This is a genomic window from Haloleucobacter ellipsoideus (assembly GCF_052491725.1).
The window spans coordinates 113,540-168,602 of the sequence record NZ_JBQWAR010000018.1 but is presented as its reverse complement, the minus strand read 5'-3'; the positions used below and the strand labels follow the sequence as shown (position 1 = coordinate 168,602).

Below are 55,063 nucleotides of genomic sequence, written 5' to 3'. Positions count from 1 at the left end.
CTGGAAAGGGTGCTGGCGCTTGTATCCACAGCCCGCGTCCGCATCGTCCTGATGCCAGGCCGCGCGCATGGCGCCGGAAGGGTTTTACAGCAGTCGCTGACAGGGCGAACCCTCAGGCGCTCTTTCGCCCGCGCAGGGGCGGCTTGTCTGCCCGGCCATGGGCCAGCACCTTTCGCATGAGGGAGGGCAGCGCCTCGGCATCGAAATCGCGGGGCAGCACGAAGCGCATCCCCTCGGGTGGCGGGACGTCCATGGGAAGATCGGCCCGCCACACGGTGAATTCCAGCGCGAAATGGGTGAAGACATGGCGCACCACGCCCGGCAATTGCCGCCATGTCGCGGCAAGCGGGGCAAAGGCCAGGGGATCTGCCGGCATGTCCCCCTCCGATGCGGACCATGGGCTGGAAGGCACCTCGGTCATATGCGCCAGCAGGCCCTTTTGCGGGCGGGTGCGCAGCAGCACCGCCCCATCGGCGCGCACCACCAGATAGGCCAGAGCGCGGCGCTCGGGCTTCGGCGCCTTCTTCATTTTCAGCGGATAGCGCAGCATCGTGCCCTCCGCCCGCGCCCGGCACGGGGTGGAGAGCGGGCACAGGGCGCAGGCGGGGGATTTGGGCGTGCAGATGGTCGCCCCCAGATCCATCATGGCCTGCACATGGTCCCCGGGCCGGGCATGATCGGTCAGTTCGGCGGCAATGCCGCGAATGGCCGGCTTGGCCTTCGGCAGGGCTTCCTCCACCGCAAACAGGCGCGTCACTACCCGTTCCACATTGCCATCCACCGGACTGGCGGGCAGGTCAAAGGCGATGGCGGCGATGGCGGCAGCGGTATAGGGGCCAATGCCGGGCAATTCCAGCAGCGCGGCCTCATCGGCCGGGAATGCGCCACCATGGCGCTCCACCACCGCCTGCGCGCATTTGTGCAGGTTGCGGGCGCGGGCATAATAGCCAAGACCGGCCCATGCCGAGAGCACCTCTTCCAGCGGGGCCGCGGCCAGATGCGACACGGTGGGCCAGCGCATGAGAAAGGCGCCGAAATAGGGAATGACCGCCTTCACCGTGGTCTGCTGGAGCATGATCTCGGACAGGAACACATGGTAGGGCTCCGCCCTCTGCCCGGCCGGCGCGCGCCAGGGCAGTGTGCGGCGGTGCACATCATACCAGGCCAGAAGCGCGGTGCTGTAGGGATGCGGGCTGGACGCGGAGGCTGAAGATGTCACGTGCATTCCGGGCAGGAGCGGTGCGGGCGGCAGAAGCGGGCGGATCTGAAGCCCCCTCGAAACTGGAGCCATTCCATACCACACTCGCGGCCTTCTTCCATGGCCGCGCCCCTCCCGCATTGACAGACAAGCCCCATGGGCGGAGGACTGCCCCTTTCAAGCGCTTCTCTCCCCCAGGTGATTCCATGTCCGACCCGACCCGCCATCTTCTGTCCATCGGCGGTGTGCGCGTGCTGTTCGTCATGGCCGCGCCCGAGGAATACGGGCCACATCTGCAAAAGCGCATCAACCCGCTCATCACCGGCATCGGCCCGGTGGAGGCGGCGGTCGAGACGACCCGGGCGCTGACCCTTCTGGAACGGGCCGGCCAGTTGCCGCATCTGGTCTTCTCCCTCGGTTCCGCCGGCTCACGCGTGCTGGAGCATGCGCATATCTATCAGGTGACCCATGTGGCCTATCGCGACATGGATGCCTCGGCGATCGGCTTTGAGAAGGGCTGCACACCGAATGTGGAGGAGCCGGCGCAGATTGCCCTGCCCTGTCACATTGCCGGCCTGCCCGGCGCCACTCTGGCCACGGGCGGTTCAATCGTTTCCGGCGCGGCCTATGATGCCATCGAACAGGACATGGTGGACATGGAGACATTCGCCATTCTGCGCGCGGCACGGCGCTTTTCCCTCCCCCTCATGGGCCTGCGCGGCATCAGCGACGGGCATAGCGAGCTTGAACGCTACGAGGACTGGACCGATTATCTCCACATCATCGATGAAAGGCTGGGGTCGGCTCTCGATCTCTTCTTCGGCCAGACACAGGCGCACGGCCTGATACCCGCCAGCTGATCACAACACGACACGAGTTCGGAGCTTCACGCGCATGACCCCAGCCGCCCGCCTTTCTGCCGCTATCGAAATTCTGGCCGGCATGGTCGAGCGCCGCCGACCCGTGGCAGAAGCGATCCGCGAATGGGGGCAGACCCATCGTTTCGCCGGTTCCGGTGATCGCGCCGCCATTGCCGGGGTGGTGTATGACACATTGCGCCGCCGGGCCTCCGCCGCCGCGCTGATGGGCTCGGAAGAGCCGCGCGCGCTGGTGCTGGGCATGCTGAAGGTGGTGCGGGGCCTCGATCTGGCGCAGATCGGCGCCTTGGCCGATGGCTCACGCTTTGCGCCCGCCCCCCTTTCGGCGGATGAACGGGCATGCATCGAGAATGGCAGCCTTGAGGATGCCCCGCCTTTCGTGCGGGGGGACTATCCGCAATGGCTTCATGCCTCGCTGCGCCATGTGTTCGGGGATGATGTGGTGGCGGAAGGAGAGGCGCTGGCCACCCGTGCGCCGCTGGATCTGCGGGTCAACAGCCTGAAGGCCACGCTGGAGGATGCGCGCGCCGCCCTCTCCCATCTGGATCCCGGGCCGGGCCGCTTCTCTCCCCTCACATTGCGTATCCATCTGGATTCGGAAGGCAAGGCTCCGCCGGTTTCATCCGAGCCGGCCTTTCTGAAGGGCGAGGTGGAAGTGCAGGATGAAGGCTCCCAGCTCGCCGCCTTCATCGCCCGCCCACTGCCGGGCACGCAGGTGCTGGACCTGTGCGCGGGTGCTGGCGGCAAGACGCTGGAACTGGCGGCGCTGATGGACAATAGCGGCCAGATCTATGCCTATGATTCCGACATCCGCCGCCTGAAGCCGCTGCATGAGCGCATCAGCCGGGCCGGTGTGCGCAATGTGCAGGTGCGCAGCCCGCGCGGGGCAGAGCCGGTTCTTGAGGACCTGAAGGGCAAGATGGATCTGGTGCTGGTGGATGCCCCCTGCACCGGCACCGGCACATGGCGTCGCAACCCGGATGCCAAATGGCGCATGCGCCCCGGCGCACTGGCCCAGCGCACCAGCGAGCAGACAAAAATCCTTGCCGATGCCGTGCGTTATGTGCGCCCCGGCGGTCGCCTCGTCTATGTCACCTGCTCCCTGCTGGATGAGGAGAATGGGGCGCAGATCCGTGCCCTTCTCTCCAACCATGCCGCCTTTTCCCCTCTCGCCCCGGCAGAGGCCGCACTGGCGCTGGGCGAACGGGGGGTGGACCTGGCGCAGGCCGCCCTCATCACCCGCGAGGGCCTGCTGATGACCCCGCGCCGCACCGGCACGGACGGCTTCTTCGTGAGCGTGCTGCAACGCGCGGCCTGAATGTGTCCGGGCGGGCCCCCGGCCCCGCCCGGGGGCCCGCAAGCGCCAGTCAGGCAGGCGGATGCGCCGCCAGCCTGTCCTTCAGCACCTTCATCTCGTTGAACTTCTTCGTCACATCCCGCAGCACGGCGATCAGCGCGCGCACCTTCCCGTCTGTGCCCTTCAGCATGGTGATGGTGAATTCCAGCGAAATGCGGTGCCCATCCTTGTGCAGCCCGGGCACGGCCAGCAGGTCACCCGCGCCATAATGGCTGTGACCGGAGGCAAGGGCGGCATCATAGCCGGCCCAGTGCCGCGCACGCAGATTCTCGGGCACGATGATGTCCAGGGACTGGCCCAGCGCCTCCGCGCCGGAAAAGCCGAAAATGCGCTCCGCACCGGCATTCCAGAGAACGATCCGCCCCTGCGCATCACTCGCCACCACCGCATCGGCAATGCTGTTGACCAGAGCATCACCAAAATCGGCGCGGGAAAACTCCGGGGCAATCGCCGCCGGAAGGTGACCGGCGTCTGCTCTCGTCTCGTTTTCTGCACTGTTTCCCATGATTTCCTCCCCCGAAACCGGCGCATGGCTGCCCGCACATGCGTAGAACCAGCATAAGGCCGGGAGAGGTATTTTCATAACAATTCCAGACTGGGCCGGCACGCTCCCCCTGCACCGCCTGCGCGGGCGGGAAATCCGGGCGGAATGCAGAAGGTCCCCCAAACCATCTCTTGTCAGGAAAACGGCGTTCGATTAAATGCGAATGAACATTCGCTCTCATTTCGGAAAGGTGGCCGGTGCCCCCTCACTCCAAGGCCTCTCCCCCCGGGGAGCATCCGCCGGCTGACGCCCCGCCTGCCCCCTCGCGCGCGGAGCTGAAGCGCGCCGAACGGCGGAAAGCGATTCTCGAAGCGGCAGGCGCGTGTTTTGCGCGTGACGGCTTCCATGGCACCTCCATGCAGAAGATCTGCGCCGAGGCACGCATGAGCCCGGGCGCGCTCTACCGCTATTTTCCCTCCAAGGAAGCCATCATCGCCGCCATCGTGCAGGACCAGCGGACGGAATGGCTGAAGCTGTTTCACGATATTCACGAGCAGCCCAACATCATCTCGGCCCTCACGGACACGCTCACCCTGATGCTGTCCGATCCGGATGTGAACACCGCCTGCCTTGGCCCGGAGATCATGGCCGAGGCCATTCGCAACACCGCCCTGCGCCAGACCCTGGCCGATGAGGAGGAGCTCACCCGCGGCCTGTTGAGCGATGCCCTCGCAACGGCTGTGACGCGCGGCGAGATCGACCCCGCCATCCCGCTGGAAGATATCGTCATCCTTCTTCAGATCATGGCGGATGGCGCGGTGCTGCATCACCTTCTGCACCCGGAATGGAAATTGCCGGAACGCCTGCCGGGCTATGCCCGCCTCACCAGCCGCATGCTGGCCCCGCCTGGAACACCAGACCCCGGGGAAAAGGCATGACGGCAGCAACTGGCCCCGCTCTTTCCCCTGCATCCATGGGGACCACCGCACGCTCCCCGGCCCGTGGCCCGCACCCGTCCGTCTCCCGCCCCGATTTCCGCTCCTCTCAGGAACACAGCCCTCTCATGCCCCATTCCACTTCTGGCCAGAACCGGGCACATCCCCTCCACGGCCTCCTGCCTGCCTTGCGGCCATTCTCCCCCGCGCCCCGCACGGCGCTGGCGCTGGGCCTTGCGGCCCTGCTGCTGCCAGCCCTGCCACAGGCCCTGAAAGCGCAGGAGAGCGCATCTGCCCCCGCGCCTTCCGCCTTGACGGTTTCCGTGGTGTCACCACAGGCCGCGCGCCTGCCGGAGACACTGCTCATCACCGGCTCGCTGCGTCCCCGGGAAGAGATCGAGGTGGGGCCTGAGATTGAGGGGCACCGGCTGGAAAGCGTGCTGGTGGAAGCCGGAGACCATGTAGAAAAGGGGCAGGTTCTGGCCCGCCTCTCCCGCGATGTTCTGGAAACGCAGCTGGCGCAGAACACCGCCCATGCCGCCAAGGCCCGCGCCGCCATCGCCCAGCAGCGCGCGGCGCTGGATCAGGCTCTGGCGCAGGAAACGGAAGCCACGTCCGCCGTCGACCGCGCCCGCCGGTTGCGCGCCTCCGGCACCGCATCACAGGAAACGCTGGATGAGCGCGAGCGGGCGGTGAAGGTTGCCAGCGCTCAGGTGGCCGCCGCCCGCGAGGCGCTGTCCGCCGCCGAGGCCGAAGAGGTCTTCGTGAAGGCCCAGCGCGATGAGATCGAGGTGCGGCTGAACCGGACCGAGGTTCGCGCCCCCGCCTCCGGCATCATTCTTTCGCGTGATGCCCGGGTGGGTGCCATCGCCCTTTCCGCCCGCACCACGCCGCTGTTCCGCATTGCCGAGGACGGCCATATCGATCTTGATGCGGAAGTGCCGGAAGTGGCCATGCCCCGCATGGCGACGCGGCTTGAGGCAGAGGTTCTCCCCGCCGGGTTCGACAAGCCCCTCACCGGCCATGTGCGTCTTGTTTCCGCCGAGGTGGATCAGGCATCGCGCCTCGGGCGCGTGCGCATTGCGCTGCCGGAAGATGCGCGCCTGAAGCCGGGTGTGTATGCCCGCGCGCAGGTCATTCTGGGCGAGAAGAGCGGTCTGGTGGTGCCCCAATCGGCCGTGATGTTCGATGCGACGGGGGCCTATGTCCTTGTTGTGGAGGATGATCTGGTCGCAGAGCGACGCATTGTGCCCGGCCTGAAAAGCGGCGGGAAGGTACTGGTGACACAGGGCCTCTCCCCCACTGACCGGGTGGTGGCCCGCGCCGGCGGCTTCCTGCGCGCCGGAGACCGGGTCCGTCCCGTGGTCGAGCAGGTCCCGGTCCTTGGCATTCCCGCAGGGGGGCCGCGCTGATGGCCTTCAACATCTCCGCATGGTCGATCCGCAATCCGGTTCCCCCGCTGGTCCTGTTCGTCATCCTCACTTTGCTCGGCATCGTGTTCTTCCGCACCCTGCCGGTGACGCAGATGCCGAATATCGACCTGCCCATTGTCACTGTCGCCATCACCCAGAGCGGAGCCGCGCCCAGCGAGCTGGAAACGCAGGTGACCAAGAAGGTCGAGAACTCCATTGCCGGCGTGGCGGGTGTGAAGCACATCACATCCTCCATCACGGAAGGCGCCAGTGTCACCACCATCGAGTTCCATCTGGAAACCGATGTGGACCGGGCGGTGAACGACACCCGTGACGCGGTGACCAAGATCCGCACCGACCTGCCCCGCAATATTGATGAACCGCTGATCCAGCGTGTCGATATCGAGGGGCTGCCCATCGTCACCTATGCGGTCTCCACCTCCTCCATGAATGCGCCGGAACTGTCATGGTTCGTGGATGACACCCTCTCGCGCGCGCTTCAGGGCATTCGCGGTGTGGGCGGCGTCACCCGGCAGGGCGGCATGGACCGGGAAATCCGCATCGCGCTGGACCCGGACCGGCTGATGTCCCTGGGCATCACGGCGGCGGAGGTCAGCCGCCAGTTGCGCGCCACCAATCTCGACATTGCCGGCGGGCGCGGCGAGGTGGGCCTGCAGGAGCAGTCCATCCGCACGCTCGCGGGCGCGCATGACATGGACGAGCTGGGCGATACCCGCATCGTGCTCTCCAATGGCCGCCATGTGCGGCTGAAGGATCTGGGCACCGTGAGCGATGCGGCGGCAGAGCAGCGCGTGTTCGCCCGGCTGGACGGCAAGGATGTGGTGACCTTCGCCATCTCCCGCGCCAAGGGCTTCTCCGATGTGGCCGTCTATGATCTGGTCGCCCAGGAGGTGGAGCGCCTGCGCAAGGCCTATCCCGATGTCACCTTCACCGAGATCGACACCACCGTGCGCTATACCAAGGCGGATTATGCCTCGGCCATGAGCACCCTCATCGAGGGCGCCATTCTGGCCGTGGTGGTGGTGTTCCTCTTCCTGCGCGACTGGCGTGCCACCATCATCACCGCCCTGACCATCCCGCTCTCCATCCTGCCCACCTTCTGGGTGATGGACATGATGGGCTTCTCGCTCAATGCGGTGAGCCTGCTCGCCATCACTCTGGTGACAGGCATTCTGGTGGATGACGCCATTGTCGAGATCGAGAATATCGTGCGCCACATGCGCGAGGGCAAATCGCCCTATCGCGCAGCCATGGAGGCAGCGGACGAGATCGGCCTTGCGGTGGTGGCCACAACGCTCACCATTGTGGCGGTGTTTGCCCCGGTTTCCTTCATGGGCGGCATTGCCGGGCAGTATTTCAAGCAGTTCGGCCTGACGGTTGCGATTGCGGTGCTGTTCTCGCTGGCCGTGGCGCGGCTCATCACGCCGCTTCTGGCGGCCTATTTCATGAAGGCGAACCACAAGCCCCACGGGCGCGAGGGGCGGGTGATGCGCACCTATCTGCGCCTGCTCGGCTGGTCCCTGCGCAACCGCCTTGCCACCATTGCCATGGGGCTGGGCATCTTCATCGGCACCATCTTCCTCTCCACCCTGCTGCCGTCGGACTTCCTGCCCAATAACGACATCTCCCGCTCCCTGCTCACGGTGGAACTGCCGCCGGGCACGACGCTGGCCGAAACCCAGCGCGTGTCCGACCAGATCACCGACATGCTGAAGGAGCGCCCCGAGGTCTCCAGCATCTATGCCACCGCAGGCGGCAGCACCCAGTCCATTCTTGCCGCAGCGGCGGGCGAGGTGCGCAAGGCGCAGATCATCATCAATCTGAAACCGCGCGCCGAACGGGAGCTGGACCAGAAGAGCTTCGAGAAGGAGATCAATACCCGCCTGCTCACCATTCCCGACATGCGCTTCACCTGGAGCTCGGACGGGCAGAACACCCAGCGCGGGTTCCAGCTCGTGGTCTCGGGCGATGATGGTGAAGCGGTGGAAAAGGCGGCGCTGGCGCTGGAGAAGGATATTCGCGACCATCTGCCCATTCTGGCCAATGTGGTCTCCTCCGCCGCTCTCGACCGGCCGGAAATCCGCATCGTTCCCAAGCTGGACGAGGCGGCGGAACTGGGTGTTTCGGTGGATGCCATCGCCGAGACGGTGCGGATCGCCACCATTGGCGACATCTCCGCCAATCTCGCCAAATTCTCGGCGGGGGACCGGCAGATCGACATTCGCGTGCAGCTGGATGAGGAGGCGCGCCGCCGCCTCTCCACCTTCGATGCGCTGAAGGTGCCCACCGCCAAGGGCGGCGCTGTGCCGCTCTCCTCCGTTGCCCATATCCAGTTCGGCAAGGGGCCGACGGCGCTGGACCGCTATGACCGCGCCAGGCGCATTGCGGTGGAGGCGGACCTTGTGGGCGCAACCCCGCTCGGCCTCGCGCTGGAGCAGGTGAAGGCCCTGCCTTCAGCCCGCAACCTGCCCCCCGGCGTAACGCTGAAGGAAGCCGGCGACGCGGAAATCATGGGTGAGGTCTTTTCCGGCTTCGCCATGGCGATGGGCGCGGGGCTGATGCTGATGCTGGCGGTGCTGGTGCTGCTGTTCCATGATGTGTTGCAGCCCATCACCATCCTCATCTCGCTGCCGCTCTCGGTGGGCGGGGCCTTCATCGCCTTGCTGCTGACAGGCCATGCCCTCTCCCTGCCGGTGGTGATCGGCTTCCTGATGCTGATGGGCATCGTCACCAAGAACGCGATCTTGCTGGTGGACTTCACCATAGAGGCCATCCATGCCGGGGTGGACCGCACCACCGCCCTGCTGGAAGCCGGCCGCAAGCGCGCACAGCCCATCATCATGACCACCATCGCCATGGCCGCCGGCATGCTGCCCTCGGCGCTGGCGCTGGGAGAAGGCGGGGCGTTTCGCGCGCCCATGGCCATTGCGGTGATTGGCGGGCTCATTGCCTCCACCGTGCTCTCGCTGGTGTTCGTGCCGGCCATGTTCACGGTGATGGATGACCTGAGCCGGTTCCTCGGGCGCATCTTCGGCCGGTTCATCGGCGGGCGCGACGAGGAGGACAGTCTCCCGCCCGCAGGAAAGAGGGAGCACGGCCCGGCCTGATTCCGCCCCTCCCACATGTTCCCGGATTGCCGGAGGCCCTGTCGCCCCCGACAATCCGGCCAGATGAAGCCCCCGGATGCAAAAAGCCCCTCTTGCGAGGGGCTTTTCATGTTCAGCAGGAATGGATCATTCCGCCGGCTTCTGCGCCGGAGCGCCATAGACATTCTCCGGCCCCGGGAAAGTGCGCTGGCGCACCTCATCGGCATAGGCAACCACGGCTTCCTCGATCTGCTCACCCAGATCCGCGAACTTGCGGACGAATTTGGGCACGCGCTCGCTCAGCCCCAGCATGTCTTCCAGAACCAGAATCTGGCCATCGCACCGGACAGAACCGCCGATGCCGATGGTGGGGATCGCCACTTCCTGGGTGATGCGATCAGCCAGGGATTCGGCCACCGCCTCCACCACCAGGGCGAAGGCCCCCGCTTCTGCAATGGCGCAGGCATCCTCCAGAATGAGATCGGCCTCGCCCTCGTCACGTCCGCGCGCCTTGAAGGAGCCCAGCGTGTTGATGGCCTGCGGGGTCATGCCCACATGGCCCATGACCGGCACGCCGCGATCCACCAGAAAGCGCACGGTCTCGGCCATGTGCTTGCCGCCTTCCAGCTTCACCGCCCCGGCTCCGGTTTCCTTCAGGATCCGGCTGGCGGTGTGGAAAGCCTCCAGCGGGCTGCCCTCATAGGAGCCGAATGGCAGATCCACCACCACCAGAGCCCGGCGCGTGCCGCGCATCACCGCGCGGCCATGCATGACCATCATGTCGACCGTGACCGGCACGGTGCTCTCCATGCCGTGCATCACCATGCCCAGGCTGTCACCCACAAGGATGAAATCGACATGGTCATCCATCAGCCGGGCGGTATGCGCGTGATAGGAGGTTAGCGATACAATCGGATCACCGCCCTTGCGGGCCCGGATCTGCGGCGCCGTAATACGGCGGACAGGTGCCTGAATGGACATGACGCTCCTCTGCTTCCCTATTTCTATCCGGGGATGCGGCCTGCTTGCGGCAAAGCGGCACCCTCCGGCCCCCGCCTTGATTGGTAGGCCAGACATGCCCGGGGCACCAGCCCCGCAATGGGGCTGTGCATCGTAAATGTTTCATGAATTGCGGCTTGTCCCCCCCGGCCGCCATGGCATAGTGCCCTCAGGGCAGGCGGAACGGGGAGGCATGGGCCATGCATGCGGACACCATGGGCGGCGCACATTTCTTCAAGCCGGGGCATGGCCTTGCCTGCAGGCTGGCGCTTCTGGCAGCCGTCATGGCGGCCCTTTTCCTGCCGGTCCTCATGCCCGCGGGGGCGCAGGCGGCCGCTGTGGTGGCGCAGGTGGATCTCACCCGCCAGCGCATGATCGTGAAGGTGAACGGCGTGCAGCGCTACAGCTGGCCTGTCTCCACAGGCCGCAAGGGTTTCGTCACCCCCACCGGCACCTACCGCCCCCAGCGCATGCACCGCACCTATTTTTCCCGCAAATACTATAATTCCCCCATGCCCTACTCCATCTTCTTCCGGGGCGGATATGCCATTCATGGCAGCAATGCCATCGGCCAGCTCGGGCGCACCGCCTCGCATGGCTGTGTGCGTCTGAGCCCCTCCAATGCCGAGAAGCTCTTCGCGCTGGTGCAGAATCACGGGGCGGGCAACACGCTCATCCGCATCAGCCGGTAAGGTTTTGCCACACACCACCGGCCTTGCCCCGCCACCGGCGGGCACATGTGCCCCGCGCATGGCCGATGCGCGTGAAAAGAGCGTGGAAGAGGTCTTCTTTTCGTCGCTTAGACATGGTAACTGCCACTGCCAACTCGAAGCGGGGTGTGAGATGCCACGGCCCGTTCCGTCTTCAGTTCCGCGCCCCTTTCCGGGGCTATCAGGAGTTGGCAATGACTGCCCCGAATTCCTCGTCCTCCACCTCGGCGCGCACCCCTTTCCGTGAAGGCCTGACCTTCGACGATGTCCTGCTTCAGCCCGGCCCCTCCGATGTGATGCCCGGCCAGGTGGAGCTGGGAACCCGCCTCACCCGCACCATCACTCTTAACCTGCCCATCATCTCCGCCGCCATGGATACGGTGACCGAGGCGCGCCTTGCCATTGCCATGGCGCAGGCCGGCGGCATCGGCGTCATCCATCGCAATCTCTCGCTGGAAGAGCAGGCCGAGCATGTGCGCCAGGTGAAGAAGTATGAATCCGGCATGGTGGTGAACCCGGTCACCATCTTCCCGGACAATACCCTCTCCGAAGCGCTGGCCGTGATGAAGGAACATGGCATCTCCGGCATTCCGGTGGTGGAACGTGGCGCGGGCGGTGTGGCCGGCAAGCTGGTGGGCATTCTCACCAACCGCGATGTGCGCTTTGCCCATAACCCCGCCCAGCGCGTGTCCGAGCTGATGACCCGCGACAAGCTCATCACCGTGCGCAAGGGGCAGGTCAGCCAGGAAGATGCCCAGCGCCTGCTGCACCAGTATCGCATCGAAAAGCTGCTGGTGGTGGATGAGGCGGAGCGCTGTGTCGGCCTCATCACCGTGAAGGACATGGAAAAGGCCGTGGCCTACCCCAATGCCGCCAAGGATGAGCATGGCCGCCTGCGTGTCGCCGCGGCCACCACGGTGGGCGAGGATGGCTTCACCCGCGCCGAGAAGCTGATCGAGGCCGGGGTGGACCTGCTGGTGGTGGATACCGCCCACGGCCACTCCTCCAAGGTTCTCGAACAGGTGCGGCGCATCAAGGCGCTCTCTCCCGCCACGCAGATTCTGGCCGGCAATGTCGCCACCTATGATGGCACCCGCGCGCTGATCGATGCCGGCGCCGATGCCGTGAAGGTCGGCATTGGCCCGGGCTCCATCTGCACCACCCGCATCGTGGCCGGCGTGGGCGTGCCCCAGCTCACCGCCGTGATGGACGCTGTGGAGGCTGCGGCTGATACCGGCACGCCGATCATCGCCGATGGCGGCATCAAATATTCCGGTGATGTGGCCAAGGCGCTGGCCGCCGGCGCTTCCGCCGTCATGGTCGGCTCGCTGCTGGCCGGCACCGAGGAAAGCCCCGGCGAGGTGTTCCTCTATCAGGGCCGTTCCTACAAGGCCTATCGCGGCATGGGCTCGGTGGGCGCCATGGCCCGTGGCTCGGCAGACCGCTACTTCCAGGCGGAAGTGCGTGACACGCTGAAGCTGGTGCCGGAAGGCGTGGAGGGCCAGGTGGCCTATAAGGGGCCGGTTGGCGCTGTTCTCCACCAGCTGGCCGGTGGCCTGCGCGCCGCCATGGGCTATGTGGGCGGGGCGAATCTTGAGGAGTTCCGCAACAAGGCCCAGTTCGTGCGCATCTCCGCCGCCGGCCTGCGCGAGAGCCATGTGCATGATGTGATCATCACGCGCGAGAGCCCGAACTATCCCTCCAGCATCTGATGCGGAGCGGGATCTGAAGCAAAAAGCCGGCGATCATCTCGCCGGCTTTTTCATGTCTGGCGGGATACGGGCGCACCGCCCTCATGGAAGCAGGCATGCGCCAGCCTGCCGGAATTTCTCCCGGCATGACGGCGCTTTCAGGCGCGGAAAACTGTTGTGAAATTCCGGGGCGCGATCAGACCTGATCCGGTCCAGTCCTCTTCGGGGATTTGGGAGGCGTGATATCGATCATCTCGCTCTCCGCCGGCCCATCATCGAAGGGCCGCCCGGTGCGCAGGTCGAACACGGTGACACCGCCCCGGCGCCCCCACTGCATGCTGGATGGCCCACGGCCCGTGACCAGCGCATAAATGCCTCCACCCACCAGCAGAGCCATGATCACCACACCGCCCACGATCAGGAGACCGCCAACGATGGTGAAAAGCGCCAGCCCCACAAGACCCGCAACAGCAAGTCCTGCAATGCCACCGAACATGTTGAGAAGCTGTTTCATGCAGCTTCTCTATACCATCATTCTGGCAGACTTGCGACACGCACCCTGCGTCCAACCGCTTTTCGTGCGCCCGGAAGCGCCCGGCGCGGCCTAGAGCGCGGCGCGGAGGGCATTGACGAACTGCGCCAGCCCCGTCACCCGCTCCCGCTTCTGCCGCTCCGCAGCCAGAATGGCCTGAAGGCGGGCGAGGCTATCCTCCACCTCATGGTTCACGATGATATAGTCATACTCAAAATAGTGGCTGATCTCGTCCGAGGCCTCGGCCATGCGCTGGCGCACCACCTCATCCGTGTCCTGCGCGCGGGTGCGCAGGCGCTTTTCAAGATCCTCGGCGCTGGGCGGCAGAATGAACACCTTCACCAGATCCTGCGCCGCATTCTCGCTGAGCTGCTGGGTGCCCTGCCAGTCAATGTCGAACAGCACATCCTTGCCCTGCGAGAGCGCCTTCTCCACCGCGCCGCGCGGGGTTCCATACATGTTGCTGAATACGGTGGCATGCTCCAGCAGCTCACCCGCATCCCGCATGCGCGTGAAGGTCGGCACATCCGTGAAGAAATAGTCCTGCCCATGCACCTCACCCGGGCGGGGCGGGCGCGTCGTCACGGAGACGGACATGGTGATATCGCCATCATGCGCCAGCAGGCGGCGCGACAATGTGGTCTTGCCCGCACCAGAGGGCGAGGACAGGACCAGCATCAGGCCACGGCGCGTGAGCTGGCCGGGCACGGATGAGGCGGCAGGGGAGGTGCTGGAGGCGGACGAGGAAGAGGTCATGGGATCAGTACTTCACTCAATATTTTGAACCTGCTCGCGAAACTGGTCCACCAGCACTTTCAGGTTGAGCCCCAGCTTGGTCAGAGACACGGCATTGGACTTGGAGCACAGCGTATTCGCCTCGCGGTGAAACTCCTGCGCCAGAAAATCAAGCTTGCGGCCAACGGGCCCGCCCGTGGTCAGCAGCTCCTGCGCTGCGGAAACATGCGCATCCAGACGGTCCAGCTCCTCGCGTACATCGGCGCGGGTGGCGGCCAGAACGGCTTCCTGGTGCAGGCGGATCGGATCGAGCTGGGCGGCCGTATCCATCAGCATCTTCACCTGCGCCGCCAGACGCGCCTTGATGGTTTCGACACCACGCTCGCGCAGTTCCTCGGCGGATTTGAGCAGATCGGTCATCGCCTCAAGGCGTTCCCGCAGCACGCTGCCCAGCGCCGCCCCCTCGCGGGCACGCATGGCATGCAGATCCTTCAGCGCTTCATCAAACGCCTCAAGGAACACCTGCACGAGGCGCAGCCGGTCTGATTCGCTCTCGCGCACCTCGGACACATCCACAATGCCCTTGATGGTCAGCAGCGTATCGATGGTGGGAACAGCGGTGCCGAGATTCTGCGCCGTGACCTGCACGGCCTGAAGCAGAGAGGCCAGCGCATTTTCATTGACCCGCGCCACCATCTGCTCCCCCTGCCGGGTGGCGGTGAGCGTGGCGGTGACGGAACCGCGGGAGAGAACCTTGGCCGCGCGCTTGCGCACCTCCGGCTCCAGATCATCGAAACCCACCGGCAAGCGCAGGCGCAGATCCAGCCCCTTCCCGTTCACCGAGCGCAATTCCCAGGTGAAAGACCAGTTGCCAGCCGTGCCCGCAACCCGGGCAAAGGCTGTCATGCTGCCCAGCACTGTGGCCGGCGTGCTCGTCGTAGTCGCAGGCGCATTCATGCAGGTCTACAGGCAGAAACGCTGCCCGCCTCCTCAGTTTTCGGAATTCGGCTGGCCCGCCCCATCCTTGCGCGCAGCCTCTATGGAGCGCCAGCGGGCGACATTGCGGTTATGCTCGGCCAGCGTCTCCGCAAAGGCATGCCCGCCCGTGCCATCTGCCACGAAGAAGAGCGCCGATGTCTTGGCCGGGTTGGCGACAGCCTCCAGAGCCTCACGTCCCGGATTGCTGATCGGCCCCGGGGGCAGACCATTGATGGCATAGGTATTGTAAGCCGTCGGCGTGGAAATGTCGGTGCGGGAAATCGGCCGGCCAAGGCTGCCCTTGCCCCCCACGATACCATAGATGATGGTGGGATCAGACTGCAGGCGCATGCCCTTGTTCAAGCGGTTGATGAACACGGCAGCCACCTGCGGGCGCTCGGAAGCCTGCCCGGTTTCCTTCTCCACGATGGATGCCAGGGTGACCAGATCCTGCTGGCTGCGCAAAGGCAGGCCGCTCTGCCGCTTCTCCCACGCCGCTTTCACGACCTTCTGCTGCGCCTGCGCCATTTCCTTCAGCAGGGCCTCGCGCGACATGCCGCGATTGATGCGATAGGTCTCCGGCAGAAGGGTCCCTTCACGCGGTACGGAGGGCTGCCCGGTGAGCAGATCATTATCCATCAGCCGCGCAACGACCTGCTCGCTCGTCAGGCCCTCGGGAATGGTGATCTGGTGCAGGACGACCTTGCCGGAATCGATGGTGTCGATGACACTGGCCACCGATTGGCCCGGCTTGAAAAGATATTCACCGGCCTTGAGATTCGCGTTGCTGCGCCCCAGCTTCTGGCCGGCGACGAACACCGCCCAGTTATTGATGACGCCTTCATTCTCAAGCAGTTCGGCCATATCCCGCACGCCATAGCCGCGGGGAATTTCCACGACCTTCTCGGTCTTGAGAGGACCGGGCGCATTGAAGGCGCGCTGGGCATACCAGGCACCCATTCCGCCGCCAACCATCACCAGAAGAAGAAATGTGAAGATGCCACTGCCAATGGCCACAGCCGGGTGGCGGGCGGCGCGCGAAGGCCGCTTGCGCCGCCTGGGCGGCACTTCCGTCTCTGCGGTTTCGTTCACCTGTTCCGCGGCATCCGAATCAACCGGGGCATGTCCTTCGGCAGGGTCCGCAGGCGTTGTGCGGGCTGGGTCCGTGCCGGAAGGGCTGTTCTCGGGTGTCGCCATCTCAGGGCCTCCCACCATACTGTGTGTAGGGCTGGTTAGCCGCCCATTGCGGCAGGCTTGAGGGAAACGGCGGGAAAATCCCGCCGTTCATCAAGCCGTATAACGCCGGAAAATCAGCGACGCATTGGTGCCGCCGAACCCGAAGGAATTGGACAGCACCGTATCGATCTGTCGCTCCCGCGGCTTCTGCGGAACCAGATCCAGCGGTGTATCCACCGAAGGATTCTCCAGATTGAGTGTCGCCGGAGCGATCTGGTCCCGGATCGCCAGAATCGAGAAGATCGCCTCGACAGCGCCGGCCGCGCCAAGAAGATGGCCTATCGACGACTTGGTGGAGGACATGGAGGTGTTGGCGGCAGAATTGCCAAGCACCCGCTCCACGGCCTTCAGCTCGATCTCGTCCGCCATGGTCGAGGTGCCATGGGCATTGATGTAATCGATATCGCCGGGGGAGAGATTCGCCCGCTTCAGCGCTGCCATCATGCAACGATAGGCGCCATCTCCATCCGGAGACGGGGCAGTGATGTGATAGGCATCGCCCGAAAGGCCATAACCCACCAGTTCGCCATAGATTTTCGCGCCACGGGCCTTGGCGTGCTCCAGCTCTTCCAGAACCACGACACCGGCCCCCTCACCCATCACGAAACCGTCACGGTCACGATCATAGGGGCGCGAGGCGCGGGTGGGCTCGTCATTGAAGGCGGTGCACAGCGCCTTGCAGGCGGCAAAGCCGGCAATGGCCAGGCGGTTGAGGGGCGATTCGGTGCCCCCCGCAACCATCACATCCGCATCACCGAGCGCGATCAGGCGGCCCGCATCGCCAATGGCGTGCGCACCCGTGGAGCAGGCCGTGACCACCGCATGGTTCGGCCCCTTGAGACCGTGCTGGATGGACACATAGCCGCCCGCCAGATTGATCAGGCGTCCGGGAATGAAGAAGGGAGAAATACGACGCGGGCCGCGCTCCTTCAGCACAAAGGCCGAATCCGCGATTCCCTCGATGCCACCAATGCCGGAACCAATCAGAACGCCGCTGGCGATCTGGTCCTCATAGCTGGTGGGGTGCCAGTTGGCGTCATCCAGCGCCTGCGCAGCCGCAGCCATGGCATAGACGATGAATTCATCGACCTTGCGTTGCTCCTTCGGCTCCATCCAGTCATCCGGATTATAGGTGCCATCGGTGCCGTCGCCGCGCGGAATATGCGCGCCAACCTTGCAGGCAAGGTCGGAGACATCAAACTCAGTGATGTTCTTGACACCACTCTCACCGGCCAGAAGCCGGCGCCAGCTGGTCTCGACCCCGCATCCGAGGGGGGTCACCATTCCGAGACCGGTGACGACGACACGTCTCATGACTTAAAACTCCGGCAAGCGATCAGGAAGGCGTGACCCGTCATGCCGCCGGCGGATTCTTGCGCCACGGGAAGGACATCGGGCCCTTTAGCGACAACGGTCGCGGGCATGTGGTGCCACGCGACCGTTGTTTCGTCAGGCGTCAGGCTCAAGCCGCATTCTTTTCCAGGAACTTGATTGCGTCGCCCACCGTCAGGATGGTCTCGGCCGCATCGTCCGGGATCTCGCAGTTGAAGGCTTCCTCGAAAGCCATCACGAGTTCGACGGTGTCGAGGCTGTCCGCGCCGAGATCGTCGATAAAGGAGGCGGCGTCAGTGACCTTCTCAGGCTCCACACCCAGATGCTCCGCGACAATCTTCTTCACGCGCTCGGCGATGTCACTCATCGATACAACCCTCGTTATAATCGGATAATTCCGTTGCCATCCGGCGTTCCAAGGTGGGCATAAAACCTTTTTGGCGCTCTGCCCAGCCCCCAGAGGCCAGTCCCACGTCCGTATTCTTGTTCACACCGCATCCCAGAGGCCATTTTCCGGGGAAAACTCAGCCCCTCCCTAAGGGAAGAAACCTTTTCTTCGTTTTCCACCGGCTGGCCCGGCATTCCGGATCACACACCGATTCCAGACTGGTCAGGCGGCTCGTTACCATACTCATAGCCGCATGACCAGCAAAGCGCGCAATAGGAAAGCGGGTCAAAAGAAACGGTCAAGCTCAGATCATCGCCATGCCGCCATTCACGTGCAGGGTCTGGCCCGTCACGTAAGAGGCTTCATCAGATGCCAGATAAACACAAGCGGCGGCGATGTCCTCAGGCTTGCCAAGCTTTGCCGCCGGCACAGCCTTCAGAATGGATTCACGCTGCTTGTCATTGAGCGCATCGGTCATCGGCGTGGCGATGAAGCCGGGTGCGACACAGTTCACCGTCACCCCGCGCGAGGCCACTTCCTGCGCCAGGGACTTGGACATGCCGATCATGCCCGCCTTGGCGGCGGCATAATTGCCCTGCCCGGCATTGCCGGTGACGCCGACAATCGACGTGATGGAAATGATGCGGCCCGAGCGACGGCGCATCATGGTGCGCACGGCGGCCCGCGTGAGGCGGAAAACAGCGGTGAGATTCACCTTGATGACATCATCCCACGCCTCGTCCGTCAGACGCATGAAGATGTTGTCGCGGGTGATTCCCGCATTGTTGACCAGAATATCGATATGCCCGCCCAGCGCCTCCTCGGCGGAAGGCACGAGATTCTCCACCTCTTCCATGGAGGAGAGATTGCAGGGCAGAACCACCACGCGATCCCCGCCCAGCTCGCCTGCCAGCGCGTCCAGCGCTTCACGGCGGGTACCGGAGATGGCCACATGGGCGCCACGCGCATGCAGGGCGCGGGCAACAGCCCCGCCAATGCCGCCGGTCGCGCCGGTGACAAGGGCGGTCTTGCCGGTCAGATCAAACATGAAAACTCCCAGTTCCTGTCCAGCTCACCGGTTTCGGGCAACTGGCTTCGAGATATTGGCCTGTCCCGCCCGCACCATGCAGACTCGTTCGGCCATGTTCTGCCTTCAGCGCGCGGCAAGAGCAAGAACTAGAGCAAGAACTCCTGCCGGCGCCGGCATTTTTCAGCCGTTCCGGTGCGCGGCAATGAAGGCGGCGACATCTTCCGCCGTCCCCACATTGGCAACGCCCAGCTTGCGGTCAATGCGCCGCACAAGGCCGGAAAGCACCTTGCCGGCGCCCACTTCCACAAAGCGGTTCACCCCGGCGGCAGACATATAGATGAGGCTCTCGCGCCAGCGCACCGTATCCGTCACCTGTTCCACCAGAAGGCGGGTGATTTCGGCAGCATCGGTCACCGGGGCGGCGCGCACATTGGCCACCAGCGGCACCACCGGCGCCTTCACCTCGATCTCGGCCAGCGCCCGGGCCATGGCATTGGCGGCGGGGGTCATCAGGCGGCAATGGAAGGGGGCGGACACGGGCAGGAGAATGGCCTTCATGGCCCCCTTCTCCTTGGCGATCTCGATCGCGCGCTCGACCGCCGCGCGCGAACCGGAGACGACCACCTGCCCCGGCGCATTGTCATTGGCCGCTTCGCACACCTCCCCCTGGGAGGCTTCGGCGGCGACAGCCACGGCCTGGTCATAATCCAGCCCCAGCAGGGCGGCCATCGCGCCCTCGCCCACCGGCACGGCTTCCTGCATGGCGCGGCCGCGAATGCGCAGCAGGCGCGCGGCATCGGCCACGGAAAGCGAGCCGGCGGCCGCCAGCGCGGAATATTCGCCCAGCGAATGACCGGCGACAAAGGCCGCATCGCGGGACAGGTCAACCCCCGCCTCGCTCTCCAGCACGCGCATGGCGGCCAGAGACACGGCCATGAGAGCCGGCTGGGCATTGGCGGTGAGGGTCAGCTCCTCGGCCGGGCCTTCCCACATGACCCGGGTGAGATTCTCGCCAAGGGCGGCATCCACCTCATCGAACACCGCTTTCGCGACCGGGAAACTGTCCGCGAGGGTCTTGCCCATGCCGACAGCCTGGCTCCCCTGTCCGGGAAAAACAAAGGCGGTCTGCGACCCGGGACGGGCATCATCGCTCATGAGGCGGCTCCATATGAAATTCGCGGTGCGCAGTGACACCGGGCCTGCCCTGAAGTCAAGCCCGGCAAGGTCACGGTGTGCGGGGCAGCCTGTTCAGTAGAGGCCGATGCCGCTGCCGGCGGGGGCGTGATGATGCGGATCACGCTTTTTGGGCTTCTGGCGCGGGGGGGTGGCACGGGCGGTTGCGGGCTGCGCCTCGGCAACCCGTGCGCCGGGACGATCCATGGCCAGAAGCTCCGAGGTCGTGGCGAACTTGTAGCCGCGCGCGATCATTGTATCGAGGAGCTGGGGCACGGCGGCAACCGTTGTGGGGTGGATATCATGCATCAGAATGATGCTGCCCGGCTGCACCTTGGCCAGAACCCGCTCCCGCACGGTGTTGGCGTTGCGATTCTTCCAGTCCAGCGGATCGACCGACCAGTAGATGAAGGTGAGGTCGTGGGTCTTCTCGATATGGCTGCGCAAGGCTGGCGTCATCGCGCCATAGGGCGGGCGAATGTAACGCGGGCGCTGGCCCGTGGCGCGCTCGATGGCGGCGTTCGTATCACCGATCTGCTTGTCGACAGCGGCGCGCGAAATCTTGGGAAGCTGGGGGTGATTCCAGGAATGGTTCGCCACCTCATGACCTTCCGCGATCATGCGGCGCAAGATCGCCGGATGCTGGCTGGCGCGCGAGCCGAGCACGAAGAAGGTGGCCTTCACACCGCGCGCCTTCAGCATGTCCAGCAGCTTGTTGGTGGTTTCGGGGTTGGGGCCGTCATCAAAGGTGAGCGCCACATAGCGCTCATTCACATTGACGGAATTATAGGCGCGCCGACCTGTTGATGCCGCGGCGGGGGCGGCCTTTTCAGAGGCGGCGGCAACCGGGGCCGGCGCGGCAGGCGTCGCGGCCGGAGCCGAAGAGGCCGCGGCCGGAGCCACGGGGGAGGATGTGGCGCTGGAAGCTGCAGATGCTGCCGCCGGAGCGGCAGGCGTCTGCGGCGCTGTAGCCGGCGCCGTGGCGGCAGCCGGTGGCGGCGCGAAAACGGAAGGCCCGGAGGGAACCGGCGCGAACGGGGAGGTGGCGGCCACCCCCTCATTTTGCGCGACTGCAGAACCAAGGCTCAGCACGCCCAGAGCGAGCACGGCCACAAAGCCCTTGAAAACCTTCACGATGGTCCCGTCCTGATGCTGCGCCCGGCCTGATGTGGAAAACCGCATCACGGTCCGAACCGGCGCACGCATGCGCCTGAAGCTTGAGGCTGCGGACCGTGCGCCCGCGCGCCTGCTGAGATGGGTGGGAGTTATGGGGAGAAAATGCGATGACAGCAAGGCTGCTCGCGCTTTTGCCGGATTTCTTCGCCGCCCCGCGAGCATCTGCAATATGCGACATATAACCGCACCAGAGGACGCGCGGCCTGCCTCCTCTCCCCCGCCGGATGCGCCGGATGGCGGGGAAATCCAGGCTTGTGAGCCATCTGGCGGGGCGGTAAGACACATCATGCGGACAGGCGCGGACAGCCCTGGCGCAGACTGACGCTGGAGGCTGAAACCCTGCGGTTACCGCCCTTTCTTCACCAAGCCACCTCTTCTTCCAGACATGAGGACCGGACCCGTTGAGGCAGGACGACAAACCCGGAGTGGAGAGACGCTCGGTTCTCATCACCGGCGGCGCGGAGCGTATCGGCCGCGTGCTGGCCCTCAGCCTCGCCCGCGCCGGATGGCATGTGGTGGTGCATTACAATCTCTCCCACGCCTCCGCTCTGGCGCTGGTGGAGAAGATCCGCGCCGAGGGCTGGATGGCCGACGCGGTGCAGGCGGATCTGGAACAGCGCGATGCCGCCGAACAGCTTGCCGAACAGGCCGGCAGCGCGGCCCATGCCTGTGGCAGCCGCCTGTGCGCGGTCATCAACAATGCCTCTCTGTTCCGCTATGACACGCTGGCGGACATGACGGTCGAGGGCTTCGATGCCCATATGGCCGTGAACCTGCGCAGCCCCATCTTTCTCAGCCGGCGCGCCGCCGCGCTCATGGGTCCGCAGGGCGGCTGCATCATCAATCTGCTCGACAACAAGATCAACGCGCCCAATCCGGACTATTTCACCTACACCATCGCCAAGCTGGCCCTCGCCTCCGCAACCGGCACGCTGGCGCTGGCACTGGCCCCCGCCGTCAGGGTCTGCGGCATTGCGCCGGGCATTACCCTGCCCAGCGGGGTGCAGAGTGTGGCCGAGTTCGAAAAGGCCCATCGCGCCAACCCGCTCCATATGGGCTGCACGCCGGAGCAGGTGGCGCAGGCGGTGCATTTCATTCTGGAGACACCGGCCATGACCGGGCAGACCATCGTGATCGATGGCGGACAATCCCTCACCAATCCGGGGCGCGATGTCGCCTTCATTCCCCTGTGACGCAGACCACGCAAGGCGTGGGGAGGTTCCTCCCATCAACCAGTTGGCAAATATGGTGATCCGGCAGCACAGCATTTCCCTCCGCGATCTGGAGCTCGATGCATCGATCGGCATTCACCACCATGAAAAGGCGCGCCGCCAGCGCGTTCTCGTCAGCGTGCGACTGATTCTCGATCCGGCGCATGTGGCGCAGGGCGACAATATCCACACCACGGTGGATTATGATTTCCTGCGCATGGGCATTCAGGCCCTGCTGGAACAGCGCCACTACAATCTGCAGGAAACGCTGGTGCAGGATATTCTGGCCCTGTGCGGCACCCGCAAGGGTGTGGTCCGCGCCATCGTCTCCTCCCGCAAGACCGAGGCCTATGCCGATTGTGACAGCGTGGGCTATGAGGCCGAGGCGGAGTTCACGGCGCAGGGCGGTTAGCCCGGCAGCAGACGCTCGCTCTCCAGATAGCCGGTCAGCAAGGCCAGGCCGAACAGCATCACCAGAATGGCGGCCAGCGTTTCCAGCAGACGCATGAGAATGCTTGCCCCCCGCCCTTCGCTGCCGGCAAGGCGCACCGCAAGGCGCTTGCCATAAACGGCAAGGGCGGCGATGCCGGTCACCGTCAGCGCCGTGCCCAGCCCCATGGCCAGCGCCGAAAGGATGCCGACAAGGAACACCCCCTGCGACAGCGCGAAGGTGAGCACGAGAATCGCCCCCGAACAGGGCCGGGCGCCTGCCGAGACGACGGCAACCACCGCGCGTTTCCAGTCCCCATCGGCAATGGCCGGGCCGGGCATGTGCGCATCTCCGCAGCCGCAATCATCCCCATGGGCATGGTCCGGCACACCGCGCACGGCAGCGATGAAGGCGCGCCCCTTCATGAAGGTGAGATAAAGGCCGAACAGGGCTATGCCGCCATAGGCCGCAATCTCGATGATGTTCATGGCCTGCGCCATGGACGCGGCGGTCGACCCCAGCAGCGCGGCCAGCACCCCCACGAACAGGATGGCCACCAGCGCCTGCATCAGCCCCGAGGCCAGAGCCAGCATGGCGCCGCGCCGCAATGTGCCCCCATCCGCCAGCAGATAGGAGGAAATGACCGCCTTGCCATGGCCGGGGCCGGCGGCATGAAAAACGCCATAGGCGAATGAGAGCCCCACCAGCAGCCATGCGGCCGATCCGTCCGTGCGGGCCGCCTTCACCGCCCCCACCAGAGCGCGGTAGAATTCCGCCTGTCTGGCCATGATATAGCCGCCAATGCCGCCAGCCGGCGCGCCCGGCCCGGCCATGCCGAAGGGGGTGGTGCGCGGCTCCTGCGCCTGTTGCCTGACCATCTGGCCCAGCCCCTGTGCGAGGGCGATTTCAGGAAACAGCAGGAGAACCAGCAGCAGGGCGAACGCCACCAGCCCAAGACACCACAAGGCCAGGGCACCCCAGCGGGCCGTGTGCGGGAAATTCAGGGTGAGGGCAGAGGCGGCGCGCCCGGGCCAGAAGGCAAGGCGGGCGGGCCGAAACCGGGAATGGCCTTGCTTCATCGCGACAGGCTCATGGGCAGTTCACCACGATCTTGTCTGCAATCTGTGCGCTGAAGGCGCTGGATTGCGCGAGATTCTCGAAGAAATCCTCGGAGAGATTGCTGGTGTCCATGCGGGGCGGGGAAATCACCTTCTCCGTACAGCCCGCCGGGGCATCCACCAGCCTGACGGCATCCTTCGGGGCAAACTCGAAGGCAACGAAATAGGTGGGGTCATAAATATCGATGGAGACCTGCGAGCTTGCGGGCAGCGGCTTCACCAGAGGCAGGGTGAAATGCAGGGTCAGCGCATCGTCCTTGTAGGTGAGATAATAATCCACCGGGTCCTTCAGACGCAGCCGCGAGGTCGCGCTCTTGGCGGTGACGAAATACTCATATTCCTTCAGCGAGGAGATGTTCACCTCCGCCAGCGGCTTGAGCACGTCATCGCCATAGGTGCCATCGGCCTGCCTGGCCAGCCCCTGAAGGGCGAAGGCACTGAAGGCCTCATCGAAGGTCCATTCCTGCTTCACGCCGGTGAGCTTGCCATCCGGCCCGTAAACCAGCGCGCTGCGCATCACCACCCACACATGGGGATGGGCCTGCGCCAGTCCCGGCAGGACCAGCACAAGCCCGAGCACGATCGAGAAAACTGCAAGAAGACGCCGCATCACTCACCCTCTGTCATGCTGGAATGGAGGCAGACTTCGGCGGTTTCGGGGCGCGGGTCATGCAGCAGGTCAATCCGCCTCCACCGCGCCCAGCGAGAACAGCTTGCGCAGCTCGGTGCGGAATTCCGGCTCGATATCGGGGCGCGAAAGGGCATAGGCCACATTCGCCATGAGGAAGCCGATCTTGGAGCCGCAATCATAGACCGAGCCCTCGAATGTCACAGCGAAGAAGCGCTCGCGCTCATTCAGCCGCAGCATCGCATCGGTGAGCTGGATCTCGCCGCCCGCGCCCGGATCCTGCTTCTCCAGCAGGTCGAAGATGGAGGGCTGGAGAATGTAGCGGCCGGAAATGGCCAGATTAGATGGCGCCGTGCCGCGGGCCGGCTTTTCCACCATCTGCGTGATGGGCCGTGCCTTGCCGGGGCGGTCTTCCACCCCCACGATGCCATACTGGTTGGTCTGGTCATCCGGCACTTCATAGACGGACACCACATTGCCGCCCGTCTCCTCATAGGCTTCCACCATGGAGGACAGACAGCCCTGGCTGCCATTGTCGAAATGCAGCATATCGGGCAGCAGCAGGGCGAAGGGCTCATCGGCGATGATGTCGCGCGCGCACCACACCGCATGGCCAAGGCCGAGGGGCAGCTGCTGGCGGGTGAAAGAGGTGGTGCCGGGCTTGGGCGTATCATCGCCCAGCTCTTCCAGCAGCTTCTGCTTGCCGCGCTCCTGCAGGGTGCGCTCCAGCTCGAACTGCCGGTCGAAATGGTCCTCGATCACCGCCTTGTTGCGGCCGGTGACAAACACGATGTGCTCGATTCCAGCGGCCAGCGCCTCATCCACCACATGCTGCACCACGGGCCGATCCACAACCGGCAGCATCTCCTTCGGCACAGCCTTGGTTGCAGGAAGGAAGCGCGTGCCAAGGCCGGCAACGGGAAGGATCGCCTTGCGAATGGGTTTGGGCATGAAAGATGTCCGTCCTGTTCTGCCACAACATAAATGCGAACGTCAGCGCAGATGCTCTCCGCGCATATGGAATGCGCAGGGGGCACAACCACCTGATGATGATCAGGCATGAACCGCAATACCAGCCAAATTCTGGCATTGCCGGGTTTTCAGCCTGCCGGCAGGGCCGAAGTGCACAGATATCACATCCCAGCCGGCGGATTTCGCCGCCCTGCGGAAGAAGGGGCATGTGAAGGGGACACGTGAAAGCTTGCGCTGCGTTAACCGGCACGCAACCATATGGAAGGCTCAATGGTGGCATGTGAGAGGCCGGCGCACCGGCCATGAGTGTGGAACGCGGACACAGGGTTTTGGCAATGGCAAAGACGATTTCACGGCGCGCACGGTTCAGGGGCATGTGGTGTGCCACCCTCGCGCTCACGGCGGCATCGTTCATCGCACCCGCCCATGCGCAGGCCCAGACCACCGGCTCCCTGCCCGCCGCCAACACCCGCATGGCCAATGGCAGCCATCCGCTGATGACGCCGCAGGCCATTGCCCAGGCCCGCGCCAATTTCCCGCAGTGCATCGCCTCGCTGTGGCCGATGGCGCAGGCCAATGGCGTCTCGCGCCAGGTGTTCGAGCGCTATACGCGCAATCTCCAGCCCGACATGAAGATCATGGAGTTCATGGAAAGCCAGCCGGAATTCTCCAAGCCGGTGGGTGATTATGTGAACATGCTGGTGAGCAATTACCGGGTGAAGAAGGGGCGCGAGATTCTCGCCCAGTACAAGCCCATCTTCGACCGGGCCGAGAAGGTCTTCGGGGTGGACCGCTACGCCGTCGCCGCCATCTGGGGCATCGAATCCTCCTATGGCCACCCTTCCGGCATCGGCAACCGCCATGTGCTGACCTCCACCGCCACCCTGTCCTGCATCGGCCGGCGGCAGGAATATTTCCGCACGGAATTCATTGCCACACTCCAGATTCTCCAGCGCGGGGACGTGCCCTATGAGGATCTGAAGGGCTCATGGGCCGGCGCATTCGGCCCCACACAGTTCATGCCCACCTCTTTCCATCGCTTTGCGGTGGACTTTGACGGCGATGGCAAGCGCGATGTGGTGAATTCCATTCCCGACATCATCGGCTCAACGGCCAACAATCTGAAGCTGGATGGCTGGACCCTCGGCAAGACCTGGGGTTACGAGGTGAAGCTGCCTGCGAACTTTGACTATCGCTATGCCAATCGCAGCTTCAAGCAGTCCCTCGGCCAGTGGTCGGCGCTGGGTGTGACCCGCCCGAACGGCCAGGGCTTCCCGCGCGGAAGCGATCAGGCCTATCTGCTGCTGCCGGCAGGTGCCAAGGGCCCGGCCTTCCTGATGCTCCAGAACTTTGACGCCATCCTGCAATACAATCCGGCGGATGCCTATGCGTTGGCCATCGGCCATCTGGCAGACCGGCTGCGGGGCGGTGGCCCCTTCGTGCAGAGCTGGCCGAAGGAAGAGCGCGGTCTTTCCCGCGCGGAACGGGTGGAAATTCAGGGCCGCCTGACCCAGCGCGGCTATGACATTGGCGCTCTGGACGGCATTCTGGGCACCAAGACCCGCACCGCCATTCAGGACTTCCAGGCCCGCTCCGGCCTGCTGCCGGATGGCTACCCGGATGTTGCCCTTCTGAAGCAGCTCCGCCGCTGATTCCCCATTCCCCAAAGCCTCAGGGCGGCCCAGAACCGCCCTGCCCTACCAGATGCCCCGCGGCCCCGGCCCGGGGCATCCGTGTTTCCGGCCCCTCGTTCCGGAGGGGCGCCGAAGCGGGCGGCCATATCGCAAAAGCGGAAATGACACACCAGAAGGCAAACGAGCGCGCGGGCGGAGAGGACAGATACTGTGCCGGCGCGGCCACCGCGCTCTTGCCAGCCTGAGCATGCGCGCCATGCAACAGCGCACAGACAGGAGACCTGCTGCCAGCCAACCGAAATGTAAGGGAAGATATGCGTAGGGTTGTCGGCAGGGTACTGCCCTGATCTGCCATCACCTCCATGGCCTTGAAGACCAGCTCCTCCTCGCTCATCTCACCGGTTCGGACCTTCTCCTCGCCGTGAATGTAGCCGCCGTCCTTGCGGATGGAGGGGAGGACTTCGCGCGTCACCCAATCCTGAAAGGCGCGGGCCGAGGGCTTGTCGGAGCGCATGACGAGCTTGTAGAGCCCGCTTTCGGAGATGCAGAGCATTTGCTGCACGCCTCCGGGGGTAGCAATCCGTTTGCTACCCTTTTCATCGGGCGAGACCGTGTTGCGGAGAATGCGGCTGGGAGCATAAGACTTGTTTGTCTTGTCCCAGCCGAGGTCCAACACCCGGCACACATCCGCCGCGACGAACCAAGGTGCCCCCTCAATCATCACAACGCGGATGTCGTGGGAATGAAACTGGAAGAGGGAAACGGGAGAATTGTTGTCGTTGGTGTTCATCAGCGATGATCCTTATTCGCCGCAGGCGGCTGGAAAGGTGTTGCCCACCCGCCAAAGCTGTCTTTCAGGACAGCCTCGGTGAGCTTCAGGGCGATTGAAGGGGAGAGGAGGAGGAAGAGCGCGAGGTTCATTCGACCAGCCGTCAGGTGACCGGCTCGGCTTCTTCAGCATCAGCGTTGCGGGCGGCGCGGACCTTCTCCACCACCCCTCGGAGGTTGCCGGTCAGGAACACCGCCAGCGCATGGGCGTCGTCCTCAGGAGGACTGACAAACTCCAGCCCTGCAACCAGCGCCTTCAGGGCGATGGCAAGGGGAGAGAAGAAGGGCGGCATTGAGGACCTGAAGAAGGCCCGGCACATTTTGGATGTGCTGATCGCCCACGAGCAGGGCACCTGATGGCCCGCCTTGAACGGGGGCTGAAAGAGCCTTCGGGAATTAAGTCCCACTTCAGCACAAACCGCAGCGCCCCTCTATCAGTTTCCCTTACAGATATTCCTCAAGAGCTTTTGGATTATCTGGATGCGACCTTTCCTTACGCTCCGGTGTTTTTTCCTTGGCACCGTAGAGCGCCTGTCCGCGACCTGCCCTTTCCACTGGCCCCATGCCTCCCGCTTTATGTCCTCTCACGGGATGCTGTGGGGTGGGTGGAAGGGGCAGGTCAGATGTTCGCCCGCAACAGGAGAAAGGCCCTGATGCTACCACAAGAAAACCTGCCGACAGAACTACACCAGGAGTTACGCGAAGAGGGCCGACCAACGCCCTGGCGACCATCCCGCAGTATTCCAAACCCTTGGGCAGCAGTCGCAGGCGACCCCGCAGACCCGAAGGTTATTCCCGTTGTTATGACAGGAACTGATGGAAAGCCGGTTGCCAACTCACGGGACGTGGCTGCGCATTTCGGGAAACAACACAAAAACGTGCTCCGCGACATCGAAGCCATGATAACCGACGACCCGGCATGTCGGCTCAATTTTGAGCTTACATCGCAAACCGTTGCTATGCCTCGTGGCGGCACACGCCAAGAGCCTGCCTATCTCATGGACCGGGACGGTTTCACTCTCCTCGCCATGGGCTTCACCGGCAAGAAGGCACTGCAATTCAAGAGGGCGTACGTCGCCGCTTACAATGCCCTTGAAGCAGGCGCTCTTGCGGCAATGAAACGGCAAGCCGAAGTCCAACGCACAGTTGATGCCTTGAACATGGCAAAAGCTGTCGGCCTCATTGGCCCTGACACCAAGAAATCAATTCGGAAGGTGCTGATGACATCATGAATGCAACGACACAGACCTAGCCCACTCACCACACTTCCTCTCATGGAACGACAAACGCGCCACTCCTTGCAAGGAGGACGCCCGCCGCAGGCTTTCAAAGCGGCACCAATTCCATGAAAGGAAACAAAAACTTGAGTACCAGTGTTTCTCGTCTCGGCCAGATTAACCAGGTTGGGGCGACTGACGTAATGTTTATGAAGATCTTCGCCGGTGAAGTCCTGACGGAGTTTGAACGCGTTAATGTGTTCAAGGCGCTGCACTTCGTTCGCCAGATCAAGGCGGGCAAGTCCGCGTCCTTCCCGCTGATCGGTCGCGCCTCTTCCGGTTATCACACGCCGGGGGCCTACATTGAAGGCAACGCGATCAGCCACGCTGAAACGGTCATCACCGTGGATGACCTGCTTCAGTCCAGCACTTTCATCCCGGATGTGGATGGCAACAGCGATCCGCAGACGGCTCGCAATGTTCTTGCGGTGCTCAATGCGCCCCGTGTCGATCCTGCCACCGGCAAGGCCCTACCCAGCCTTTCGCAGGACCCGCGCTTCAAAACAGACGCGGACCTTCTGCGCCAACAGGCCACCACTGTTCTCTCGAAGGACTGGACCAAGCAGCAGAAGGAGGGGCTCTTTCGGAATGCTGCCAATGCTTTCGCCAAGGGTGACGGCTCATTCGATGCCATTCAGGACTTCTACGTCCAGAACCCTTTCACTGGTGAACGCGCCCTGTTCAAGGCTGATGAAGTGAAGGAAGGGGCCATTACCTACACCCGACAGTTCACCCGTAACCGTGTTGCTGACCAGCTCAAGGACCAGCCACAGGCGGTTGTGAACGGGCAGGTCTTCATTGAAGAGGCGAACCTGTTCATCCCGAACGGGGTGGTGAACACGGGCTGGAAGAGCTTCCTCGGTTCTTCTGTACGTGATGCCGCAGACCCCACATCCCTGACGGCCCCCGCCAAGCTGGCGAAGCTGGGGCAGGCAGCAAACCTCTATGAGGCCATCCGCAGCCGCAGCCCGGCCTCTGTCGGGGACTATGTGAGCGGCAAGGAGAAGGACTTCTTCGAGGCATTCCACCTGTTCCGAAAAGACGGGATGCCTGTGGAGCAGGCCCTGTCACAGGCCAGTGCCATCCTCTCTCCTGATGCGGCAGACGACCGGCAACTGGTGACGCAGTATCAGGAGATCGATAGTGCCGTTAAAAGTCTCCGTGCTGATGGAGGAGCCCGTAGGTGGTTCTCCAACCCATTCTCCAATAGCGGCACCCCTTACAACCTCGGCCTTGCCAATACCGAAATCACCCGCCGTGCCCGCAACTACCTTCGGGCCGGAGGCATGAGCCCTGAAGCTGCCGTGAAGGCTGCGGCAGAGGCTGTACAGAAGGAGGTTCCCGGTGTGAACGGCGTCCTCCAGTTCAATCGTTCCGCCTTCCTGACCCATGAGAATGTGCCTGTCGCACAGCAGGCTTTGTCGTCCGTGTGGACGATGAACCAGGATGCTCTGAAAGCGCAGGGCGTGGATGGGCCGGAAGACCTGTCCCTATCCTTCGTCGGGAACAGCTATCGGGTCATCATCGGGAAGACTGGTGCTCCTGTCGGTGGGCCGGGCAACCGTCTTCTCACGCTTTCTGACGCTGACCTTCGTGCCGTGAAGCGCGGCATGGCGCAGGAGAAGAATGAGGAAATCCTGCGGAAGCGGGAAGAGGCTGCCAAGTCGCGGGACGCCGGTCAGAAGCTGTTTGAAGGCACGCTTGCCGCCCCCGTGTTCAACTTCCTCACAGACCCTCAAGCTGGGCAGAAGATGGGCAACTTCAACAGAGGCGTTCTGGACGTTCTGACGGGCAATGACCCCGTCTCACAGGAGCGTCAAAAGCGGATCGAAGAGCGGAAGAAAAGGCCTCTTCTTTAAGCATATAAGCAATTCCTGCCCCCTTTAGAGAGGGGGCGGGCTTTCATCGTTACAGCTACCCGCAGTTAGCAAGGGGTTAAAAAATTAACTTCAAGCACCACATATAATGTGCAATGAAGGGACCAACAGTATGTCAACAACGTTCTAATTGGTCAGAAAGGAGGGCGGAATATGTATGACGCTCGACAAGTTGCCAATTGGTTCGTGGAGCGTGCGAAAGAAGATGGGCGTTCGCTGACGATTATGCAGCTTTTGAAGCTCGTCTATATCGCCCACGGCTGGTATCTGGAAATGTCCAAGTCCCCCTTGATCCGCAACAGGATTGAGGCATGGCAGTATGGGCCTGTTATTCCGGATGTTTATGAAGGCTTCCGACCTAAGGGGATCAAGGTGGAAGAGCCCGTCGACGGCTATGAAATACCTCGTAATGCCTTTGTCGATAGAGTTCTCAACCACGTCTATGATACTTATGGAAAGATGACTGCCTCTAGGTTGTCTACATTGACGCATGAGGTGGGCGGGCCGTGGCACAAGGCAACATCAACCTATGGGTATTTTGCCCCTATCACTGACGATATGATTCTCCCGCACTATCAGGAGAAGCGGCGGCAGTACAATGAGCGGCAGGAAACCAATAAGGCAGTGATGTGAACGTGAGCGAAGACGATTCTCCAGCTCCACCAACCTTAATGTTTCCAAGTGGTGCGGAATGGGAGGCCCGTATAAATGACCTCACCTCCCGCATCACTGAACTTGAAGACCGAATTACAAACTCTGAAGAGGCGAGCGCCCTTGAAGATGGGCGGCGGCAACGCCTTCTTCTGCTTGACGAGATAGAGCAACGCATATTTATGCGAAAAGTAACTCTTTGGATAGCCATTGGAGTAATGGCATTGATGTTACTTATCGCTATTTTTTCTATCTTCTATCGCTCTTTCCCCGCCGTATCTGCTATGCCGTCTTCGCTTGCGGCGCTGCTATTCATTGCTCCTATCGTTTCAATGTCTGCAATTACAGTTATGTTGTTGATTGGCGCATTTCGGCGTTTTAAAGATGAAACTGTAGATGAGAAGTCTCTTTTAATAGAGGCTCTTAAACAATTAAATTCCGGCTCTTAATGTGCTGCGTATTGATCGCATACCACTTTCAAGAATGCTGTCCCCACCGTCGCCATCCTGCCCAGCATGACAGGCGACCAGCCACTCACCATGTCCAGCCGGGAGATTGCCGAGTTGACCGGCAAGCTCCACAAGAATGTGGTTCGGGACATTGAGGCAATGCTAGCTGGGCTCAATTCTGAGCCGAGTGATTTTCTGACCAGCTACAAGGACAGTACAGGGCGCAGCCTCAAGGAATATCGCCTCCCCAAGCGTGAGACGATGATCCTCGTGTCCGGCTACAGCATCCCCCTTCGCGCCGCTATCGTGGACCGCTGGCAGGAACTGGAAGAGAAGGCACAGTCTGCCGCTCTCACCTTGCCTAACTTCACGGCCCCTGTAGCAGCCGCCCGTGCGTGGGCTGACGAAGCGTAGCGGGCCATCGAAGCCGAGTGCCAAATACAAGGAACCATAGAAGAAGTGTGCCTCGCAGCAGCGCCCATCCTCGGGATGGCCCTAAGCGTTGCGGGCAGTGTCGCTGGTTATTCCGCTGCCAAACAGCAGGCGGATGCGCAGAACCAGATGTATCGCGACAATGCCCGTGATGCGAATGACGCCGCAGAAAACCAGTATGCCGCCCTCCAGCACCGTGCCCTACAGGAGCGCAATGCGGCTGGGCAGAAACTCTTCCAGTCCAATATCGACGGCCTGAAGGCCCGCTCCGAGGCGCGTACTGCCGCAGGCGAAGCTGGTGTGTCCGGCCTCTCCGTCAACGCTCTTCTCGGAGACCTGTGGTCCCAGCAGGCTCGGCGGGATGATGCCACCATGCAGAACTTCGAGACCGCACGGGATGATGCCTATGCGCAGATGGATCAGGTGAAGGCCGGTACGCAATCCCGGATCAATTCTGTCCAGAGGGCCGCCAGTCCCAGCATCCTTCCCTTCCTGATCGGCGGTGTCGCCAACGGTCTGGGAGGCTTCTGACAAGGAAGCCGTAAAATCTACCAGAAATTTCTGAAGCCCTCCCTCGATAGATAAGTACGCGCGAGACCCCCCGGCACCCCCTTCGCGCGACACCGCACGGGCGATCATACCGCGCCTGGGTGCGATACCGTGCGGGTAGTGCGAAAGTTGCTAGCGCGGGGGAGTTTGTCGCTTCCCTTCCACTGCCTTGCCGTCTGGTGACGTTCTGTCGTAGCCCTGACCAAATCACCAGCTTGACACTTGCGAATCACCATGTATCAATTCATGCAACGCTCGTTGCTAGGTTCGATACATGACCAAGAACACGCCCCGCTTCATCTCCTACCTGCGTGTCTCCACGGACCAGCAGGGCCGCTCTGGCCTTGGGCTGGAAGCGCAGAAGGCTGCCGTCAGCGGCTTTCTGGCTGGGCAGCAGGAAGCCTTGGTACAAGAGTTCGTTGAAGTGGAGAGCGGCAAACGCAGTGACCGCCCCGAACTGGCAAAGGCCGTAGCCGCCTGCCGTGCCTATAGGGCCGTACTTCTAGTCGCCAAGCTGGACCGGCTGGCCCGTGACGCCCACTTTCTTCTCGGCCTTCAGAAGGCAGGCGTGGAGTTCATCGCTTGTGACATGCCCAGCGCTAACAGGTTGACAGTGGGCATCATGGCGATGGTGGCAGAGGAAGAGGCTCGCATGATTTCGGCCCGCACCAAGGCTGCCTTGGCCGCTGCGAAGGCCCGTGGTGTGAAACTGGGCGGCTTCAGGGGGCGTGCAGGAACACTGGAAGATGTTGCAAAGGCGTCCGCTGCGAAGCGGGAGAAGGCGGCAGAACGTGCCGAGGCATTGGCCCCGATCTTCTCACGCATTGACCCGGAGGCTTCATTGACGCTTCGGGCCCTAGCATCTGCGCTGGAAGCAGAGGGTGTGCCGACCGTGACCGGCAAGGGCAAGTGGACTGCGGCAGGCGTGGCGCGGGTGCGTGAGAGGCTGGCGATGGCAGGGTGAGGAAGCCGGAAGATTTCTGCGTGCGCCTTCGGGCATCTGTCTGTTTGTTTTCTTTGGCCCGCCCGACTCACTCAGAACCACCAAAGCCACTAAGGGCGCTTTTGGGGTCCCGGCTGGGGTCCTGCGTGGGGTACCATAGGCCTAAATGCCTCTTACAAGCGCTTGAAAAACAACAAGAATTTCAATAAAATAAAACCTGGCGCGCCCTAGGGGAATCGAACCCCTCTCTCCACCGTGAAAGGGTGGCGTCCTGACCGATAGACGAAGGGCGCTCAGGGACCGTCTGTATAGAAAGAGGCCCGGCCGCCTGCAAGCGCCATATGAAACTTTTCCAGAAACTTTGTCCATTTCCGGCCCGAAATGACGATTTCCGGCCATTCCAGCACACTGTTTTCCACAGGCAGGCAATTTGCGAGATATGCTCACCCCATTGATTTTAAATCATATTCACAGCCCCGGGCGCCGCCACAACCCTGCCTCCACAAGCCCGCAAAAAATCTGGGAAAACGTCTCCCCGCCCCGGCAGATGCTTCCGCCACCGCGCCCCGCACAGTGAAACGGGTCATGCAACCTGCATTTGCGGCACAGGCCGGTGCGCATTCAACAAAAGGCAGATATTCCGGTGCGCAAAGAGGGTGTGCGAAACGGCTTCGAATTGGTATTCTGCCGGCAGGTGAAACCACGTGCGTGTGTGCGCTAGGAATCTGATGACATATGGGGTCTGACACACTGGGGCTGGGAATTCAGCCTGATGGTCTGATCAACACGCCGCCTCATGAGGCACATGAACCTGAACATGTGAGCGGTATCATCAAATGGTTCGATGTGGCGAAAGGCTACGGCTTCGTCACCGCGGACGACGGCGGGCCAGATATTCTGGTTCACGTGACCTGTCTGAGACGGGACGGTTTTCAAACGGCTCTCGAAGGTGCCCGGGTTACATGCGAGGCCACGCGCGGCCCCAAGGGCAGGCAGGCCTTCCGCGTTCTGGATGTGGACCTGAGCGTGGCCACCCCTTCCCAATCCGCACGCACGCATGTGCAGGTGGAACCCACAAGCCCGCTGGTCAAGGCCCGGGTGAAATGGTTCAATCGGCTGCGCGGGTTCGGCTTTCTCTCCGAGGGAGAGGACAGCGCCGACATCTTCGTGCATATGGAAACCCTGCGACAGTTCGGGCTGACTGAACTGCGCCCGGGCCAGAGCGTTCTGGTGCGCTATGGGCAGGGCTCGAAGGGCCATATGGCGGCGGAGATCATGGCCTGCCCTGAAGCTGCCGGGAATCACTGAGAGAACTGGCCGAGCCTGTCGTACAAGAGGGTGTTCCTCATGCCGAGCGTCCAGCGTTTTTGCCGTGCATCCGCAATGGTGCTGGCGAGCCTGCTCGTGCTGGGGGGCGGGAGCGTGCTCCTGCCCCTGCATTCCGCACAAGCCAGATCCGACACCCCGAAACAGCCCCCGGCCGAAGAGCAGGTTCGGCTGCTGAAGCCCTTCGAGGCCGTGGAAATTGCCACCGGGAAGGGCGTGGTGATGCTGCAGATGGAGGTGGCGCGCAATGATGCAGACCGCACCCGCGGCCTGATGTATCGCACCTCCCTGCCGGACCGCCATGGCATGCTGTTCGACTTTGAAGCCGAGCAGCCCATCTTCATGTGGATGAAGAACACCTATATTCCGCTGGATATGCTGTTCATCCGCGAGGATGGCAGCATCATCCGCATCGAGGAAATGACCACGCCCCACTCCACCCGCACCATCGCCTCCGGCGAACCGGCGCGCGCCGTGATTGAGCTGGCTGGCGGTTCCGCCCGCCGCCTCGGCATCATGCCGGGAGACAAGGTGGCCCATCCCATTTTCAAGGCGCGCTGACCCATCTGGCTCCCGCCGGTTTCCGGCAGGGCGGCCATAATGAGCAAACCGGACGGCGAAACACGCTCCCCCCCATATGCCGCAAGCCGGCATTTTCCCCCGCGCTTTCCATGCGTCTGGTGCCGGCGGGCAGGATGAAGCGGTCTTATCCTGCCTTTTCTGCCCTCCCCCTCTTGCACCCCGCAGCCCGGGCAGGTAGACGTGCCATCATCTTGGAGTTTGTCGGAGCATAGCGCAGCTTGGTAGCGCATCTGCTTTGGGAGCAGAGGGTCGCAGGTTCAAATCCTGCTGCTCCGACCACTACCCGGCCTGTTCGAACAGGCTCATCTCTCAGGAAAAACTGGACGTTGAAGGCCGCCGGCATCGCTGGGCGCTCCTGCTTCCGGTCTCAGGCACGGCCTGCTCTCTGCCCGCCTGTCGGGGACAACGCCACCTTCATGCGCCGATCATCGCCATGGTCCATGGCATGGTTTAGAATGGCCGCGCCTCAGGCTCCGTTCCCATCATGACAGGGCTGCCGCGGATTGCCGCCATGACCACCTGGAGGAAGCCATGCCAGACTCTCTTGCGAACCTCCATGTCAGGCGCGTCTATGAGCCTGCCCGGCCGGAAGATGGTGCCCGCATTCTGGTTGATCGGGTCTGGCCCCGTGGCTTGAGCAAGGAGAAAGCCGCCCTCACTCTCTGGCTGAAGGAGATTGCGCCGAGCACGGAGCTGCGCAAATGGTTCGGGCATGACCCGGCCCGCTACGCCACCTTCTCGGAGCGCTACCGGGCCGAGCTGGATGGCAATGAAGACGCGCTCGCCCGTCTGCGGGCCTATCTCGGGAAAGGGCCTGTGACGCTGCTCTATGGCGCGCATGATGAGGAGCATAATCAGGCGCGCGTTCTGGCGGACTATCTGCGCCGGCATGGCGCACCCTGACCCCTCAGGGGCGCCGTGAGCTGGGGCGGAAATATTCCAGCTCGTGCCGCACCTCATCCAGATCTCCCAGAAACCTGTCGAGGCGGGAGGCCAGTTCCCTCTTCAGCTCCAGGGCGGCCTGAGGTCTGGTTTCGAGAAGCTGCACGAAACTTGCCCGGCTGATGTGCAGCAGCACGGTTTCCATGGTCGCCGATGCGCGGGCGGGACGGGGCAGGTCCACCAGCAGCGAGAGTTCGCCCACCAGCGCGCCAGCACCCACCCGGCGCGTCTGCCCGCCCGGTTCGCCCGGCACCAGCTCCAGCTCCCCGCTGGCGATGACATATCCGCCAGCGGAAACCTCTCCCTCGCGGAACAGAACCTGCCCTGCCTCCAGCTCCCGCTCTTCCGCCTCCGCCGCAAGCGTGCGCAGGGCGGCGTCATCAAATGCCGCGAAAGTGGGAATCGCGCGCAGCAGCGCAGACTTCTGTTCCGGGTTCACCGTTTCATCCTTGCGAGGCGGGAGGGCATCTGAAAACCGGGCGCATATCAGCAGCCAGATGCCTTCATGTCACCAGCCGATATCCGCCAGCCTGCGTTTCAAGCAGGCCCGGATTGGCCGGGTCCGGCTCTATCTTCTGCCGCAGCCGGTAGATATGCGTTTCCAGCGTATGGGTGGTGACGCCGGAATTATAGCCCCAGACCTCCTGCAGCAGGATCTCGCGCGGCACGGGAACCTGCCCGGCCCGGTAGAGATAGCGCAGAATGGCGGTTTCCTTCTCCGTCAGCCGGATGCGTGAGCCGCTCTCGGTCATGAGCGTCTTCGCGCCGGGGCGGAAGGAATAGGGACCGATGGTGAAGATGGCATCCTCACTCGCCTCATGGGAGCGCATCTGGGCCCGCAGGCGCGCCAGCAGCACCGAGAAGCGGAAAGGCTTCACCACATAGTCATTCGCGCCGGCATCCAGCCCCATGATCGTGTCCGCATCACTGTCATGGGCTGTCAGGATCAGGATCGGCGCCTTGAAGCCATTGGCACGGATCTGGCGCACCGCATCACGCCCATCCATGTCCGGCAGGCCGACATCCATGATGACGACATCGATATTGCCATTTTGAGCCGTTGCAATGGCCTCGGCCGCAGTGGCGACAGGCACGGGGTCAAACTCCGCCTGTATCACCAGCTGCTCAATCAGCGCATCACGTAGCTCCGGGTCATCTTCGACAACCAGAATCTTCCATGCATTGGCCATCGCCCCCTCCTGTACCCTTGCGGGCATGCGAATCGCCCAAGTACAGCATGGCTTGTACGAAGTGCGAACCCATTGCGCACGCTACGTCATCCTATAAGGTAGCATGGTAATTTATGCGAGGCGAAACTCCTGTGAGCATCTCCTCATTCACTGTCCGCCGCCGGCCCGGGCGCCCGCATGAAGGGCTGCTGCTGGGGGCCGGCCCGGCAATTGCGGTGGCCATCGGCCAGAATGGCATCTGGCCCCTCAAGCGCGAGGGGGACAAGCGCAGCCCGGCGGGAAGCTGGCGCATTGTGCGTGTTCTCTACAGGCCGGATCATGGCCCGCGCCCCATAACCCGCCTGCCCTGCGCGCCACTGCGGCCGGATGATGGCTGGTGCGATGCATCCGGCCACCGGCTTTATAACCGGCCCGTCAAGCTCCCCTTTTCCGCTTCCCATGAGCGGATGTGGCGGGATGATGCGCTCTATGACCTTGTGCTGGTGCTGGACCACAACAGCCGCCCCCGCATGCGCAATCATGGCTCGGCGGTCTTCATCCATCTGGCCCGCCCCGGCTTTGCCGGAACGGAAGGGTGCGTTGCCCTGCGCCGGGCGGACATGCGCCGCCTGCTCGCCCGCCTTTCACCGGATGCCCGCATCACCCTGCTGCCCGGATAGGCGCGCAGGGGCCGGACAGAAAAAAGCCCCGCATGAGCGCTCATGCGGGGCTTTTTGTCATTCCGCGGGTGCGGTGTGCTGCGGCTTGCTGCGTCCCTTGCCCAGATCCCGGATCCAGCGGCAGAAGACATAGAAGACCGGGGTGAAGATCAGGCCGAACAAGGTCACGCCGATCATGCCGGAGAACACGGCCGTGCCCAGGGCCTGGCGCAGTTCCGCGCCGGCGCCCGTCGCCCACACCAGAGGCACCACGCCCAGGATGAAGGCCAGCGAGGTCATGATGATCGGCCGCAGACGCAGGCGCGCCGCATCTGTTGCCGCATGCAGCACATCCTCGCCCTGATCCTCGAGCTGCTTTGCAAACTCCACGATCAGGATGGCGTTCTTGGCCGCAAGACCAATAAGCACGATGAAGCCGACTTGCGTCAGGATGTTCGAATCCATCCCGCGCAGGTTCACGCCGATCAGGGCCGCGACCAGACACATGGGCACGATGAGAATGACCGCCAGAGGCAATGTCAGGCTCTCATACTGCGCCGCGAGGATGAGGAACACGAACACCACGCCCAGCACGAAGGCGAACATGGCGGTATTGCCCGCCCGCTCCTGCTGGAAGGCAAGGCCGGTCCACTCATAGGCGAAGCCCTGCGGCAGCACCTGCTGGGCCAGCCCTTCCATGATCTTCATGGCCTGCCCCTGCGAATAGCCGGGCGCGGGTGAACCATCCAGCTCTGCGGCGGGATACAGATTGTATCGCGCCACACGATAGGGGCCGGACAGATCCTGCACTGTCGCGAACGAACCCAGCGGCACCGTATCTCCCGAGCCGGCGCGCACACGAATGGCCAGAATGTCCTTCGGGTCGAGGCGGAACTGCGCCTCGGCCTGCGCCTGAACGCGGAAGGTGCGGCCGAACATGTTGAAGTCGTTCACATAAGACGAGCCGATATAGGTCTGCAACGCGGCGAACACATTCGCCATGTCGATCCCCAGATGCTGCGCCTTGGCACGGTCGATATCGAGATAGAGCTGCGGGGTTGAGGTCTCGAACAGGGTGTAGACCTGCATCAGGCCCGGGGTCTGCGCGGCCGCGCCCATCATGGCATAGGTCGCATCGCGCAGGGCCGTATAGCCTGCGCCATCACGATCCTCCACCATCATGCGGAAGCCGGAGGCATTGCCGATACCCTGCACGGGCGGCGGCTGCACCACCAGAACCTGCGCTTCCTGAATAACCGAAAGCTTGCCCATCAAGGTCCGCTGGATCGCGGCGGCCGTCAGCGCCGGATTGCCGGTGCGCTTGTCGAACGGATCGAGAATGATGAACATCGCGCCGGCATTCGGGGCGTTCGTGAAGGTGGCGCCGGAGAAGCCGACGATATTCACGATATGCCCGACACCGGGGGTGCCCATCACGATCTCGCCGGCCTGCTTCATCACCGCCTCGGTGCGCTGCATGGCGGCGCCCGGGGGCAACTGGGTGGCGACGATGAGATAGCCACGATCCTGCTGGGGAATGAAGCCCTGCGGTGTGGTGGTGAAGAGCCAGCCGCCATAGGCCACCACGCCCACATACAGCACCAGCATCAGCAGCACGATGCGGACAAGACGGCCCGTCAGCCAGGCATAGCCATGACTGATTCTGTCAAACGCCCGGTTGAAGCCATTGAAGAAGGCGACGAACGGGCGGGCATACCATGCCGGCTCATGATGTTCCGCGCGATGCGGCTTGAGCAGCAGGGCGCACATGGCCGGAGACAGGGTGAGCGACACCAGAAGCGAGATCAGCGTCGAACCGGCGATGGTCAGCGCAAACTGCTGGTAGAACTGGCCCGAAATGCCGGTGATGAAGGCGGTGGGAATGAACACCGAGGACAGCACCAGCGAAATGGCGACAAGCGCGCCACCCACCTCGTCCATGCTCTTGTAGGCCGCATCACGCGGGGAAAGCCCCTCCGCAATGTTGCGCTCCACATTCTCCACCACCACGATCGCGTCATCGACCACGATGCCGATGGCGAGCACAAGACCGAACAGCGACAGATTGTTCAGCGAGAAACCGAACAGGCTCATCACGAAGAAGGAGCCGATCAGGGAGATCGGGATCGCCAGAATCGGGATGACGGCTGCGCGCCAGCTCTGGAGGAACAGGATCACCACCAGAACCACGAGGATGACCGCCTCGATGATGGTGTGCACCACCGCATTCACGGATTCGGAAATGAACACGGTGGGGTTGTAGTAAACCGCATATTCCACACCGCTGGGGAAGCGGGCGGACATTTCCTCGATGGCGGCCAGAACGGCGTTGCCCGTATCAAGGGCGTTGGAGCCCGGGCGCTGGAACACACCGAGCGAGACGGCGATATCCCGGTCCACGAAGGAGGTGGAGGTATAGTCCTGGGCGGCGATTTCCACCCGGCCCACATCCTTCAGCCGAACCAGACCCTGCCCGCTCTGCTTGACGACGATATTGGCGAAGTCCTCGGGATCGGTCAGGCGGCCCTGCGTGCGCACGGCGATCTGGAAATCACGCTGCTGGGGCACGGGGGGTGAGTTGAGCACACCCGAGGCCACCTGCATGTTCTGCCCCTTCAGGGCAGCCACCACATCGCTGGCGGTGAGATTGAGCTGGGCCAGACGGTTCGGATCCAGCCAGATCTGCATGGCATATTCACGCGCGCCGAAGACCGTGATGGAGCCCACGCCGTCAATACGCGAGAGCACATCCTTGATCTGCATGTTCGCGTAATTGGAGAGGAACAGCGCATCGCGCGAGCCATCGGGCGAGATCAGGCTCACCACCATCAGGATATCCGGCGAGGACTTGGCCGTAACCACGCCCACCTGCTGCACTTCCGATGGCAGGCGGGGCTCGGCGATGGCCACACGGTTCTGCACCTGCACCTGCGCGGTATCGAGATCCGTACCCAGATCGAAGGTCACCGAGATGGAGAAGCGCCCGTCCGCCGTGGAGTTGGACGAGATGTAGAGCATGTGCTCCACGCCGTTGATCTGCTGCTCGATCGGCGCAACCACGGTATCGGCCACCACCTCCGCGGAGGCGCCCGGATACTGGCCCGTCACGGTGATCACCGGCGGGGCGATTTCAGGATACTGGGCCACCGGCAGGGAGAAATAGGCCACCCCGCCGAGAATCATCACAACGATGGAGACGACCGACGCAAAGATGGGCCGGTCGATGAAGAAGTGAGAAAAGCGCATGTGAGCCTCCTCACTTGCCGGCTTCGGCGGGGGCGTCGGCCTTTGCGGGAGCTTCAGCGGGTGCGGCGGCCGGCGGCGGCTGCAGCTGCGGGTTCACCACCGCACCGGGGCGCACACGCATGAGGCCGTTCACCACCACGCGGTCATCCTTGGACAGCCCCTCGTGAATCACGCGGGTATGCTCATCGGCCAGCGCGCCGATCGAGACGAAGCGCTGGGAGACCTTGTTGTCCGGCCCCACCACATAAACGAACTTCTTCACCTGCTCGGAGCCGATCGCCATGTCCGGGATCACCACCGCCTCATAGGGATCGGAGGAATCCAGACGGATACGGGCGAACATGCCGGGGCGGAACAGCCCGTTCTCATTCTGGAAGATGGCGCGGGCGCGGATCGTGCCGGTCTCGCGGTCGATCACATTGTTCAGGAACTCGAGCTTGCCCTTGTGCACGAAGCCATCATCATCAATGAGCTTCAGCGTGACCTGGGCGTCCTTCACACCCCCGCCGCCGCTGCGGCGCTGGAAGCGCAGAAGGGAGGCCTCATCCATGGTGAATTCGAAGCGGATGGGATTGGTGGACACCAGCACGGCCAGCAAGGTGGGCGCGCCACCCGTACCGCCGGTGACATAATTGCCCACCGAAACCCGCCGGTCACCGATCTGTCCGGTGACAGGGGCTCGGATTTCCGTGAAATCGAGATCCAGCTCGGCGGCCCGCAGGGCTGCCTCCTGCGACTGCACGGTGGCGGCGGCGCTGCGCTCTGCCTGGGTGCGCTGGTCGAAGGTCTGCTTGGAAATGGCCGTGGAGTTACGGTCCTTCAGCAGGGTCGCGGCGCGTTCCAGGTCCGCCTTGGTGAAGTCCAGATTGGCCTTGGCCTGGTCCAGATGCGCCTTGGCCTGCTCCAGCGCGATCTGGAACGGACGCTGGTCGATGGTGAACAGCAGGTCCCCTTCCTTCACGAGCTGGCCGTCCGTGAAATGGATGGACTGGAGATAGCCGGAGACGCGGGCGTGAATGTTCACTTCATCGATCGCAACGAAGCGGCCGACATATTCGTCCTGCTCTGTCACGGTGCGCGTGGTGGGGTGCGCAACGGCCACAGTGGGGGGCGGGGGGGCACTCGGTGCACTCGCCTGCTCGCCACATGCAGCCAGTGGCAACATGAGAGCAAGGCCCGCAACGACAGGAAGACGCTTGGCGTATATCATCACATCCGGCTCCTGACGGATGACATGCATCCGGGAAAATCCTGAGCGAGGGTTCGGCGCCTCCCGCAACCGACGAGCCGAAACCGGAAAGTTTGCTCCGATAGCACAGGCGGCACGGGTTGCAAAAGACCCGACGTGAAAATCTCTTCTCACGACACTGGCGACGCGCGTTTCCGCCCCATGACGCCAGCAAGGAAGGAACGTCCGAGAATGGCGAGGACCGCGCAGATATAAACAATGCCGCCGCCGGCGACAACGAGCAGGAAGATCACCTCCTCCCGCCCGGAAAGGCTTGCCGGCAAAAGATGGCGTGCGCCCTGCTCCACCCCATGGAGCGCGCCGGCCACCACCAGCAGCACCGCCCCGAGCTTCAGCAGATTGCGCCCCAGCGCGGCATCGCCGATGGGGTATCCGAAACGTCTGGCAAAGAAGATAAGCAGCGCCAGATTGAGCCACACGCCCACGGCTGTGGCAAAGGCCAGCCCCACCTGGGAAAGATGGCCCACCAGCACCAGCTTCAGCATCACATTGAAGGCCAGCGCCACCAGCGAGGCAATCATCGGGGTGCGGGTATCGCTGCGGGAGTGGAAGGGGGCAATGAAGGCGCGGATGAGCACCACCGCCAGAAGGCCAAGGCCATAAGCCTGCAGGGTATCGGCCGCTGCCGCCGCATCGGCGGTGGAAAACGCACCCCGCGCGAACAGCGCCTGCATGATCAGGTCCGGCACCAGAAGAACAGCCGCGGCAAAGGGAATGGAGAGCAGCACCGCCAGCTCCACCGCCCGCGCCTGGGAATGGGCCGCCCCGGCCTCATCCCCGCCGGCAATGCGGCGCGACATGTCCGGCAGCAGCACGGTTCCGATGGCGATGCCCACCACACCGATCGGCAACTGGTAGATGCGGTCTGCATAATAGAGCGCCGAAAGGGCGCCGGAAGGCAGGAAAGAGGCGATGATCGTATCGGCAAAGGCTGCGATCTGCGCCCCGGCCGCACCAATGATGGCCGGCCCCAGCGCCTTCAGGAAGCGTGTGGTGCCCGGATCCAGCCGCGGAATGCGCAGACGAATCCCGATTCCGTTCCGCTCCGCATCAACAGCCACGAACAGCACTTGCAGAATGCCGGCCACCAGCACACCCCAGGCCGCGGCATGCCCCGCATTAGGAAACAGGAAGGCGGCCGAAAGCGCGCCGATCATGGAGATATTCAGCAGGATGGGGGCGGCCGCCGGAATGGCGAAGCGCCCGCAGGCATTCAGCGCCCCCGACATCAGCGTGACAATGGAAATCAGCGCCAGATAGGGAAAGGTCACCCGCGTCAGCGTCACCGCCAGATCAAAGCGGAACGGATCATCGGAGAGCCCCGGCGCCAGCAGGCCGACAAACCAGGGCGTGAAGCCGAGCGCTATGGCCAGCAACACCCCATGGGCCAGCAGCATGGCGGTGAACACCTGATCGGCGAACCCCTTCGCTGTCGGCAGGCCATTCTGCTCCTTCAGCCGGGCATAGGTGGGGATGAAGGCGGCATTGAATGCCCCTTCGGCAAAAATGGCGCGGAAATGGTTGGGCAGGCGAAAGGCCACGAGAAAAGCATCGGCCACCGGCCCGGCACCCAGCACGGCTGCCATCACCACATCACGGATAAAACCCGCAAGGCGCGAGAGGAGTGTGAAACCGCCAACTGAAAGGATATTGCGGAACATGAAAGCGGCCAGCGCCCTGCTGAGAAAGAAAAGGCCGCACCCGGGAACGGCACGCGCCTGCGGCGCAGTGAACAACAGGGCGGGTTAACAAAGCGCCGTCAAGCCCCTCCTGCAGGGCGCACCTATGGCCCGGTGCGCAGGCGGGCGCGGATCTGCTGCTCCAGCTCATCGCGCACGGTGCGATAGGCTTCCAGCTTCTGCTCGCGATTGCCGCCCGCACGGGTGGGGTCCACAGTCGGCCAGTATTCCACATCCAGCGCATTGGTGCGGGTGAGTTCCAGCGCGCGGTGATGGGCGGAAGGGGCAAGGGAGATCACCAGATCAAATCCCAGCCCCTCATATTCTTCCAGTTCCTCAAGGGTCTGCGGGCGATGTTTGCTGACATCCAGCCCCACCTCATCCATCACCGCCGTGACGAACGGGTCCGGCTCGCCGGCGATCACCCCGGCCGAGCCGATATAGATGGATTTGCCGAAAAGATGGCGCGCCAGCGCCGCGGCCATCACGGAGCGCACCACATTCTGCCCGCACATGAACAATACGGATTGTGGCCGCGCCGAACGCTTCTGCGTGACCGGAGACCCCGCGACCGAAGGCATGCGGTCAGCCTTTCCAGTGCAGCGCGCAAATCAGTGTAAAGAGGCGGCGTGCGGTGTCGAAATCCACCTCGATCTTGCCCTGCAGGCGTTCCAGCAACAGTTCGGAGCCATCATTGTGCATGCCGCGCCGGCCCATGTCGATCGCCTCGATCTGGCTGGGGGAAGCGGTACGGATGGCGGCGTAATAGCTCTCGCAAATGAGGAAATAGTCCTTCACCACCTTGCGGAAGGGGGTGAGGGAAAGATGGTGCTGCACCACCTGCTCGCCATTCTCGCGCTTCACATCCAGCACGAGCCGGTTGTCCATCAGCGAGATGTGCAAACGGTAGGGCCCCTGCCCCGGATCCGCGCACGGCCAGAAGCTGTTGTCCTCGATCAGGTCCCAGATGGCGGTCGCCCGCTCATGCTCGATATCCGAGCCGGCATGACCGATGGAATGCTGGTCAAGCGTGACCTCGATCAGACGGGTAACCGGCCTGTTCGTCATATCCTCACACCCCTCCCCCTGCATTGGTACGGATGGAGACCGAGCGCCCATGGGCATCCAGCCGCTCCACTCCGGCAAGGCACACAGCAGCCGGCCCCAGCAGCGTGAGCGCATCCGCGTTCAGCTTCAGGATGGAGGTGCGCTTCATGAAATCCAGCACGGACAGCCCGGAGGAAAAGCGTGCGGAACGGGCCGTGGGCAGAACATGGTTCGTGCCGCCGACATAATCGCCGATCGCCTCGGGCGTGAAGGCGCCAATGAAGATGGCGCCGGCATGGCGAATGCGCGCGGCCATGGCATCCGGGTCCCGCACCTGGATTTCCAGATGCTCGGGCGCGATGCGGTTGGTCAGCTCAGGAGCTTCATCCAGGCTCTGCACCTTGATCAGCGCCCCATGGTCACGCCAGGAGGCGGAGGCGATCTCGACACGCGGCAGCGTGGTGAGCATGCCTTCCACCGCCTTCTCGACACGGGCGAGAAGATCGGCGCTGTCACTGATCAGGATGGACTGGGCGGCGGTATCATGCTCGGCCTGCGCCAGCAGGTCCGCGGCGATCCAGTCGGCATTGGCCTCGCCATCGGCGATGATGAGCACTTCGGAGGGGCCGGCGATCATGTCGATGCCCACCTGCCCGAACACCTGCCGCTTGGCCTGCGCCACCCACGCATTGCCGGGCCCGACGATCTTGTCCACCGGGCGGATGGTCTCGGTGCCATAGGCCAGCGCGGCAACGGCCTGCGCCCCGCCCACACGATAGACCTCATCCACCCCCGCAAGACGCGCGGCGGCAAGCACCAGCGGCGCGATCTCGCCATCGGGCGCGGGCACCACCATGACGATGCGCGGCACGCCGGCAACCTTTGCCGGTACGGCATTCATCAGAACCGATGAGGGATAGGCCGCCGTGCCGCCCGGCACATAGAGGCCCACGGCATCCACGCTGCTCCAGCGATAGCCCAGTTCCACGCCGGCCTCATCCACATAGCTGTCATCCGACGGCCGCTGGCGGGCGTGATATGATTCGATCCGCGCCTTGGCGAATTCCAGCGCCTGCCGCGTGGCCGGGTCGATCCGCGCCAGAGCGGCATCCAGCTCGGCATCGGTGACGCGAATGCCAAGCGCGGCAAGGTCAACACGGTCATAGGTGCGCGAAAGCTCGATCAGCGCCTTGTCACCATGCGCACGCACGTCCGCGATAATGGCGGCCACCTGCTGCTGCACATCCACCGCAGCCTCGCGCTTGGAGCCGAGAAACTGCGAGAAGCGCTCAGGGAAATCAGGATTTCGGGTATCGAGATGCGTCGTCATGGTCCCTTGCTAGAACAGGTTCGGCGCCAAGGAAAGCCCTGCTCTTGGGTCACATGCGGCGCGGCGCATATTTGGACAAGACGGGCGGCAGGAAGGAAATGGGGTGCAAAATCCGGCCGGCGGAAAATGGGCCGGTCGTGTCAGCCCGCAGTCTGCGCGTGCGAGGGCACGCAGGTGCAATCCCATGCCTCGCCCAGATCACGCAGGCTGGCCTCGATGCACTCCACGTCAAGGCGCACCTCCGCCCCGCCGGAGAAGGTGAGCAGCACATGGCCGGAGGGGGCCTCCGAGGGGTGGAAGGTAATGGCCAGAAGGCTCAGAACCCCTTCCACCTGCGCCTGTTCCATGCCCCGGCACTTCACGGCAAGAACCCGCTCGAAATGCAGGCCGGAGCGGTGACGCACCGCCCGGTTCTCCACCAGGCTCCCCTCCCAGTCGAAACGGTTCAGCAAGAGGGCAAAGCGCTGGGCGCGCGGCACATAGCCCATATCCACCCGCTTCACCACGGCATCTTGCAGATGCGCGGAGATGATGGCGAGGTCTTCCTCATCAATGGCGAGAAGCTTCAGATCGGACATAGCGGCCCTTCCCTTGCTGTCTGCAACCCTGACATTGCACCGGAAACATGAAGGCGAGCGCCTTCCCCGTGGAGATAGATACGCCGCCTTCCGCTTTCAATGCCACGACCTGCCCGTGGCTGGCCCGCGCGGGTGCCTTTAGCCGCTGATCCGCTCGATCACCGCACCGCAGCGCGAGAGCTTTTCCTCCAGCTTCTCGAAGCCGCGATCGAGATGATAGACCCGCTGCACCAGCGTTTCCCCTTCCGCTGCAAGCCCTGCAATGACGAGAGAGACGGAGGCGCGCAGGTCGGTGGCCATCACCGGTGCGCCGGTGAGCCGCTCGGCCCCCTCAATGGTTGCGGTATCGCCATCCAGATGGATGCGCGCGCCAAAGCGGGCCAGCTCCTGCACATGCATGAAGCGGTTCTCGAAAATCGTCTCGGTGATGCGCGAGGCGCCGCTCGCCCGTGTCATCAGGGCCATGAGCTGGGCCTGAAGGTCGGTCGGGAAGCCCGGATAGGGCGCGGTGCTCACATCCACGGGCAAAATGCCATCGCCATTGCGGCTCACGCGGATGCCCTCATCCGAAACATCAATGCGCACACCGGCCTGGCGCAGAATGTCGAAGGCGCTTTCCAGCAGGTCCGCGCGGGCGCCCGCCAGCATCACATCGCCCCCGACCATGGCCGCCGCCATGGCATAGGTGCCGGTCTCGATCCGGTCCGGCAGAACGGCATGGCGCGCGCCCCGCAGGCGGGAAACGCCCTGGATGCGGATGGTATGCGTGCCGGCCCCTTCAATGCGCGCGCCCATCTTGATGAGGCAATCGGCAAGATCGGTCACTTCCGGCTCGCGCGCGGCATTTTCCAGAATCGTCTCGCCCTCGGCGAGGGTTGCAGCCATCAGGGCGGTATGGGTCGCGCCGACGGAAACCTTCGGGAATTCGTAGCGTCCGCCCTTCAGCCCCTTGCGGGCGCTGGCCACCACATAGCCGGCGTCGATCTCGATATCCGCCCCCATGGCGCGCAGGGCATCCAGATGGAAATCCACCGGCCGCGTGCCGATGGCGCAGCCACCCGGCAGCGAGACACGGGCCTGCCCCATGCGCGCCAGCAGCGGGCCCACCACCCAGAAGGACGCGCGCATGCGCGAAACCAGATCATAGGGCGCGGTGGTATCGACGATCACACGGGCATCCAGCTCCAGCGTCTGCCCGGCATAGGGGTCATCGCCCACCCGCTTGCCATTGGTGGTGATGTTGACACCATGATTGCCCAGAATGCGCTGGAGCAGCGCCACATCGGCAAGACGGGGCACATTCTCCAGAATCAGCCGCTCCTCGGTGAGCAGGCTGGCGATCATCAGGGGGAGAGCTGCGTTCTTGGCGCCGGAAATCGGGATCGTGCCCTTGAGAACATGGCCGCCAACGATGCGTATCTTGTCCATACTGGTTCGGTTCCCGGCGGCCGGCATGGGGCAGCCCTTTTTCAGGCTGCGCCGAGGGGTGAGCCATTCGCGTTTCGCCTGCCCCGCGAAAACGCTTCACCCGGCATGGGGCCACATATTCTGCACACGGGCTGGGGCCCGCTACGGTTGAAAATACGGAAGGAGGCCCCGCCCACAGGACAATGGGACATCCCGCCTGTTCAAAACCCTTCATCCACCATCGGCAGGATGTGCCGATGAATGGACCGCGCCGGTCTGCACGGACGCAACCGCAATACTGATTGCCTCCAAACCGCGCGAAAGAATGGCTCCAAAGCCGGCTGGCTCAGAAAGTCGTTCGATCAGGCTCTAGCCCGCCTCGCCTTCCGAGACAATTCTTTCCTTGCGCCCGCTCTCCCCATCCGCGGGCGCGCGGGCGTCGCCGTCCGGGCCGGAGCCTTCCTGCCGGCCCTCATCCCCGGGGGTGGCCATGTTCGCCCCGGCGACACTGTCGGTTGCCCGCCGGGCACGCGCCTGCGCCTTGCGCCGCGCCAGATTCGCCCGCAGGGCCGCTGCCAGACGATCTGTCTTTCCATCTGTTCCAGACATGGAATCTCAGGTAGCGCCGAAAGCCCGTCATCGCAAGGTCGAAACAGGAGCCTGGCGGGCGCGAAATACAACCTGAAGGACATGCCGGCGCGAAAAATTAACGCTTCGTTAAGCTTGTGGGCGGAGACTGATCAGGTCCGCGCATGCCGTTTCCCGCGCGGGCAGATGGCCATCCTCCCGGCCAGACTGCGAGCCGCCAAGAGCCACAGCGCTTCGGCGGCTCTTCTTTGAGGGGCCTGAATCTGCCCCCGCCATCGCTTTGCCCGATATCCCCAGCCTGATACGCTACAGGGCGCTTTACCTTTGGCCCTGACTGCCGCCTTGTTGCGGCCGGTAATGCAGGAGGCTCTCGCCATGCGGCAGGGTGGCGGACAGGATGAAGACGCGCATGGGGGCGCGGTCCATGCAGGCGTGCTCCATACGGGGCTGGCCCGGTCCTGCCTGCCGCATGCCGCTTCCGATGCGGGGTTTGACCTGATGTTCCGCCAGGGCATGGAGCTTGTGACAGCACTGGCCACGCGCCTGCGCCAGCCCGCCCGCCCGGATGTGACCAGCCTTGGCGAAGCGGCTGATCCACGGGTCCATATGGCTCTTCTGACCCATGCGCTGGAACTGAACACCGCACTGCAACTGCTCCGCTCCGCCCGCGAGGGACACCTGCCCGCCCCCATTGCACGGCGCGAGGCGCGCGCCCTGCTCCATCGCCTCTCCGGCCCGGACCTTCCGGCAGAAAGGGAGCATGGTGGGCAGGATGCGCCCGCAGGCGCGCGCCCCATACCGGCCCTTCTGCGCCTGCCGGCCCACCAGCTGGCCAGTCTGGAAGCCACATTGCGGCCGCATCTCGCGCTTCTGGCCACGGATGATGGCGAGGGCGCCCGCCCCGGCCGGCCATGACCTGAGCGGTCCGGCAGCTCCACCCGAGCCCGACGGCACAAAACCACCCGGAACAAAGAAAAACGCCCGAAGTCCGGCAGGACCTCGGGCGCTGGATTCTTCCGCACCGGGCGGAACCTGCGGGGCCGCGGCCCCGCATCCATGGCTCACTTGAGCAGCGAACCGAACTTGTTCTTGAAGCGGGACACGCGACCGCCACGGTCGGTCAACTGCTGGGTGCCGCCGGTCCACGCCGGATGGGTGCGCGGGTCGATATCGAGCTGGAGAACCTCGCCTTCCTTGCCATAGGTCGAGCGGGTCTTGTACTCGGAGCCGTCCGTCATCACGACCTTGATGAAGTGATAGTCGGGATGGATGTCGCTTTTCATCGGTTCAGTCCTTTTCGCAGCGCCAAGATGATCGCCGACCAGACGCGCGCGTAAATTCGTTTCCATATGGAAGTGGCGGGTCTATAGCCGAGACCATGACGCGACACAAGCCGAAGCATGCATCAAGGCGTCATCAATCGCGTTTATTGTGGTGATGTTTCACCCTCCGCGCGGCGCCATTCCATGCGGAAGGTGCGCCGGCCGGAAGCAGGGTTTTCCCCCTCCCCGACGATTTTCAGGCCCATTTTTTCATAGAATCGCACGGCGCGCGGGTTTTCCTGGTTTACATCCAGCGCCACGCGGGCGGGGGAAAGCGCCCGGGCTCCCTCCATCAGCGCCTCCGCCATGCCCTTTCCCCAGAAATCGGGATGCACGGAAAGCTGGTCGAGATAGCCGGTGCCGGGATGGATCACCACGAATCCCCCCACACGCCCCGCCCGCTCGGCCACCAGAAGATGCGCGCCATCGGCCAGAAGCCCATCCAGATGCTGTTCGAGCCAGCCGAGCCGGGCGTTGAAATCGATCTCCGGCAGGGTGTGCGCCCAGCTTGCCACCCACAGCCGCGCCATGGCGGCCCGGTCTGCAGGCGCGCCCGCACGCAGGATCATGCCTGCCATTGAACTTCGTCCTGCATGGCGACTCAGCGCTCCGTCAGCTTGAGTTCGATGCGGCGGTTGCGGGCCAGCGCCTCGGGCGTGCCGGAGGTGTCGATCGGCTGGAACTCGCCAAAGCCTGCGGCGATGAGATGCTGGGGGCTGACCCCGCGTGAAATGAGATATTGCACCACCGCGATGGCGCGCGCGGAGGACAGCTCCCAGTTGGAGGGGAACTGCGCATTGGCGATGGGGCGGATATCGGTATGCCCGTCAATGCGCAGGGCCCAGTCGATATCTTTGGGGATTTCCTTCTCCAGCTCCAGAATCGCGCCGGCCAGCTTGTCCAGCTCCGTGCGCGCCTCCGGCCGCAGCGCCGCCGAGCCGGGATCGAAAAAGAATTCGGACTGGAAGACAAACCTGTCGCCCACAATGCGGATATCCGGACGATTGCCCAGAATGGTGCGCAGGCGGCCGAAAAACTCGGAGCGATAGCGGGTCAGCTCCTGCACCCTCTGGGCCAGGGCCACATTGAGGCGGCGGCCCAGATCGGCAATCCGCGCCTGGCTTTCCACATCGCGTTTCTCGGAAACATTCAGCGCCTCTTCCAGCGCCGCCATCTGCCGGCGCAGGGCGGCAATCTGCTGGTTCAGAAGCTCGATCCGCGCGAGCGCGCTGGCGGTTGCATCCTTCTGCGCCTCCACCTCGCGGTTCAGGGCCTGCTCGCGTCCATTCTCCGCCGCCGCGCCGGGAATGGCGGCAAGGCGGCCGCGCAAGTCATCCCGCTCCGCCTGCATGGCATCGAGAGAGGCGCGAAGCGAGGCCATCTCGCCATCCGCCGCCTGTCCGCTCGCCCGCTCAAGCGAGAGCAGCTCGGTGAGCTGGCGGATCTGCGATTCAAGCCGCTGGAGCACAGTATCCTTGCCCATCATTTCCTGTGTCAGGAAATACTGGGTGATCATGAAGACGGAGAGCAGGAACACGAACACCAGCAGCAATGTGGACAGCGCATCCACAAAGCCGGGCCAGTAATTGATGGTGCGGTCACGCCCGCGTCGGCCGAGGGCCATGGGCTATCTCCCCGCCGGACCTTGCGGCCGCCCCTCGGGCTCGGGGCGGGCGGATGCGGCGCCAGATCCGCCCATGGCAGCCCCACCCGCGGCTTGGCCTCCCGCATGCCGGGCCGCCTGATCGAGCCTCTGGGCGAGATAGCGCAGGTCCTCCTGCTGGCGGGCCTGCGCCTCCACCACCTGTTTCAGCAGTTCCTGCTCGGCGCGCATATGGGTGACCAGCCCCTGAAGGCTTTCGGCCAGATGCGCCATGGAACTGGTGACGCGATGGGAGCCGGCCTCCTCCACCGTGCGCTCCAGCCTGGAAAGGGCGGCGATCAGCGGCTCATGGTCCACCACCGCGCCGGGCGGCGGCAGGGCCAGCAGCGGCTCCGTGCCGAGGGTGGGCACATGGCGCGGCGGCATGGGGGCACTTGCCGGCTGGTCCAGATCCCGCACCGTGGTGGAAAGCCAGTCTTCCAGATCGGTATAGAAACGGTTCTGCGCCTGTCCGGCCTGAAGATCCAGAAAACCCAGCACCAGAGAGCCTGAAAGGCCGAAGAGGGAAGACGAGAAGGCCGTGCCCATGCCCCCGAGGGGCGCGGCAAGGCCATTCTTCAGATCCTCGAACATCGTACCGGAATCCGGCCCCACCTCCAGCGAGCCGATCACCCCGCCAATGGCCGAAACCGTTTCCAGCAGGCCCCAGAAGGTGCCAAGCAGGCCCAGAAACACCAGCAGGCCGGTGAGATAGCGGCCAATATCGCGGCTTTCATCCAGACGCGTGCCGATGGAATCGAGAATCGAGCGCATCGTGGTCTGGGAAATGGCCATGCGGCCGACCCGGTCGCCCAGCAGCGCCGCCATGGGCGCGAGCAGCACCGGCTGGTCTGCAATGGCCAGCCCCGGATCGGAAAGGCGGAAGGCGTTCACCCAGCCCACTTCCGGAAACAGGCTCAGCACCTGCCGGATGGACAGGATGATGCCGACAGCCAGCACGCCGAAAATGACGCCATTCAGCCCCGGATTGTTCAGGAACGCTTCCCAGATCTGGCGGTGAAGCACAGCCGCCAGCGCCGCGCACAGGGCCAGAAAGACCACCATGCGCACAAGGAATATCCGGGGCGAGGACACCTTCACGAAAGGATCGACGACGCGTGCCATGCAAGCTCCCAATGCCTTGAAGCGGTAGGACTATGGCACAGTGCGGCGCGAAAGGCATAATCCTCACGCGCCCCGCCGCACACAATCCCGCAACACTCCGGCCCGCAGAAGGCCGGGCGCGGCCTAGAAGCGGAAGGCCGCATCCGCCGCCGCGCGTGAGGCCTGCTTGCTGGCAAGCGTCTGCTCCAGCCGCGTGATTTCCACCTTCAGCGCCGCGATCCGTTCCAGGATCTCGGCCTCCGAGAGCGCGGACAGATCAGCGCCAACCCGGATCCCGTCCGCCTGATTCGCGCGTGGTTCCTCGTTCATCCCCATCTCCCTCGCGCCTCAAACGGGCCATGATTGGGGGCTGACATGGAGTGCCCTCCCCATAATCCCCTGAATGGCGCACAGCTTCACTCATCTTCACGAAGTATCTTGCCTCTTTCGTCCATGATTTGAAAATGGCCTCTTCGTGCGCCGCCATGCACGCCCCAAAACCGGAGTTGCTCCATGTCTGCTCATCCCGCCCACGGTCCGCTGCCCGAAACCATGACGGCCATCAGCATCACCATGCCCGGCGGCCCGGAAGTGCTGGTACCCGGCCCGCGCCCCGTGCCGACGCCCGCGCCGGGCGAAGTGCTGGTGCAGGTGGAGGCGGCAGGGGTGAACCGGCCGGATGTGATGCAGCGCAAGGGGTATTACCCGCCGCCGCCCGGTGCGTCCGATATTCCCGGCCTTGAGATTGCCGGAACGATTGTCGCCCTCGGGGCCAATGTCACCAGCCATGCGGTGGGTGATCGCGTCTGCGCTCTGGTGACGGGCGGGGGCTATGCGCAATAT

At 63.7% G+C, this 55,063-nt stretch carries 55 protein-coding genes, 2 tRNA genes and 1 pseudogene (1 of these 58 only partly in view); 24 read left to right on the top strand and 34 right to left on the bottom strand.

The window, feature by feature from the left end; all coding sequences use genetic code 11:
- Nucleotides 1-112: 112 nt before the first annotated feature.
- Entirely contained in the window at nucleotides 113-1,225 is a 1,113-nt protein-coding gene (gene mutY / locus ACT6QG_RS08035) for an A/G-specific adenine glycosylase (RefSeq protein WP_444977423.1), read from the bottom strand.
- Nucleotides 1,226-1,404: 179 nt separating this feature from the next.
- Between mutY and ACT6QG_RS08030 the strand changes: the two genes are divergently transcribed.
- Together ACT6QG_RS08030 and ACT6QG_RS08025 are read left to right on the top strand one after the other, a co-directional pair.
- On the top strand, nucleotides 1,405-2,058 hold the full coding sequence (locus ACT6QG_RS08030) for a 5'-methylthioadenosine/S-adenosylhomocysteine nucleosidase (RefSeq protein ID WP_444977054.1): 654 nt from the start codon (nucleotides 1,405-1,407) through the stop codon (nucleotides 2,056-2,058).
- A gap of 34 nt (nucleotides 2,059-2,092) precedes the next feature.
- Complete coding sequence (locus ACT6QG_RS08025) at nucleotides 2,093-3,394, top strand: RsmB/NOP family class I SAM-dependent RNA methyltransferase (RefSeq protein ID WP_444977053.1); 1,302 nt, start codon at nucleotides 2,093-2,095, stop codon at nucleotides 3,392-3,394.
- 49 nt (nucleotides 3,395-3,443) lie between these two features.
- Here the strand turns inward: ACT6QG_RS08025 and ACT6QG_RS08020 are convergent, their stop codons facing one another.
- Nucleotides 3,444-3,938, bottom strand: a complete 495-nt coding sequence (locus ACT6QG_RS08020; RefSeq protein ID WP_444977052.1) for a PAS domain-containing protein — start codon at nucleotides 3,936-3,938, stop codon at nucleotides 3,444-3,446.
- Between the two features lie 236 nt (nucleotides 3,939-4,174).
- Here ACT6QG_RS08020 and ACT6QG_RS08015 point away from each other — a divergent pair, with 236 nt between their 5' ends.
- The 3 genes from ACT6QG_RS08015 to ACT6QG_RS08005 all read left to right on the top strand — a co-directional run bounded on the left by ACT6QG_RS08015 (nucleotide 4,175) and on the right by ACT6QG_RS08005 (nucleotide 9,392).
- Nucleotides 4,175-4,855, top strand: a complete 681-nt coding sequence (locus ACT6QG_RS08015) for a TetR/AcrR family transcriptional regulator (RefSeq protein ID WP_444977051.1) — start codon at nucleotides 4,175-4,177, stop codon at nucleotides 4,853-4,855.
- A 125-nt stretch (nucleotides 4,856-4,980) separates the two neighbouring features.
- Complete coding sequence (locus ACT6QG_RS08010) at nucleotides 4,981-6,264, top strand: efflux RND transporter periplasmic adaptor subunit (RefSeq protein ID WP_444977050.1); 1,284 nt, start codon at nucleotides 4,981-4,983, stop codon at nucleotides 6,262-6,264.
- On the top strand, nucleotides 6,264-9,392 hold the full coding sequence (locus ACT6QG_RS08005) for an efflux RND transporter permease subunit (protein WP_444977049.1): 3,129 nt from the start codon (nucleotides 6,264-6,266) through the stop codon (nucleotides 9,390-9,392). Before ACT6QG_RS08010 ends, ACT6QG_RS08005 begins: the two co-directional genes overlap by 1 nt.
- A gap of 126 nt (nucleotides 9,393-9,518) precedes the next feature.
- Here the strand turns inward: ACT6QG_RS08005 and panB are convergent, their stop codons facing one another.
- Complete coding sequence (gene panB / locus ACT6QG_RS08000) at nucleotides 9,519-10,352, bottom strand: 3-methyl-2-oxobutanoate hydroxymethyltransferase (RefSeq protein ID WP_444977048.1); 834 nt, start codon at nucleotides 10,350-10,352, stop codon at nucleotides 9,519-9,521.
- A gap of 218 nt (nucleotides 10,353-10,570) precedes the next feature.
- On the opposite strand from panB, the gene ACT6QG_RS07995 reads away from it, so the two are divergent.
- Both ACT6QG_RS07995 and guaB read left to right on the top strand, forming a co-directional pair.
- Nucleotides 10,571-11,062, top strand: a complete 492-nt coding sequence (locus ACT6QG_RS07995; protein WP_444977047.1) for a L,D-transpeptidase — start codon at nucleotides 10,571-10,573, stop codon at nucleotides 11,060-11,062.
- A 212-nt stretch (nucleotides 11,063-11,274) separates the two neighbouring features.
- Nucleotides 11,275-12,792: an IMP dehydrogenase gene (gene guaB, locus ACT6QG_RS07990; protein ID WP_444977046.1), complete on the top strand. Its 1,518-nt coding sequence runs from the start codon at nucleotides 11,275-11,277 to the stop codon at nucleotides 12,790-12,792.
- A gap of 175 nt (nucleotides 12,793-12,967) precedes the next feature.
- On the opposite strand, the gene ACT6QG_RS07985 is transcribed toward guaB, so the two are convergent.
- The 9 genes from ACT6QG_RS07985 to ACT6QG_RS07945 form a co-directional block, all read right to left on the bottom strand.
- Nucleotides 12,968-13,285, bottom strand: a complete 318-nt coding sequence (locus ACT6QG_RS07985) for a hypothetical protein (RefSeq protein WP_444977045.1) — start codon at nucleotides 13,283-13,285, stop codon at nucleotides 12,968-12,970.
- Nucleotides 13,286-13,375: 90 nt separating this feature from the next.
- Complete coding sequence (gmk, locus tag ACT6QG_RS07980) at nucleotides 13,376-13,981, bottom strand: guanylate kinase (protein WP_444977422.1); 606 nt, start codon at nucleotides 13,979-13,981, stop codon at nucleotides 13,376-13,378.
- A gap of 90 nt (nucleotides 13,982-14,071) precedes the next feature.
- Nucleotides 14,072-14,944: a YicC/YloC family endoribonuclease gene (locus ACT6QG_RS07975; RefSeq protein WP_444977044.1), complete on the bottom strand. Its 873-nt coding sequence runs from the start codon at nucleotides 14,942-14,944 to the stop codon at nucleotides 14,072-14,074.
- An 84-nt stretch (nucleotides 14,945-15,028) separates the two neighbouring features.
- Nucleotides 15,029-16,213, bottom strand: coding sequence for an endolytic transglycosylase MltG (mltG, locus tag ACT6QG_RS07970; RefSeq protein WP_444977043.1), 1,185 nt, complete (start codon nucleotides 16,211-16,213; stop codon nucleotides 15,029-15,031).
- A 90-nt stretch (nucleotides 16,214-16,303) separates the two neighbouring features.
- Nucleotides 16,304-17,566, bottom strand: a complete 1,263-nt coding sequence (fabF, locus tag ACT6QG_RS07965; protein WP_444977042.1) for a beta-ketoacyl-ACP synthase II — start codon at nucleotides 17,564-17,566, stop codon at nucleotides 16,304-16,306.
- A gap of 148 nt (nucleotides 17,567-17,714) precedes the next feature.
- Nucleotides 17,715-17,951, bottom strand: coding sequence for an acyl carrier protein (locus ACT6QG_RS07960; protein WP_238121842.1), 237 nt, complete (start codon nucleotides 17,949-17,951; stop codon nucleotides 17,715-17,717).
- Between the two features lie 325 nt (nucleotides 17,952-18,276).
- Nucleotides 18,277-19,020, bottom strand: a complete 744-nt coding sequence (fabG, locus tag ACT6QG_RS07955) for a 3-oxoacyl-[acyl-carrier-protein] reductase (RefSeq protein WP_444977041.1) — start codon at nucleotides 19,018-19,020, stop codon at nucleotides 18,277-18,279.
- 162 nt (nucleotides 19,021-19,182) lie between these two features.
- A complete protein-coding gene (gene fabD / locus ACT6QG_RS07950) occupies nucleotides 19,183-20,157 on the bottom strand; it encodes an ACP S-malonyltransferase (protein ID WP_444977040.1) in 975 nt (324 codons plus the stop codon).
- 93 nt (nucleotides 20,158-20,250) lie between these two features.
- Nucleotides 20,251-21,309 (bottom strand): polysaccharide deacetylase family protein, encoded by a 1,059-nt coding sequence (locus tag ACT6QG_RS07945; RefSeq protein ID WP_444977039.1) that lies wholly within the window; start codon nucleotides 21,307-21,309, stop codon nucleotides 20,251-20,253.
- Nucleotides 21,310-21,776: 467 nt separating this feature from the next.
- Between ACT6QG_RS07945 and ACT6QG_RS07940 the strand changes: the two genes are divergently transcribed.
- On the top strand, nucleotides 21,777-22,544 hold the full coding sequence (locus tag ACT6QG_RS07940; protein WP_444977038.1) for an SDR family oxidoreductase: 768 nt from the start codon (nucleotides 21,777-21,779) through the stop codon (nucleotides 22,542-22,544).
- Between the two features lie 52 nt (nucleotides 22,545-22,596).
- Nucleotides 22,597-22,974, top strand: coding sequence for a dihydroneopterin aldolase (locus ACT6QG_RS07935; RefSeq protein ID WP_444977037.1), 378 nt, complete (start codon nucleotides 22,597-22,599; stop codon nucleotides 22,972-22,974).
- Here ACT6QG_RS07935 and ACT6QG_RS07930 read toward each other — a convergent pair.
- The 3 genes from ACT6QG_RS07930 to galU all read right to left on the bottom strand — a co-directional run bounded on the left by ACT6QG_RS07930 (nucleotide 22,971) and on the right by galU (nucleotide 25,689).
- Nucleotides 22,971-24,071, bottom strand: a complete 1,101-nt coding sequence (locus ACT6QG_RS07930) for a nickel/cobalt transporter (protein WP_444977036.1) — start codon at nucleotides 24,069-24,071, stop codon at nucleotides 22,971-22,973. The genes ACT6QG_RS07935 and ACT6QG_RS07930 overlap by 4 nt on opposite strands.
- Nucleotides 24,072-24,081: 10 nt before the next feature.
- Entirely contained in the window at nucleotides 24,082-24,720 is a 639-nt protein-coding gene (locus ACT6QG_RS07925; RefSeq protein ID WP_444977035.1) for a DUF1007 family protein, read from the bottom strand.
- A gap of 69 nt (nucleotides 24,721-24,789) precedes the next feature.
- Nucleotides 24,790-25,689: a UTP--glucose-1-phosphate uridylyltransferase GalU gene (galU, locus tag ACT6QG_RS07920; protein WP_444977034.1), complete on the bottom strand. Its 900-nt coding sequence runs from the start codon at nucleotides 25,687-25,689 to the stop codon at nucleotides 24,790-24,792.
- 395 nt (nucleotides 25,690-26,084) lie between these two features.
- On the opposite strand from galU, the gene ACT6QG_RS07915 reads away from it, so the two are divergent.
- Nucleotides 26,085-27,362, top strand: a complete 1,278-nt coding sequence (locus ACT6QG_RS07915; RefSeq protein WP_444977033.1) for a lytic murein transglycosylase — start codon at nucleotides 26,085-26,087, stop codon at nucleotides 27,360-27,362.
- 358 nt (nucleotides 27,363-27,720) lie between these two features.
- On the opposite strand, the pseudogene ACT6QG_RS07910 reads toward ACT6QG_RS07915, so the two are convergent.
- Nucleotides 27,721-28,065: pseudogene (locus ACT6QG_RS07910) on the bottom strand (BRO-N domain-containing protein); the annotation flags it as partial.
- A gap of 211 nt (nucleotides 28,066-28,276) precedes the next feature.
- Nucleotides 28,277-28,465, bottom strand: a complete 189-nt coding sequence (locus ACT6QG_RS07905; RefSeq protein WP_444977032.1) for a hypothetical protein — start codon at nucleotides 28,463-28,465, stop codon at nucleotides 28,277-28,279.
- A 63-nt stretch (nucleotides 28,466-28,528) separates the two neighbouring features.
- On the opposite strand from ACT6QG_RS07905, the gene ACT6QG_RS07900 reads away from it, so the two are divergent.
- The 7 genes from ACT6QG_RS07900 to ACT6QG_RS07870 all read left to right on the top strand — a co-directional run bounded on the left by ACT6QG_RS07900 (nucleotide 28,529) and on the right by ACT6QG_RS07870 (nucleotide 34,371).
- On the top strand, nucleotides 28,529-29,404 hold the full coding sequence (locus tag ACT6QG_RS07900) for a Rha family transcriptional regulator (protein ID WP_444977031.1): 876 nt from the start codon (nucleotides 28,529-28,531) through the stop codon (nucleotides 29,402-29,404).
- Nucleotides 29,405-29,592: 188 nt separating this feature from the next.
- The gene (locus tag ACT6QG_RS07895; RefSeq protein ID WP_444977030.1) at nucleotides 29,593-31,308 is read left to right on the top strand and encodes a major capsid protein; all 1,716 of its coding nucleotides are present in this window, start codon (nucleotides 29,593-29,595) and stop codon (nucleotides 31,306-31,308) included.
- Nucleotides 31,309-31,479: 171 nt separating this feature from the next.
- Nucleotides 31,480-31,959: a Panacea domain-containing protein gene (locus ACT6QG_RS07890; protein ID WP_444977029.1), complete on the top strand. Its 480-nt coding sequence runs from the start codon at nucleotides 31,480-31,482 to the stop codon at nucleotides 31,957-31,959.
- Nucleotides 31,960-31,961: 2 nt separating this feature from the next.
- A complete protein-coding gene (locus tag ACT6QG_RS07885; RefSeq protein WP_444977028.1) occupies nucleotides 31,962-32,426 on the top strand; it encodes a hypothetical protein in 465 nt (154 codons plus the stop codon).
- Between the two features lie 66 nt (nucleotides 32,427-32,492).
- Nucleotides 32,493-32,840, top strand: coding sequence for a Rha family transcriptional regulator (locus tag ACT6QG_RS07880; protein WP_444977027.1), 348 nt, complete (start codon nucleotides 32,493-32,495; stop codon nucleotides 32,838-32,840).
- A gap of 75 nt (nucleotides 32,841-32,915) precedes the next feature.
- A complete protein-coding gene (locus ACT6QG_RS07875; protein ID WP_444977026.1) occupies nucleotides 32,916-33,389 on the top strand; it encodes a virion core protein, T7 gp14 family in 474 nt (157 codons plus the stop codon).
- 292 nt (nucleotides 33,390-33,681) lie between these two features.
- A complete protein-coding gene (locus ACT6QG_RS07870; RefSeq protein WP_444977025.1) occupies nucleotides 33,682-34,371 on the top strand; it encodes a recombinase family protein in 690 nt (229 codons plus the stop codon).
- Nucleotides 34,372-34,568: 197 nt separating this feature from the next.
- Here ACT6QG_RS07870 and ACT6QG_RS07865 read toward each other — a convergent pair.
- Nucleotides 34,569-34,643: transfer RNA gene (locus ACT6QG_RS07865), tRNA-Glu, on the bottom strand.
- Nucleotides 34,644-35,085: 442 nt separating this feature from the next.
- On the opposite strand from ACT6QG_RS07865, the gene ACT6QG_RS07860 reads away from it, so the two are divergent.
- The 4 genes from ACT6QG_RS07860 (at nucleotide 35,086) to ACT6QG_RS07845 (ending at nucleotide 37,161) form a co-directional block, all read left to right on the top strand.
- Nucleotides 35,086-35,658, top strand: a complete 573-nt coding sequence (locus tag ACT6QG_RS07860) for a cold-shock protein (protein WP_444977024.1) — start codon at nucleotides 35,086-35,088, stop codon at nucleotides 35,656-35,658.
- A 39-nt stretch (nucleotides 35,659-35,697) separates the two neighbouring features.
- Nucleotides 35,698-36,237, top strand: coding sequence for a DUF192 domain-containing protein (locus tag ACT6QG_RS07855; RefSeq protein ID WP_444977023.1), 540 nt, complete (start codon nucleotides 35,698-35,700; stop codon nucleotides 36,235-36,237).
- Between the two features lie 223 nt (nucleotides 36,238-36,460).
- Nucleotides 36,461-36,537: transfer RNA gene (locus ACT6QG_RS07850), tRNA-Pro, on the top strand.
- A gap of 252 nt (nucleotides 36,538-36,789) precedes the next feature.
- Entirely contained in the window at nucleotides 36,790-37,161 is a 372-nt protein-coding gene (locus ACT6QG_RS07845; protein WP_444977022.1) for a DUF488 domain-containing protein, read from the top strand.
- Between the two features lie 4 nt (nucleotides 37,162-37,165).
- Here the strand turns inward: ACT6QG_RS07845 and ACT6QG_RS07840 are convergent, their stop codons facing one another.
- Together ACT6QG_RS07840 and ACT6QG_RS07835 are read right to left on the bottom strand one after the other, a co-directional pair.
- Entirely contained in the window at nucleotides 37,166-37,639 is a 474-nt protein-coding gene (locus ACT6QG_RS07840) for a cyclic nucleotide-binding domain-containing protein (RefSeq protein ID WP_444977021.1), read from the bottom strand.
- 64 nt (nucleotides 37,640-37,703) lie between these two features.
- Complete coding sequence (locus ACT6QG_RS07835; protein WP_444977020.1) at nucleotides 37,704-38,390, bottom strand: response regulator transcription factor; 687 nt, start codon at nucleotides 38,388-38,390, stop codon at nucleotides 37,704-37,706.
- Nucleotides 38,391-38,521: 131 nt separating this feature from the next.
- Between ACT6QG_RS07835 and ACT6QG_RS07830 the strand changes: the two genes are divergently transcribed.
- Nucleotides 38,522-39,049 carry a L,D-transpeptidase family protein gene (locus ACT6QG_RS07830; RefSeq protein WP_444977019.1) on the top strand — a complete coding sequence of 176 codons (528 nt, stop codon included), beginning with the start codon at nucleotides 38,522-38,524 and terminating at the stop codon, nucleotides 39,047-39,049.
- Between the two features lie 57 nt (nucleotides 39,050-39,106).
- Here the strand turns inward: ACT6QG_RS07830 and ACT6QG_RS07825 are convergent, their stop codons facing one another.
- From ACT6QG_RS07825 to ACT6QG_RS07785, 9 genes are all read right to left on the bottom strand, one after another.
- Nucleotides 39,107-42,274 (bottom strand): efflux RND transporter permease subunit, encoded by a 3,168-nt coding sequence (locus ACT6QG_RS07825; RefSeq protein WP_444977018.1) that lies wholly within the window; start codon nucleotides 42,272-42,274, stop codon nucleotides 39,107-39,109.
- A gap of 10 nt (nucleotides 42,275-42,284) precedes the next feature.
- On the bottom strand, nucleotides 42,285-43,484 hold the full coding sequence (locus tag ACT6QG_RS07820) for an efflux RND transporter periplasmic adaptor subunit (protein ID WP_444977017.1): 1,200 nt from the start codon (nucleotides 43,482-43,484) through the stop codon (nucleotides 42,285-42,287).
- Nucleotides 43,485-43,633: 149 nt separating this feature from the next.
- Nucleotides 43,634-45,184, bottom strand: a complete 1,551-nt coding sequence (gene murJ, locus ACT6QG_RS07815) for a murein biosynthesis integral membrane protein MurJ (protein WP_444977016.1) — start codon at nucleotides 45,182-45,184, stop codon at nucleotides 43,634-43,636.
- A gap of 122 nt (nucleotides 45,185-45,306) precedes the next feature.
- Nucleotides 45,307-45,783 carry an arsenate-mycothiol transferase ArsC gene (locus tag ACT6QG_RS07810; RefSeq protein WP_444977015.1) on the bottom strand — a complete coding sequence of 159 codons (477 nt, stop codon included), beginning with the start codon at nucleotides 45,781-45,783 and terminating at the stop codon, nucleotides 45,307-45,309.
- A 4-nt stretch (nucleotides 45,784-45,787) separates the two neighbouring features.
- Entirely contained in the window at nucleotides 45,788-46,270 is a 483-nt protein-coding gene (locus tag ACT6QG_RS07805; RefSeq protein WP_444977014.1) for a UPF0262 family protein, read from the bottom strand.
- Between the two features lie 4 nt (nucleotides 46,271-46,274).
- The gene (gene hisD, locus ACT6QG_RS07800; protein WP_444977013.1) at nucleotides 46,275-47,579 is read right to left on the bottom strand and encodes a histidinol dehydrogenase; all 1,305 of its coding nucleotides are present in this window, start codon (nucleotides 47,577-47,579) and stop codon (nucleotides 46,275-46,277) included.
- Between the two features lie 140 nt (nucleotides 47,580-47,719).
- Nucleotides 47,720-48,157 (bottom strand): DUF2948 family protein, encoded by a 438-nt coding sequence (locus tag ACT6QG_RS07795; RefSeq protein ID WP_444977012.1) that lies wholly within the window; start codon nucleotides 48,155-48,157, stop codon nucleotides 47,720-47,722.
- Between the two features lie 138 nt (nucleotides 48,158-48,295).
- On the bottom strand, nucleotides 48,296-49,585 hold the full coding sequence (gene murA / locus ACT6QG_RS07790; RefSeq protein WP_444977011.1) for a UDP-N-acetylglucosamine 1-carboxyvinyltransferase: 1,290 nt from the start codon (nucleotides 49,583-49,585) through the stop codon (nucleotides 48,296-48,298).
- Nucleotides 49,586-49,933: 348 nt separating this feature from the next.
- Complete coding sequence (locus ACT6QG_RS07785) at nucleotides 49,934-50,173, bottom strand: hypothetical protein (protein ID WP_444977010.1); 240 nt, start codon at nucleotides 50,171-50,173, stop codon at nucleotides 49,934-49,936.
- 354 nt (nucleotides 50,174-50,527) lie between these two features.
- Here ACT6QG_RS07785 and ACT6QG_RS07780 point away from each other — a divergent pair, with 354 nt between their 5' ends.
- Entirely contained in the window at nucleotides 50,528-51,067 is a 540-nt protein-coding gene (locus ACT6QG_RS07780) for a hypothetical protein (protein WP_444977009.1), read from the top strand.
- A gap of 146 nt (nucleotides 51,068-51,213) precedes the next feature.
- Here the strand turns inward: ACT6QG_RS07780 and rpmE are convergent, their stop codons facing one another.
- From rpmE to ACT6QG_RS07755, 5 genes are all read right to left on the bottom strand, one after another.
- Nucleotides 51,214-51,435 carry a 50S ribosomal protein L31 gene (gene rpmE, locus ACT6QG_RS07775; RefSeq protein ID WP_444977008.1) on the bottom strand — a complete coding sequence of 74 codons (222 nt, stop codon included), beginning with the start codon at nucleotides 51,433-51,435 and terminating at the stop codon, nucleotides 51,214-51,216.
- Between the two features lie 143 nt (nucleotides 51,436-51,578).
- Nucleotides 51,579-52,052, bottom strand: a complete 474-nt coding sequence (locus tag ACT6QG_RS07770; RefSeq protein ID WP_444977007.1) for a GNAT family N-acetyltransferase — start codon at nucleotides 52,050-52,052, stop codon at nucleotides 51,579-51,581.
- Nucleotides 52,053-52,075: 23 nt separating this feature from the next.
- Nucleotides 52,076-53,098 carry a peptidoglycan -binding protein gene (locus tag ACT6QG_RS07765; protein ID WP_444977006.1) on the bottom strand — a complete coding sequence of 341 codons (1,023 nt, stop codon included), beginning with the start codon at nucleotides 53,096-53,098 and terminating at the stop codon, nucleotides 52,076-52,078.
- 3 nt (nucleotides 53,099-53,101) lie between these two features.
- The gene (locus tag ACT6QG_RS07760; RefSeq protein ID WP_444977005.1) at nucleotides 53,102-54,241 is read right to left on the bottom strand and encodes a flagellar motor protein MotA; all 1,140 of its coding nucleotides are present in this window, start codon (nucleotides 54,239-54,241) and stop codon (nucleotides 53,102-53,104) included.
- Nucleotides 54,242-54,364: 123 nt separating this feature from the next.
- A complete protein-coding gene (locus tag ACT6QG_RS07755; protein ID WP_444977004.1) occupies nucleotides 54,365-54,550 on the bottom strand; it encodes a DUF1192 family protein in 186 nt (61 codons plus the stop codon).
- Nucleotides 54,551-54,733: 183 nt separating this feature from the next.
- On the opposite strand from ACT6QG_RS07755, the gene ACT6QG_RS07750 reads away from it, so the two are divergent.
- Nucleotides 54,734-55,063, top strand: the start of a protein-coding gene (locus tag ACT6QG_RS07750) for an NAD(P)H-quinone oxidoreductase (protein WP_444977003.1). Its footprint extends 690 nt past the window's final position; the window shows 330 of its 1,020 coding nt (coding positions 1-330); it begins with the start codon at nucleotides 54,734-54,736; its stop codon lies off the right edge, out of view.

Excerpts from the sequence above, each read along its gene's own strand:
- mutY (WP_444977423.1), bottom strand. The coding sequence starts at position 1,225 with ATGCACGTGACATCTTCAGCCTCCGCGTCCAGCCCGCATCCCTACAGC.
- ACT6QG_RS08030 (WP_444977054.1), top strand. The coding sequence starts at position 1,405 with ATGTCCGACCCGACCCGCCATCTTCTGTCCATCGGCGGTGTGCGCGTG.
- ACT6QG_RS08025 (WP_444977053.1), top strand. The coding sequence starts at position 2,093 with ATGACCCCAGCCGCCCGCCTTTCTGCCGCTATCGAAATTCTGGCCGGC.
- ACT6QG_RS08020 (WP_444977052.1), bottom strand. The coding sequence starts at position 3,938 with ATGGGAAACAGTGCAGAAAACGAGACGAGAGCAGACGCCGGTCACCTT.
- ACT6QG_RS08010 (WP_444977050.1), top strand. The coding sequence starts at position 4,981 with ATGCCCCATTCCACTTCTGGCCAGAACCGGGCACATCCCCTCCACGGC.
- ACT6QG_RS08005 (WP_444977049.1), top strand. The coding sequence starts at position 6,264 with ATGGCCTTCAACATCTCCGCATGGTCGATCCGCAATCCGGTTCCCCCG.
- panB (WP_444977048.1), bottom strand. The coding sequence starts at position 10,352 with ATGTCCATTCAGGCACCTGTCCGCCGTATTACGGCGCCGCAGATCCGG.
- ACT6QG_RS07995 (WP_444977047.1), top strand. The coding sequence starts at position 10,571 with ATGCATGCGGACACCATGGGCGGCGCACATTTCTTCAAGCCGGGGCAT.
- guaB (WP_444977046.1), top strand. The coding sequence starts at position 11,275 with ATGACTGCCCCGAATTCCTCGTCCTCCACCTCGGCGCGCACCCCTTTC.
- ACT6QG_RS07985 (WP_444977045.1), bottom strand. The coding sequence starts at position 13,285 with ATGAAACAGCTTCTCAACATGTTCGGTGGCATTGCAGGACTTGCTGTT.
- gmk (WP_444977422.1), bottom strand. The coding sequence starts at position 13,981 with ATGCTGGTCCTGTCCTCGCCCTCTGGTGCGGGCAAGACCACATTGTCG.
- ACT6QG_RS07975 (WP_444977044.1), bottom strand. The coding sequence starts at position 14,944 with ATGACAGCCTTTGCCCGGGTTGCGGGCACGGCTGGCAACTGGTCTTTC.
- mltG (WP_444977043.1), bottom strand. The coding sequence starts at position 16,213 with ATGGCGACACCCGAGAACAGCCCTTCCGGCACGGACCCAGCCCGCACA.
- fabF (WP_444977042.1), bottom strand. The coding sequence starts at position 17,566 with ATGAGACGTGTCGTCGTCACCGGTCTCGGAATGGTGACCCCCCTCGGA.
- ACT6QG_RS07960 (WP_238121842.1), bottom strand. The coding sequence starts at position 17,951 with ATGAGTGACATCGCCGAGCGCGTGAAGAAGATTGTCGCGGAGCATCTG.
- fabG (WP_444977041.1), bottom strand. The coding sequence starts at position 19,020 with ATGTTTGATCTGACCGGCAAGACCGCCCTTGTCACCGGCGCGACCGGC.
- fabD (WP_444977040.1), bottom strand. The coding sequence starts at position 20,157 with ATGAGCGATGATGCCCGTCCCGGGTCGCAGACCGCCTTTGTTTTTCCC.
- ACT6QG_RS07935 (WP_444977037.1), top strand. The coding sequence starts at position 22,597 with ATGGTGATCCGGCAGCACAGCATTTCCCTCCGCGATCTGGAGCTCGAT.
- ACT6QG_RS07930 (WP_444977036.1), bottom strand. The coding sequence starts at position 24,071 with ATGAAGCAAGGCCATTCCCGGTTTCGGCCCGCCCGCCTTGCCTTCTGG.
- ACT6QG_RS07925 (WP_444977035.1), bottom strand. The coding sequence starts at position 24,720 with ATGCGGCGTCTTCTTGCAGTTTTCTCGATCGTGCTCGGGCTTGTGCTG.
- galU (WP_444977034.1), bottom strand. The coding sequence starts at position 25,689 with ATGCCCAAACCCATTCGCAAGGCGATCCTTCCCGTTGCCGGCCTTGGC.
- ACT6QG_RS07915 (WP_444977033.1), top strand. The coding sequence starts at position 26,085 with ATGTGGTGTGCCACCCTCGCGCTCACGGCGGCATCGTTCATCGCACCC.
- ACT6QG_RS07905 (WP_444977032.1), bottom strand. The coding sequence starts at position 28,465 with ATGCCGCCCTTCTTCTCTCCCCTTGCCATCGCCCTGAAGGCGCTGGTT.
- ACT6QG_RS07900 (WP_444977031.1), top strand. The coding sequence starts at position 28,529 with ATGGCCCGCCTTGAACGGGGGCTGAAAGAGCCTTCGGGAATTAAGTCC.
- ACT6QG_RS07895 (WP_444977030.1), top strand. The coding sequence starts at position 29,593 with ATGTTTATGAAGATCTTCGCCGGTGAAGTCCTGACGGAGTTTGAACGC.
- ACT6QG_RS07890 (WP_444977029.1), top strand. The coding sequence starts at position 31,480 with ATGTATGACGCTCGACAAGTTGCCAATTGGTTCGTGGAGCGTGCGAAA.
- ACT6QG_RS07880 (WP_444977027.1), top strand. The coding sequence starts at position 32,493 with ATGACAGGCGACCAGCCACTCACCATGTCCAGCCGGGAGATTGCCGAG.
- ACT6QG_RS07875 (WP_444977026.1), top strand. The coding sequence starts at position 32,916 with ATGGCCCTAAGCGTTGCGGGCAGTGTCGCTGGTTATTCCGCTGCCAAA.
- ACT6QG_RS07870 (WP_444977025.1), top strand. The coding sequence starts at position 33,682 with ATGACCAAGAACACGCCCCGCTTCATCTCCTACCTGCGTGTCTCCACG.
- ACT6QG_RS07860 (WP_444977024.1), top strand. The coding sequence starts at position 35,086 with ATGGGGTCTGACACACTGGGGCTGGGAATTCAGCCTGATGGTCTGATC.
- ACT6QG_RS07855 (WP_444977023.1), top strand. The coding sequence starts at position 35,698 with ATGCCGAGCGTCCAGCGTTTTTGCCGTGCATCCGCAATGGTGCTGGCG.
- ACT6QG_RS07845 (WP_444977022.1), top strand. The coding sequence starts at position 36,790 with ATGCCAGACTCTCTTGCGAACCTCCATGTCAGGCGCGTCTATGAGCCT.
- ACT6QG_RS07835 (WP_444977020.1), bottom strand. The coding sequence starts at position 38,390 with ATGGCCAATGCATGGAAGATTCTGGTTGTCGAAGATGACCCGGAGCTA.
- ACT6QG_RS07825 (WP_444977018.1), bottom strand. The coding sequence starts at position 42,274 with ATGCGCTTTTCTCACTTCTTCATCGACCGGCCCATCTTTGCGTCGGTC.
- ACT6QG_RS07820 (WP_444977017.1), bottom strand. The coding sequence starts at position 43,484 with ATGATATACGCCAAGCGTCTTCCTGTCGTTGCGGGCCTTGCTCTCATG.
- murJ (WP_444977016.1), bottom strand. The coding sequence starts at position 45,184 with ATGTTCCGCAATATCCTTTCAGTTGGCGGTTTCACACTCCTCTCGCGC.
- ACT6QG_RS07810 (WP_444977015.1), bottom strand. The coding sequence starts at position 45,783 with ATGCCTTCGGTCGCGGGGTCTCCGGTCACGCAGAAGCGTTCGGCGCGG.
- ACT6QG_RS07805 (WP_444977014.1), bottom strand. The coding sequence starts at position 46,270 with ATGACGAACAGGCCGGTTACCCGTCTGATCGAGGTCACGCTTGACCAG.
- hisD (WP_444977013.1), bottom strand. The coding sequence starts at position 47,579 with ATGACGACGCATCTCGATACCCGAAATCCTGATTTCCCTGAGCGCTTC.
- ACT6QG_RS07795 (WP_444977012.1), bottom strand. The coding sequence starts at position 48,157 with ATGTCCGATCTGAAGCTTCTCGCCATTGATGAGGAAGACCTCGCCATC.
- murA (WP_444977011.1), bottom strand. The coding sequence starts at position 49,585 with ATGGACAAGATACGCATCGTTGGCGGCCATGTTCTCAAGGGCACGATC.
- ACT6QG_RS07785 (WP_444977010.1), bottom strand. The coding sequence starts at position 50,173 with ATGTCTGGAACAGATGGAAAGACAGATCGTCTGGCAGCGGCCCTGCGG.
- ACT6QG_RS07780 (WP_444977009.1), top strand. The coding sequence starts at position 50,528 with ATGCGGCAGGGTGGCGGACAGGATGAAGACGCGCATGGGGGCGCGGTC.
- rpmE (WP_444977008.1), bottom strand. The coding sequence starts at position 51,435 with ATGAAAAGCGACATCCATCCCGACTATCACTTCATCAAGGTCGTGATG.
- ACT6QG_RS07770 (WP_444977007.1), bottom strand. The coding sequence starts at position 52,052 with ATGGCAGGCATGATCCTGCGTGCGGGCGCGCCTGCAGACCGGGCCGCC.
- ACT6QG_RS07765 (WP_444977006.1), bottom strand. The coding sequence starts at position 53,098 with ATGGCCCTCGGCCGACGCGGGCGTGACCGCACCATCAATTACTGGCCC.
- ACT6QG_RS07760 (WP_444977005.1), bottom strand. The coding sequence starts at position 54,241 with ATGGCACGCGTCGTCGATCCTTTCGTGAAGGTGTCCTCGCCCCGGATA.
- ACT6QG_RS07755 (WP_444977004.1), bottom strand. The coding sequence starts at position 54,550 with ATGAACGAGGAACCACGCGCGAATCAGGCGGACGGGATCCGGGTTGGC.